This is a genomic window from Dactylosporangium sp. NPDC051485 (assembly GCF_040682015.1).
Lineage (GTDB): Bacteria > Actinomycetota > Actinomycetes > Mycobacteriales > Micromonosporaceae > Dactylosporangium.
Genome location: NZ_JBFAZW010000051.1, coordinates 1 through 57,671, shown reverse-complemented (window position 1 = coordinate 57,671; position 57,671 = coordinate 1). Strand labels below are relative to the sequence as shown.

General features: G+C 70.3%; 51 protein-coding genes and 3 pseudogenes. 27 read left to right on the top strand and 27 right to left on the bottom strand.

Translation table 11 applies throughout. The features are described 5' to 3' along the window. Positions 1-31: 31 nt before the first annotated feature. The 3 genes and pseudogenes from AB0M46_RS27040 to AB0M46_RS27030 form a co-directional block, all read right to left on the bottom strand. Positions 32-827, bottom strand: a pseudogene (locus tag AB0M46_RS27040) (IS5 family transposase); the annotation flags it as partial. A gap of 508 nt (positions 828-1,335) precedes the next feature. Continuing rightward, positions 1,336-1,566: a hypothetical protein gene (locus AB0M46_RS27035; RefSeq protein ID WP_363340265.1), complete on the bottom strand. Its 231-nt coding sequence runs from the start codon at positions 1,564-1,566 to the stop codon at positions 1,336-1,338. Between the two features lie 47 nt (positions 1,567-1,613). After that, entirely contained in the window at positions 1,614-2,321 is a 708-nt protein-coding gene (locus tag AB0M46_RS27030; protein WP_363340263.1) for a methyltransferase domain-containing protein, read from the bottom strand. Between the two features lie 155 nt (positions 2,322-2,476). On the opposite strand from AB0M46_RS27030, the gene AB0M46_RS27025 reads away from it, so the two are divergent. From AB0M46_RS27025 to AB0M46_RS27000, 6 genes are all read left to right on the top strand, one after another. Beyond that, the gene (locus AB0M46_RS27025) at positions 2,477-3,895 is read left to right on the top strand and encodes a site-specific integrase (protein WP_363340261.1); all 1,419 of its coding nucleotides are present in this window, start codon (positions 2,477-2,479) and stop codon (positions 3,893-3,895) included. A gap of 209 nt (positions 3,896-4,104) precedes the next feature. After that, on the top strand, positions 4,105-5,631 hold the full coding sequence (locus AB0M46_RS27020; protein WP_363340259.1) for a hypothetical protein: 1,527 nt from the start codon (positions 4,105-4,107) through the stop codon (positions 5,629-5,631). After that, positions 5,628-7,766 (top strand): hypothetical protein, encoded by a 2,139-nt coding sequence (locus tag AB0M46_RS27015; protein WP_363340257.1) that lies wholly within the window; start codon positions 5,628-5,630, stop codon positions 7,764-7,766. The genes AB0M46_RS27020 and AB0M46_RS27015 overlap by 4 nt, the downstream gene beginning before the upstream one ends. Further along, positions 7,763-8,164 (top strand): hypothetical protein, encoded by a 402-nt coding sequence (locus AB0M46_RS27010; RefSeq protein ID WP_363340255.1) that lies wholly within the window; start codon positions 7,763-7,765, stop codon positions 8,162-8,164. The genes AB0M46_RS27015 and AB0M46_RS27010 overlap by 4 nt, the downstream gene beginning before the upstream one ends. Before the next feature lie 166 nt (positions 8,165-8,330). After that, positions 8,331-8,561 (top strand): hypothetical protein, encoded by a 231-nt coding sequence (locus AB0M46_RS27005; RefSeq protein WP_363340252.1) that lies wholly within the window; start codon positions 8,331-8,333, stop codon positions 8,559-8,561. Beyond that, a complete protein-coding gene (locus AB0M46_RS27000) occupies positions 8,558-10,006 on the top strand; it encodes a hypothetical protein (protein WP_363340250.1) in 1,449 nt (482 codons plus the stop codon). The genes AB0M46_RS27005 and AB0M46_RS27000 overlap by 4 nt, the downstream gene beginning before the upstream one ends. Positions 10,007-10,372: 366 nt before the next feature. Here the strand turns inward: AB0M46_RS27000 and AB0M46_RS26995 are convergent, their stop codons facing one another. Then, positions 10,373-10,753 (bottom strand): hypothetical protein, encoded by a 381-nt coding sequence (locus tag AB0M46_RS26995; protein ID WP_363340248.1) that lies wholly within the window; start codon positions 10,751-10,753, stop codon positions 10,373-10,375. A gap of 1,064 nt (positions 10,754-11,817) precedes the next feature. Here AB0M46_RS26995 and AB0M46_RS26990 point away from each other — a divergent pair. After that, positions 11,818-12,369, top strand: a pseudogene (locus AB0M46_RS26990) (helix-turn-helix domain-containing protein); the annotation flags it as partial. Here the strand turns inward: AB0M46_RS26990 and AB0M46_RS26985 are convergent. The 13 genes and pseudogenes from AB0M46_RS26985 to AB0M46_RS26925 all read right to left on the bottom strand — a co-directional run bounded on the left by AB0M46_RS26985 (position 12,364) and on the right by AB0M46_RS26925 (position 24,773). Beyond that, on the bottom strand, positions 12,364-12,936 hold the full coding sequence (locus tag AB0M46_RS26985; protein WP_363340246.1) for a sigma factor-like helix-turn-helix DNA-binding protein: 573 nt from the start codon (positions 12,934-12,936) through the stop codon (positions 12,364-12,366). The pseudogene AB0M46_RS26990 and the gene AB0M46_RS26985 overlap by 6 nt on opposite strands. Before the next feature lie 268 nt (positions 12,937-13,204). Beyond that, positions 13,205-13,711 carry a hypothetical protein gene (locus AB0M46_RS26980; protein WP_363340244.1) on the bottom strand — a complete coding sequence of 169 codons (507 nt, stop codon included), beginning with the start codon at positions 13,709-13,711 and terminating at the stop codon, positions 13,205-13,207. A 156-nt stretch (positions 13,712-13,867) separates the two neighbouring features. After that, on the bottom strand, positions 13,868-14,179 hold the full coding sequence (locus tag AB0M46_RS26975; RefSeq protein WP_363340242.1) for a hypothetical protein: 312 nt from the start codon (positions 14,177-14,179) through the stop codon (positions 13,868-13,870). Between the two features lie 325 nt (positions 14,180-14,504). After that, positions 14,505-15,677 carry an MFS transporter gene (locus AB0M46_RS26970; RefSeq protein WP_363340240.1) on the bottom strand — a complete coding sequence of 391 codons (1,173 nt, stop codon included), beginning with the start codon at positions 15,675-15,677 and terminating at the stop codon, positions 14,505-14,507. Positions 15,678-16,148: 471 nt separating this feature from the next. Beyond that, positions 16,149-16,637 (bottom strand): DUF6879 family protein, encoded by a 489-nt coding sequence (locus tag AB0M46_RS26965; RefSeq protein ID WP_363340288.1) that lies wholly within the window; start codon positions 16,635-16,637, stop codon positions 16,149-16,151. A gap of 75 nt (positions 16,638-16,712) precedes the next feature. Next, a pseudogene (locus AB0M46_RS26960) lies at positions 16,713-17,474 on the bottom strand (thiopeptide-type bacteriocin biosynthesis protein); the annotation flags it as partial. 14 nt (positions 17,475-17,488) lie between these two features. Then, a complete protein-coding gene (locus tag AB0M46_RS26955; RefSeq protein WP_363340238.1) occupies positions 17,489-18,562 on the bottom strand; it encodes a lanthionine synthetase C family protein in 1,074 nt (357 codons plus the stop codon). Continuing rightward, positions 18,559-21,300: a lantibiotic dehydratase gene (locus AB0M46_RS26950; protein ID WP_363340235.1), complete on the bottom strand. Its 2,742-nt coding sequence runs from the start codon at positions 21,298-21,300 to the stop codon at positions 18,559-18,561. Before AB0M46_RS26950 ends, AB0M46_RS26955 begins: the two co-directional genes overlap by 4 nt. A gap of 72 nt (positions 21,301-21,372) precedes the next feature. Continuing rightward, complete coding sequence (locus tag AB0M46_RS26945; RefSeq protein WP_363340233.1) at positions 21,373-21,528, bottom strand: FxLD family lanthipeptide; 156 nt, start codon at positions 21,526-21,528, stop codon at positions 21,373-21,375. A gap of 13 nt (positions 21,529-21,541) precedes the next feature. Further along, entirely contained in the window at positions 21,542-22,786 is a 1,245-nt protein-coding gene (gene fxlM / locus AB0M46_RS26940; protein WP_363340231.1) for a methyltransferase, FxLD system, read from the bottom strand. A gap of 392 nt (positions 22,787-23,178) precedes the next feature. Then, the gene (locus AB0M46_RS26935) at positions 23,179-24,042 is read right to left on the bottom strand and encodes a helix-turn-helix transcriptional regulator (protein WP_363340229.1); all 864 of its coding nucleotides are present in this window, start codon (positions 24,040-24,042) and stop codon (positions 23,179-23,181) included. Between the two features lie 9 nt (positions 24,043-24,051). After that, positions 24,052-24,570 (bottom strand): DUF6879 family protein, encoded by a 519-nt coding sequence (locus tag AB0M46_RS26930; protein WP_363340227.1) that lies wholly within the window; start codon positions 24,568-24,570, stop codon positions 24,052-24,054. Beyond that, positions 24,570-24,773, bottom strand: a complete 204-nt coding sequence (locus AB0M46_RS26925) for a hypothetical protein (protein ID WP_363340225.1) — start codon at positions 24,771-24,773, stop codon at positions 24,570-24,572. The genes AB0M46_RS26930 and AB0M46_RS26925 overlap by 1 nt, the downstream gene beginning before the upstream one ends. 303 nt (positions 24,774-25,076) lie before the next feature. On the opposite strand from AB0M46_RS26925, the gene AB0M46_RS26920 reads away from it, so the two are divergent. Then, positions 25,077-26,027, top strand: coding sequence for a helix-turn-helix transcriptional regulator (locus tag AB0M46_RS26920; protein ID WP_363340223.1), 951 nt, complete (start codon positions 25,077-25,079; stop codon positions 26,025-26,027). Between the two features lie 301 nt (positions 26,028-26,328). Continuing rightward, entirely contained in the window at positions 26,329-27,318 is a 990-nt protein-coding gene (rfbB, locus tag AB0M46_RS26915) for a dTDP-glucose 4,6-dehydratase (RefSeq protein WP_363340286.1), read from the top strand. Here rfbB and AB0M46_RS26910 read toward each other — a convergent pair. The 8 genes from AB0M46_RS26910 to AB0M46_RS26875 all read right to left on the bottom strand — a co-directional run bounded on the left by AB0M46_RS26910 (position 27,212) and on the right by AB0M46_RS26875 (position 35,721). Further along, positions 27,212-27,889 carry an NUDIX hydrolase gene (locus AB0M46_RS26910; RefSeq protein ID WP_363340221.1) on the bottom strand — a complete coding sequence of 226 codons (678 nt, stop codon included), beginning with the start codon at positions 27,887-27,889 and terminating at the stop codon, positions 27,212-27,214. The genes rfbB and AB0M46_RS26910 overlap by 107 nt on opposite strands. A gap of 11 nt (positions 27,890-27,900) precedes the next feature. Beyond that, a complete protein-coding gene (locus AB0M46_RS26905; protein WP_363340219.1) occupies positions 27,901-29,073 on the bottom strand; it encodes an FAD-dependent oxidoreductase in 1,173 nt (390 codons plus the stop codon). Beyond that, positions 29,070-30,713 carry a carbamoyltransferase C-terminal domain-containing protein gene (locus tag AB0M46_RS26900; protein ID WP_363340217.1) on the bottom strand — a complete coding sequence of 548 codons (1,644 nt, stop codon included), beginning with the start codon at positions 30,711-30,713 and terminating at the stop codon, positions 29,070-29,072. The genes AB0M46_RS26905 and AB0M46_RS26900 overlap by 4 nt, the downstream gene beginning before the upstream one ends. 76 nt (positions 30,714-30,789) lie before the next feature. Next, entirely contained in the window at positions 30,790-31,701 is a 912-nt protein-coding gene (locus tag AB0M46_RS26895) for an NAD-dependent epimerase/dehydratase family protein (RefSeq protein ID WP_363340215.1), read from the bottom strand. Beyond that, positions 31,698-32,987, bottom strand: a complete 1,290-nt coding sequence (locus AB0M46_RS26890; protein WP_363340213.1) for a hypothetical protein — start codon at positions 32,985-32,987, stop codon at positions 31,698-31,700. Before AB0M46_RS26890 ends, AB0M46_RS26895 begins: the two co-directional genes overlap by 4 nt. After that, complete coding sequence (locus AB0M46_RS26885; RefSeq protein ID WP_363340211.1) at positions 32,977-34,158, bottom strand: DegT/DnrJ/EryC1/StrS family aminotransferase; 1,182 nt, start codon at positions 34,156-34,158, stop codon at positions 32,977-32,979. Before AB0M46_RS26885 ends, AB0M46_RS26890 begins: the two co-directional genes overlap by 11 nt. 193 nt (positions 34,159-34,351) lie before the next feature. Continuing rightward, complete coding sequence (locus tag AB0M46_RS26880; RefSeq protein WP_363340209.1) at positions 34,352-35,008, bottom strand: HAD family phosphatase; 657 nt, start codon at positions 35,006-35,008, stop codon at positions 34,352-34,354. Continuing rightward, positions 35,005-35,721, bottom strand: coding sequence for a haloacid dehalogenase-like hydrolase (locus AB0M46_RS26875; protein WP_363340207.1), 717 nt, complete (start codon positions 35,719-35,721; stop codon positions 35,005-35,007). The genes AB0M46_RS26880 and AB0M46_RS26875 overlap by 4 nt, the downstream gene beginning before the upstream one ends. A 70-nt stretch (positions 35,722-35,791) precedes the next feature. On the opposite strand from AB0M46_RS26875, the gene AB0M46_RS26870 reads away from it, so the two are divergent. Both AB0M46_RS26870 and AB0M46_RS26865 read left to right on the top strand, forming a co-directional pair. Further along, on the top strand, positions 35,792-37,000 hold the full coding sequence (locus AB0M46_RS26870) for a helix-turn-helix domain-containing protein (protein WP_363340205.1): 1,209 nt from the start codon (positions 35,792-35,794) through the stop codon (positions 36,998-37,000). Between the two features lie 78 nt (positions 37,001-37,078). After that, on the top strand, positions 37,079-38,218 hold the full coding sequence (locus AB0M46_RS26865) for a helix-turn-helix transcriptional regulator (protein ID WP_363340203.1): 1,140 nt from the start codon (positions 37,079-37,081) through the stop codon (positions 38,216-38,218). A gap of 147 nt (positions 38,219-38,365) precedes the next feature. Here the strand turns inward: AB0M46_RS26865 and AB0M46_RS26860 are convergent, their stop codons facing one another. Both AB0M46_RS26860 and AB0M46_RS26855 read right to left on the bottom strand, forming a co-directional pair. Beyond that, positions 38,366-39,283 carry an aminoglycoside phosphotransferase family protein gene (locus AB0M46_RS26860; protein ID WP_363340201.1) on the bottom strand — a complete coding sequence of 306 codons (918 nt, stop codon included), beginning with the start codon at positions 39,281-39,283 and terminating at the stop codon, positions 38,366-38,368. Next, positions 39,280-40,590, bottom strand: coding sequence for a transcriptional regulator (locus AB0M46_RS26855; RefSeq protein ID WP_363340199.1), 1,311 nt, complete (start codon positions 40,588-40,590; stop codon positions 39,280-39,282). The genes AB0M46_RS26860 and AB0M46_RS26855 overlap by 4 nt, the downstream gene beginning before the upstream one ends. Positions 40,591-41,893: 1,303 nt before the next feature. Here AB0M46_RS26855 and AB0M46_RS26850 point away from each other — a divergent pair. The 16 genes from AB0M46_RS26850 to AB0M46_RS26775 all read left to right on the top strand — a co-directional run. Beyond that, positions 41,894-44,371 (top strand): nitrate- and nitrite sensing domain-containing protein, encoded by a 2,478-nt coding sequence (locus AB0M46_RS26850; protein WP_363340197.1) that lies wholly within the window; start codon positions 41,894-41,896, stop codon positions 44,369-44,371. 23 nt (positions 44,372-44,394) lie between these two features. Next, positions 44,395-44,808: a roadblock/LC7 domain-containing protein gene (locus AB0M46_RS26845; protein WP_363340284.1), complete on the top strand. Its 414-nt coding sequence runs from the start codon at positions 44,395-44,397 to the stop codon at positions 44,806-44,808. Positions 44,809-44,816: 8 nt separating this feature from the next. Continuing rightward, positions 44,817-45,455, top strand: a complete 639-nt coding sequence (locus tag AB0M46_RS26840; RefSeq protein ID WP_363340195.1) for an ATP/GTP-binding protein — start codon at positions 44,817-44,819, stop codon at positions 45,453-45,455. A 28-nt stretch (positions 45,456-45,483) separates the two neighbouring features. Further along, positions 45,484-46,683, top strand: coding sequence for an ABC transporter substrate-binding protein (locus AB0M46_RS26835; protein ID WP_363340193.1), 1,200 nt, complete (start codon positions 45,484-45,486; stop codon positions 46,681-46,683). 48 nt (positions 46,684-46,731) lie between these two features. After that, complete coding sequence (locus tag AB0M46_RS26830) at positions 46,732-47,613, top strand: branched-chain amino acid ABC transporter permease (protein ID WP_363340191.1); 882 nt, start codon at positions 46,732-46,734, stop codon at positions 47,611-47,613. Further along, on the top strand, positions 47,610-48,611 hold the full coding sequence (locus AB0M46_RS26825; RefSeq protein ID WP_363340188.1) for a branched-chain amino acid ABC transporter permease: 1,002 nt from the start codon (positions 47,610-47,612) through the stop codon (positions 48,609-48,611). The genes AB0M46_RS26830 and AB0M46_RS26825 overlap by 4 nt, the downstream gene beginning before the upstream one ends. Then, on the top strand, positions 48,608-49,369 hold the full coding sequence (locus AB0M46_RS26820) for an ATP-binding cassette domain-containing protein (protein WP_363340186.1): 762 nt from the start codon (positions 48,608-48,610) through the stop codon (positions 49,367-49,369). Before AB0M46_RS26825 ends, AB0M46_RS26820 begins: the two co-directional genes overlap by 4 nt. Before the next feature lie 2 nt (positions 49,370-49,371). Then, a complete protein-coding gene (locus tag AB0M46_RS26815; RefSeq protein ID WP_363340184.1) occupies positions 49,372-50,226 on the top strand; it encodes an ATP-binding cassette domain-containing protein in 855 nt (284 codons plus the stop codon). Further along, entirely contained in the window at positions 50,223-51,050 is an 828-nt protein-coding gene (locus AB0M46_RS26810) for a methyltransferase domain-containing protein (RefSeq protein ID WP_363340182.1), read from the top strand. Before AB0M46_RS26815 ends, AB0M46_RS26810 begins: the two co-directional genes overlap by 4 nt. Before the next feature lie 654 nt (positions 51,051-51,704). Beyond that, positions 51,705-51,992 carry a hypothetical protein gene (locus AB0M46_RS26805; RefSeq protein WP_363340180.1) on the top strand — a complete coding sequence of 96 codons (288 nt, stop codon included), beginning with the start codon at positions 51,705-51,707 and terminating at the stop codon, positions 51,990-51,992. 303 nt (positions 51,993-52,295) lie between these two features. Continuing rightward, a complete protein-coding gene (locus AB0M46_RS26800) occupies positions 52,296-52,964 on the top strand; it encodes a hypothetical protein (RefSeq protein ID WP_363340178.1) in 669 nt (222 codons plus the stop codon). A 520-nt stretch (positions 52,965-53,484) separates the two neighbouring features. Next, positions 53,485-53,958: a hypothetical protein gene (locus tag AB0M46_RS26795; RefSeq protein ID WP_363340176.1), complete on the top strand. Its 474-nt coding sequence runs from the start codon at positions 53,485-53,487 to the stop codon at positions 53,956-53,958. Next, on the top strand, positions 53,955-54,590 hold the full coding sequence (locus AB0M46_RS26790) for a hypothetical protein (protein WP_363340174.1): 636 nt from the start codon (positions 53,955-53,957) through the stop codon (positions 54,588-54,590). Before AB0M46_RS26795 ends, AB0M46_RS26790 begins: the two co-directional genes overlap by 4 nt. A gap of 251 nt (positions 54,591-54,841) precedes the next feature. Beyond that, positions 54,842-55,744 (top strand): hypothetical protein, encoded by a 903-nt coding sequence (locus AB0M46_RS26785; RefSeq protein ID WP_363340172.1) that lies wholly within the window; start codon positions 54,842-54,844, stop codon positions 55,742-55,744. Further along, the gene (locus AB0M46_RS26780) at positions 55,741-56,712 is read left to right on the top strand and encodes a hypothetical protein (RefSeq protein ID WP_363340170.1); all 972 of its coding nucleotides are present in this window, start codon (positions 55,741-55,743) and stop codon (positions 56,710-56,712) included. Before AB0M46_RS26785 ends, AB0M46_RS26780 begins: the two co-directional genes overlap by 4 nt. Before the next feature lie 87 nt (positions 56,713-56,799). After that, on the top strand, positions 56,800-57,671 hold an 872-nt coding region (locus tag AB0M46_RS26775; protein ID WP_363340168.1), incomplete at its 3' end, for a hypothetical protein.

Here is a 57,671-nt window from a genome sequence, read left to right as displayed (position 1 = left end):
TCGATGTCTTCGCCAGCCAGTCGGCGGCCATCAGCCGGATCATCGCGACCTTGATCATCGCTTCAGCGTGCGCGGGTTTGCGTTCATAGTCGCGGGCCAACCGTCTGCACCGTCCCAACCAGGCAAAAGTCCGTTCCACCACCCACCTGCGGGGCAACACCTGGAAGCCTCGCACATCGGCGTTCCGCGGCACGATCAGCAGTTCGACACCAGCGTGGTCCCGAGCCCAGCCCAGCAGTCCCTGATCGACACGGTTGGCGTAGCCGGCGTCGGCCCAGACCAGCCCGAGCAGCGGAAACACCGTGGTGATCCCGGCAAGGACGAGTTTGGCCCCGGCTCGCTCCTGGACGGAGGCGGCATGGACCACCGCCTTGAGCAGCAGCCCGCCGGTGTCGACGAGCAGGTGCCGCTTGCGACCCCGGTGCGTTTCCCGGCGTCCCAGCCGATCGCGGCACCACCCTCATGGCTGTGCGCGGTCTGCGAGTCCAGCACCGCGGCCGACGGCTGCGCATCACTGCATCACGGCCCTCGGCCATCCGGACCAGATCCCGTAACCGGTCATGCACCCGGTCCCACGTGCCGTCCGCGCTCCAGCAGCGAAACCAGCGATACGCAGCGTCCCACGGCGCCAGGTCGTGCGGGACGTGCCGCCAGGCAGTTCCGGTGCGCAACACGTACAGGATCGTGTCCAGGACCAGCCGGCGCGGATACCGCAGCGGACGTCCGCCCCGACCCGGATCCCGTTGCGGGAACAGCGGTTCCAGGACCGCCCGCTGCGGATCTGTCAGCGACGACTCATACACCGGTTTACAGACACAACGACACACCCGTGATCTTCGCTGACAAAGTCAGCAAAGATCACATCGAGGTATCACAACGCTCTCTCAGGCTGCGTGTGCCGTTGCGACGCGCTTATGCTGCAAACAACGCTACTCGGACTTCAGCGACTGTCAGTATGACCACTGACAGTAACAGCGTGTGATCAGTATCAGTACGAGAAGGCCAGACATGGCCGTCCTGCCAGAGGCACCTATCTCTATTACGGCCAGCCGCCGGGCTCGTCGATGTTCCGGCCGGGTAGCCGATTCAGGCGAGGGCGGCAGCCGGGAGCGTGACGATGACTGCCGACCCAAACGCTGGCACGGCGGTGAGCGCCCCGGACGAATCCCGTGGCCGCCAGCCGCGCGAGCAACAGGACTGCGGCTACCTGTGGTGACGAGTACTCAGGTCGGCCGAGCTGTGGGGCCGCCTAGCGGGGCCAGCGCACCGATCTCACGTCAGCATTCCGCAGGTTCTGATATCCGGATCTCCCAATAGAACGCGTAGGCGTGGTCGTCATCGGCTGGCGCCGGGCCAGGTGAGCACGATCCGGGTGTGCCGGCGGTACACGACCAGCCTTAGCTGATCCACGTCCGTGCTCGGCAGCGCGGCGCTGGCGGGATGCACGGTGATGGCCGGGCCGGGGCCGGCGCGGTGGTGCTGGTCCCAGGCGGTGATGAGGCCGACGACGTCGCTGCTGAGGGTGGCGGCGTCGGGTCCGAAGCCGTGCGCGCCGCACTGCCACATGTCTTCATCGTGGCGGCGGATGGTCAGGTAGGCGAGGCTGGTCCGGGTCAGCAGGGTCGGGCAGAAGAACCGGTCCTGGGGTCGAGCAGCCCGGCGGTGCGCTGCCGATCGATGGTGAAGATGCCGTACGGGCGGGGTTGGCTGGCCAGCCACAGGTGCAGCGACTCGAACGATGCGTCCATCGGCAGCACGACCGGCGACCACTCCTCGGTCCGCGGCCCGTCGAGCGCCGCGCGGAGCGCATCAGCGTCGACCTCGGTTGCCGGGTCGTCCAGGCCGAGGACCGCGTCGTCGCCCCGCAGCGGTATCCGCCGGATCGGGTCCCGGCCGTGGCCTTGCATTGACACGAACCCGCACTGCAGCGAACCGGTCGCGACCAGCAGGTCGCCGTCACGTTCGAGGGTCAGGCTCCGGGTGTGGGCGCGCATCCGCACCGGCGTGACCAGTGTCCCGCCTGGGGCGAGCTGGTCGGTCCAGGCGGGCGGGACGTCGCTGGTCTCGACCGTGACCAGCACCGCGTCATACGGTCCGCCGGGCGCGAAACCGTGCTCGCCATCGGTGTGGACGACCTTGACTTGCGGGTACCCCGCCGCCGCGAGGGCAGAGCGGGCCGCGGCGACGACGTCGGCGTCGATGTCAAGGCTCACCACACGTCCGGTGGGGCCGACGAGTTCGGCGATCATCGCGGCGTTGCAACCGCCGGAGCCGATCTCCAGAACTCGCGACCCGGGCCCGATCCTGGTCTGTTCGAGCATGCGAGCCTGCAGCCACTTCCCTATTAGATCTACGTGTTGCGTAGCCGTACGTCGCATGTAGAAGGGCCTCCGTGAACAGGCATTGGCAAATACATAGGGTGACAGGTGCGCCGCTTGTTGTACCGTCGCGGCTCGCGACTGTTGCGGGGCTGGACGTGCTTCAGGAGCGCGAGCAGTTGCTCGGCATCGAAGCGGGTTCGATCTTCCTCACTGATCCGGACTACCGTGTCGATCCTCGGCTGACGCGGTATCTGACACGCAGCAGCTTCGCGTTGTTGGCACCGGAGACGCAGAGGAACTACGCGACGGACTGTTGTCTGTTCTTCGACTTCCTCTGGTCGCGCGGCAAGAACTGGTGCGAGGCCGACGACGATGACGTGTGGGATTTCCAGTACTGGCGCCGGTGGTCACCACGCAACCCCAGGGTGATCGGCGGCAGCAAGTGGAACCGTGAGCTGGCAGCCCTGAACAGGCTCTACAAGTGGGCGGTCAGCAAAGGCATCATGCCGAAGAGTCCGGTGAGCGAGCGGATTCTGGTGACCAGGGCCGGCGAGAGCATCACCGTTGCGGCCGGTCGGGCACACGACGTCCGTTCCAGCAACGTCAAGTGGCTCACTCCGCGGGCCTATCGCCTTTGGCGCGATGTGGGGCTGCGCGGCTACACGGCGGACTCGCGGCGTGATCCGTCATGGCGCGGCCGCAACGATGATCGCAACGCCGCCTACTCCGACCTGCTGTTCAGCTCCGGTCTGCGCCGTGGTGAGGGTGCTTCGTTGCTGACGATCGAGGTCCCGGTGCTGGCCTCTGCGACGCATCGCTACGCCTCCGGCCGGCTGGGCCGGGAGGTCACCAAGTCCAGGAGGCCCAGGACCTTCTACGTCTCCGCCGACGCTCTCGGCGCCGTCGACGCCTACATCTGCACGACGCGCCGGGCTGCGGTTCGCCGTGCCCAGGCCAGCGGTCGTTATGAGGCCACGTCGGATCTTCGGGTGGTAACTCGGAGGTCCGGGTGGCGCGGGACGACGCTGCACTGGGTAGACCGGGACGGGCAGGCGGTGCAGCGCGACCTGGACATGGTCGGCGTCGAGGAGCGGGCACGGCTGTTCGTGCAGGGCCAGGGCGGGCTGGAGCCGTTGTGGTTATGGCTGGCCGAGGACGGGACCCCGTTCCAGCCGCATTCCTGGGAGGCGGTCTATCGCGCCGCGTCGCAGCGCTGCCGGACTGTGCTGGCCGGTCGGATGGCAGAGCCTCCGTGGTTCACTCCGCATATGGCCCGGCACAGCTTCGCCCTGAACATGCTGGTGGTGCTGCAGCATGCTTTGGACCGGCGGTTCGGCCTGAGCCCGGAGGAACGCCGGGCGATGCGTGAGCTCTACGGCGACGTGTGGGGCCTGGTCCGGGACCTTCTCGGGCACGCCAGCGAGGAGACCACGCGGACCATCTACGCCGCTCCCGTGGCCGACCTGCAGATCAGATCCTTGCTGCTTGATGAGGCTGCGGAGGACACCATCGACGTGCTGGCGCAGCTTGCACGGCTGTCCGGCCGGGTGCTGGACGCGCAGGTCGCGGTATGAGCCGCGGGCAGCCGGCGGCACGTCGGGACGAATCCCACCGCCGGCCGGAGGTCCTTGACCCGGCCGGGCTGGTGGTTACCCACCTCGATGAGAGCGGCCGTCGCTGCGCCGATTACGACTTCGCGGTCTTGCCGCTACGCCCGGCAATGGCCCGGAGCTTGGCCGAGCGGTTCGCGCAGCTCGCGGGGCCGAGCGGCACGTGGCGGTCGGTGAACACCAGCCGATGGGCATTCGACATGCTGCGGCCGTTCGCACAGTTCTTGTCCGAGCAGCAGCCTGAACCGCAGGACCTGCCCGACATCACGCCGGCGATCTGGGCCGCTTGGCGACTGGCCATGGGCGACCGCAAGGGCAGGCTGCTGAAGTTCACTGCCGGCTTCCTGCGCGGGCATCAGCACCTGCCGCAGGCCACCAGGGATCTGATCATGCGGCGGCTCCCGCCGGAGACGGTGAAGGAGACCGCTTACACCGCTGAGGAGTTCGATGCGATCAAGGTTCACGCGGCGCGGACGTTCCGCACGGCGCTGCTTCGGATCCGCACCAACGCCGAGCATCTGCAGCGGTGGCGGGCCGGCGGGTTCGAGGAGCCGAGCACGCAGTGGCACCTGGGCGCTCTACTCGATCACATCGCCCGGACGGGTCGCCCGCCGACCTACACCGCCAGAGGCGGCGAGCAGCGGATCCGGCAGCAAGACAAGATCGTGCTGGGCGGGGCTCGGGCCGAGACCACGTGGGCCAGGCTGTTCCTGACGCCCAAAGAGGCGCGGGCGTTGCTGACGCTGATGCTGTGCGCCTACGGCTGGAACGCCGGCTCGATCGCCGAGCTCCACGTCCCGGAGATCGTCTCCGGAGACGCCGAGGACCGAGTGGTCTATCGAGTCGAGCTGCACAAGCGGCGGCGCCACGTCCCCCATCGCTACCAAAGCCGCAACCTCACCGACTGGGGAGCAGGCTCACCGGGCCGTCTGATCAGCGAGGCGATGGAGGCAACCGCCCCCGGGCGGGCGGCGCTGGCCCTGGCCGGCACCCCCAGCAGCAGACTGATCGTCTGGCACACCCGGGACAACCCGGCGGCGCCAGTGAGCATCGAGTTCGCGGTCACACTCGGCCACCTCACCGACAGTGCCCGCAGGGACGAAAGACGGGTGCCGCTCGGCCAGGCCAGCGTCGAGGTGAACCTGCGGCGGCTGCGCAAGACACTCGTGCTGGCCAACCAGCCGGAGCTGATCCAGCACAGCCGCGACACCCACGACCGCATCTACGTCCTTCCCGATCCTCGCACCAAGCACGAGGCCCAGGAGACGATCGAGGCAGGCGTCAACGACGCGGTCGAGTTCGCACGCGCGCAGTTCACCGCGACGCTCAGCCGCGCCGAGACGGACGCCGCCGGCGACACCGCAACGGCCAGCTGCGGGGACTACCACCACAGCCCGTTCAGTGAGCACGGCACCGGATGCCGCGCCTCGTTCCTGCTCTGCCTCATCTGCCCCAACGCCGTGATCACGCCACGCCACCTGCCCCGGCTGGCGCTGCTGCACCGATCGCTGGAGGACCTACGCGCCGTGCTGCCGGCCGAGGAGTGGCTGCAGGACTGGGACCCACACCACCGGCGCCTTACCAGCATCAGACGGGCCCCTGACTTCACGCCCACGGAGTGGGGCGACGCCCTGGCGGCGGCAACGGACGAGGACCGGCAGACCATCGAGGGCCTGCTGGCGAAGGGATTGCAGGCATGAGCACCGCCCCGCACCAGCACGCCAGCGCCCTGCCGCACCCCGAGGCCCCGGTGATCGACCCCGACAGTGTCCCGCAGGCCCAACGCCACCTGATCCCCCGCTTCGGCGACGCGCAATGGCCGACCACGCCCATGTCCCAGAACCCCTCCGCGGCAAGCCAGAACATCCTCTGGGAACCCATCCCGACGGGATTCCGGGAGAGCATGCGCGCCGCGGCCTGGGCCATGTTCCGGCAGCCGCTGCCTGAAGCCCTGGTCGCCGAGCACAACAACCGCATGGTGACCAAGCCCAGCATCGCGCTGGCCTACCACACCACCGTCGACTGGCGAAACTTCGCGATCTGGGCCGACAGCCGCGGCATCGGCACCCTGCCCGACGTGAGGGCGGCCGACATGGCCGACTACGTCCGCCGGCACGTCCAGCGCGGGCTGGCCCGCGACACCGTCAAAGGCCTGCTGGTGGCGCTGACCAGGCTCCACTACTACTCCACGCTGCACCTGCCACCCGAGCACCACCTCACCGCGCCGCCCTGGCTGACCGAAGGCATCGACGACTACCTGCCAGCCGGCTCCTCCGGCGGAGAGAACAACACCGACGCCATTAACCCGGACACCATGGGACCGTTGCTGATCTGGGCGCTACGGTTCGTCGAGGACTTCGCCGACGACATCCTGACCGCCTTCGCCGAACAGCAGCAACTGCGCGATGCCACCCATGCCAGGGCCGAAGCCGCCACCCGTGACAACGATACGTTCGCGAAGATCGAGGCGTTCCTGGAAGACCTGCTACAGCACGGACAAGCCGTCCCGTCCCGGAGCCGCAACGGCGGACTTGAGCTGACCCACCCCTCGCTGTTCGTCGCCGGCGTCACCGGAACCCGGGTCAGCGAGGCAACGATTGTGCTGAAGCGCCAACGGTGGGCCGATGCCGCAGCAGCGAATCCGGGACCCTGCCGGCTGAGCACCCCGGCCACCGCGACGATCGCCGGAACCCTGTGGCAGCCGGGATTCGACTTCTATGCCATCGGAGACTTGCACCGGCACCTGGTCACGGCATGTTTCGTGGTGATCGCCTACCTGACCGGCATGAGACCGGCTGAAGTCCTCGCACTGCGATCAGGGTGCTGCCCGGACCCGGACGGCACCTCATCCGAGGCCGGACCCATGCGGTTCCTGATCAACGGCAAGGTGTTCAAGAACGCGAGAGACGACGACGGCATCCACCTCTCCGGCGGGCTGGACCGCGACACCCCATGGGTCGCCATCCCTCCGGTGGTCCGCGCCATCAGAGTCATGGAACGCATCGTCGGTGAGGGCGACCTGCTGTTCGACCGCGACACCCCCTACTCGTCCCGTACCCCCAGCCCCGGACGATCGCTGACCCACAAGACCGTCGCCCACCGCATCGAAAGACTCATCAGCTGGGTCAACGACTACGCCCAGACGATCGGACGTCCTGCCGAGGTGATCCCGGCTGATCCGGACGGCGCCATCGGGATCTCACGGTTTCGTCGCACGCTGGCCTGGCATATCGCCCGACGCCCCGGCGGCCTGGTAGCCCTGGCCGTCCAATACGGACACCTGCGCACCATCGTCAGTGAGGGCTACTACAGCCGATCCCGCGACGGCATACACAAGCTGATCGACCTCGAGACCGCTCGCGAGATCGCCGAACGCCTCAGCGACCTGAACGAGGCCATCGAGAACAATGAAGGGATCTCCGGGCCGGCCGCCCGGCGGCTCATCGATGCGGCAGCCCGCGAGCACCACCGCTTCGGCGGCGTCATCACCACCCACCGCCAAGCCCGGGCCCTGCTCAACGACCCCGGGCTGACCGTCTTCGAGAACCAGCGGTCCTTCCTGCTCTGCAACTACGCCCGGGACAAGGCGCTCTGCCACCCTGGCCGGGCCAAGAACGACACCCCGAGCCTGGACCGATGCCAGCCCCGCTGCGCCAACATCGCCCGCACCGACCAGCACGCAGCCCACATGCTCCAGCACGCCGACCACCTGCAGGCCCTAGCCAGCGCCACGCCGTCTCCGCTGGCCGACCGCCTGCGCACCGAAGCCGAAGCACTCACCGCCCGAGCCCAGCAGCACCTCGACAACCGGATCACCACAGGGACAGCCTCATGACCAGCGAGCACACTAACGAACGCGACGCCATCAAGGCCGCAGCCTCCAGGCTCCTGGCCGGCGCACCACTGCGCTCGAACGGCGCTCTCACCGTCGTCTCCCTCGCACAGGAATCCGGCGTCAAGAGGCACGTCCTGACTCATCGCCACACCGACCTCAAAGACCTGTTCTACGCCCAAGTCCGTGCCCAGGGACAGGTCCCCGACAGCGAGCGCAAGCTGCGAGAACAACTCGACACCACCAACCGCCGGCTGGCCGAGGCCAACGAGCACATCAGAACTTTGCAGAACGACAACGCCATGCTGGCCCGCATCGTGAACGTACTCGCCACCGAGAACACACAGTTCCGCGACCAGCTCCAAACGGCCTCATCCGCGGTCATCCGACCCCTTCACTAGCCGCACCATGTCGGCACCACGATCGGCCGGGGACTGTGGATAGCTCTACCGCCGTTCATCACCTTCTGTCACTGCGATGACGCCCGCCCCGAAGGTGCCTGGGCGACGCGATATTGTCACCTCCCGGTACATGGATGAAGGCCAGTTACGGAGAGTGCATGCGCCGATGATCCTCGCGCTCGCCCTGATCCTGGCCTGGGCCGTGCCGCTCGCGGCCCACCCGCTGCGCCTCGACGCTGACCTGCCGCTGGTGCTCCGCGAGGCCCGCAAGCACGGCCGCCCGAGCTTCACCGACTACGTGACCTTCCTGCAGGTCTGGCTGGTTCCGGCCGGGCCGCGCCGGGTGGTCCGCGACTTCTTCCTCAGCCGCCGCCGAGTTAGGACAAACACCGGATGATTTCGATCAAGGGGCGCACCCCCTTTGCCGTGGCCGCCGTGGTCGTCGCGCTCGCCGCGGGCATCTGGGAGTACACCCGGACCGACAGTCTCGGGCAGTCGGCCGCGGCGTTCGCGGCCGGCTTGATCGCGATGGCCGTGGCCGGCATCGCGTTGAGCCTGCCCGGGATCACGCTGCCCGGCCTGGTGCTCGGCGGGCTGTTCGTGCTGGCCGGCATCCTCACCTGGACCGCGACGAAGCGCCCCGGGATCATCTGGGCGGTGCTCGCCGTCGAGGTCGTCGTCTTCGCCGTGTGGGCGTGGCCGTGGCTGCGCTCCCTGCGCTCGCTGTCCCGGCTCGGCACCGCCTGGCTCGGCCTCGCGTACTGGTTCTTCGGCATCGCCGGGGCGATCCTCGTGGCGCACTGGAAGGTGGCCGGGCAGCGGGTCGCCTACGCCGGCGTCTTCACCCTCGCCGTGCTAGCGCTGATCGCCCTCAACACCACGGGCAAGCGCCGCGGCCGGGATCTGTCGGTCGGCATCGCCGCGGCGATCCTGCTCGGCATCGCGACCCTGCTCCTCTTCGGCTCCGGCAGCCTCTTCGACAGCGTCCACGCCATCCCCGACAACGCCTCCGCGCGGATGATGACGGACCGCTTCTGGGGCGGCCCGGGCCTCTACTACCACCCCAACTCTCTCGCCGGGTTCGTGGCGGTGGTGGCCATCCGGATCGGCTTCGACCGCGCGATGCTGTGGTGGCAGCGCTTGGGCGTCGCCGCTCTGGCCGCATTCGTACTGTCCATCTGCGAGTCCCGCACCGGCTTCGTCTTCGCCGTCGCGGCCGCCGTCGTCCACCTCGGCGTTGCCCTGTGGAAGCGGCACGAGGACGTCGACCGGAGCTGGACGGCGCTCGCCACACCGTTCGTGGTGATCGCCATCGTGATGACCGTCGGCGGCGGCTACCAGTGGGTCCTCAAGGACCGCTTCGCCGACAACCCGGGCGACGTGACCAGCGGCCGCACCGCCACCTGGCGCCAGGTCTGGGTCGATTGGAAGGACGCCGGCTGGGCCGAGAAGACCTTCGGCAACGCCAAGAGCTCTCGCGCCGTGGTCCACCGCGTGGACGACGGCAACCCGGTCGAGGGCCCCCGACGCGACCTCAACACCGACAACGCCGCGGTGGGCGCCTTCCGCCGCGGCGGCGTCCTCGGCGCGGGCGCCTTCATGCTCGGCCTGGCCCTCCTGCTCTGGCACGCCGTCCGCCGCCGCCCCGACGGCGCGATGCCCGCGGCGTGGTTCACCGTCGGCGCCCTCGCCGTGGTGCCGACCATCGCCACCGAGGACTGGCTCATCGGCGGCACCAACGGCGCCATCTGGCTGCTCCTGGCCGCCGGCGAGGTCCGCACACTCCTGCACCGCAACGAGCCCGCCGACTTGGCGCCGAAGCCCGAACCGGCGATTCCCTGAGAGGTCCTAGCAACGTCGTGCCACGTGTCGGTAGGTGAAGATGCAGGTGGCGACGCTGGGGAGGGCTTCGCAGATGTGGAACGACAGGATCATGACCGTCAGCATGCCCACTACGGCTGGCGACCGGACGCACAAAAGCGCACGTCAGAACCCCTGACCGGGTTATTCGAACGGTAACGCGAACCGCGTACCGAGAAGGAAAGGGGCACCCCATGCGGTCAGGGGTGCCCCTTCTCCTTGCCATGTGGTTGAGAACCCAACAGCGCAGGTGGACCCCGCCTGCCGGCTTTGGTACCTCAGCGCCTCAGCAGTGGCCAAATGGCCGTTGCCACTGCAAAATGACGGTACGCAACGACGGTTTGGAAGCTAATTGCAGTGGTAGGCCCCGTCGTTGCAAATCTGAACGTAGCCGGAACCGCCGGTGTCCGCCGCAACCGCGTAGTAGTAGCCGTACAGCCCCGTGACCGTCGTGTCCCACGGGTAACCGCTGTAAACCTGGTTGCCATTTTGCCAGTCGTACAACCGCACAAACGCGCCGACCGAGAAGAGCCTAATGTAGTGGCCGGAGGAGTTGGCGGGGATCACTCCGGTCGTGCAATGCGACTGAACACCGGCAAGCACATCGCAGCGCAGGGAAGTAAGGATCCCGGTGCTACTCGCCTGCGCTGGCGCCTGGAGACTAACCATCGCTGCCGCGGCCATGATCATGACGGCAATCGCCCGCTGGACTTTCCGCTTCTTCAACATGCCCTCCCGTTGTTGATGTGCAGCCACTTCGCCGGTGCCTTTAATGCAATCGGACAAACCAGGCGGCGGCGCTGGGCAAGACAGTATCGGGCAGACGCATTCCGAGATAGGTGTTTATCATTATCTGCAAAAAACTAGCGCAATTACCATGCGCAAGCGTTGGATTCAATATTTTCTGAAGGCGATCTATGTCACTTGCGACAGGCTAAGGCCGTGTAGCGCAACCTTCGCGATTCTGATATCAAGGGCACGCCGCGTCCGGCGTTCGGGATCCCAGCTTTCATGACTTCGGCTGGTGTGTTGCCGGTGCGTCCGCGGAGGGCGCGATGCTCCGGGTGCGGGGTGACGCAAGTGCCGCTGCCGGTGGGGTTGCTGATGCGGCGGGCGGACACCACGGCGGTGATCGGAGCGGCGCTGGTGGCTAGCGCCGGCTGGGGGCAGGATTTCGGCAGGTCGCGATGGTGTTGGGGCGTCCGGCGGAGACGGTGCGGGGGTGGCTGCGGCGGTTCGCTGGCCAGGGTGGAGGCGTGCGGCGGCTGTTCACGGTGCTATTGCCGGCGGTGACGGCCGATCCGTGATGCCCGACCGGCGGGCAGTGGCTGGGCGGACGCGGTGGCCGCGATCAACATGGCTGCGGCAGCGGTGGCGGCTCGGTTCGTGGTGTTCACTGTGCCGGTGTGGGTGTGGGTGTGGGTGTGGGTGTGGGTGTGGGTGTGGGTGTGGGTGTGGGTGTGGGCGTGGGCGTGGGCGTGGGTGTCGGCGGTGGCCGGTTGTTCGCGCCGGGCTGGCCCGGGTAGTGGATCAACACGAGTTGACCCTGCCCTGCCCTGCCCTGCCGTGCGGTGGCGGTCTGGTCGGTGATCCTCGGCGTCAGTCCTGTGCGGATCGACGGTTGAGGAGGACGTGTCTGCGATGGCGGACGACGGGGAAAGCAAGCGCATGCAGCGGGCCCGGGCGGTCGGGCTGTTCCGCTACCAGCTGATCCGGGAGGCTGCGGACCCGGCGCATTCCACCCGTCAGCGGGGTCGGCTGCTGCGGACGGTCGCCGCGGTGAGGACACCGACGCGTTCGGGCGGCGGGTGCGGATCTCCCGGCAGACGGTGGGCCTGTGGATTCGGGACTGGCGGGCGGGCGGGTTCGACGCGCTGGTCCCGAGCCCGCGACAGACCTGCCAGCGCACGCCGACCGAGGTCATCGACCTGGCGGTGGCGCTCAAGCGGGAAAACCCGAAGCGCACCGCCGCCGGCGTGCGGCGGATCGTGCGGGCCCGGCTTGGCTGGGCGCCTGACGCGCGCACACCGTGTGCCGGAGCTCCACGACATGCTCAGGTCGGCGACGATCCGGCCGAGCACCGCGTCGAGGAAGGCGGTGTCGCCAGCGAGGGAGCCGCGGGTGGGCGAGCCGAGCAGCTGCCGCACCACGCCCGGCGGCCCGCCGTCCAGCCGTCCCGGCCCGCCCTCCGGCCGCCCAGGCCCGCCGAAGAGGAACAGCGGCAGTACCGCCGCAACCCCGCCGACCAGCAGATCACCACCATCAGTCTCAACGCGACCTTGCCCATGGTGCACACCCGCCGGCGCCGCCGCGCGGCGCGCAGAGCCGCGGTGGTGACGTCATAGACTTTCGCCTGGTCGGCGATGTCGTCGAGCAACTCGCTCAAACCGATCACGATCGCACCTCCATCGAATTGTCGACCCGTTCCGGCGAGTTCGCGGCGAGCTTGCGCAGCGGCCCCAGGGCGTGACCGGTCTGGCTCTTGACGGACCGACCGAGGCGCCCATGACCTGGGCGATGTCGGCCTCGGAGAGGTCGTCGACGTACCGCAGCACGATGACCGCCCGCTGCCGGGGCGTGAGTCGGCCCAATGCCTGCTGAAGCACGATCCGCAGCAAGGTCTGGTTCATCTCGTCCGCGCCGGTCGCCCGCTCGGGCACGTCCGCGGTCGAGTGTTCGAGCCACCGCCGGCGCCTGCCAGGTGTGCACGTGTGCTCGTGGTAGAGGTTGTTTGTGCACGTGGGCCTCCGATCGTCCCCCTCCGCGATGCGCTTCCAGGCCAGCGCCGTCTTGATCAGCGCCGCCTGCAGCAGGTCCTCGGCCTGGGCGTGCCCACTGGCGAGCAGGCACGCCGCCCGCGACAACCGCGGCAACCGCGCCTGCACGAACTCGCGGAACCCCTTCTTCGTCAACCACACGACCCTCCCCGGACGCGGCCTCACCCGAGTACATGCCACGACGGGCCGCTCGGGTTGGAAGGGAACTCAAACCGGCCCCGGCAGAGAGACATCAGTGCCAGACGCACACCAGTAACGGGAGGACTTCACGTCAGCCGATTGCATCGCGCGGGCCCACGTCTTCGCCGTCTACGGCATCTAGCAAATCATGATCAAACCGGACACTTCCGAACAATGCCGGGGGTCGTGAGTAGGTAACTCAGCGTGAGTGGCGGAAGGGAGTCTACCGCGGGCCAATGGTCTCTGGGGGAAGCAGAGCGCCAGCCGCCGCGGCTTCGGTGCGTCTAGCGCACCTGTTTATGCATCGGAACCTATCCGCCGACACCGCCCACGAGACGCCCGGACCGGCCGCCGCGCCTCCGCGAGCCAGACTCCTCAGGATATACGGACTGTGAGACAGCTCGCCGCCGGTGGCAATGATTGACTCCGAGATGAGCGGGACCCTCCCTCCCGATCGGAGGCTCCGCAACACGATCAGAGTTGACAGGGAAAGCCACGGCGCGGACACCGAGCTTGTCGCTCGTCCGTCGGGTTGCCGTTTGGTGATCACGATGCCGTGCCCGGCGTAGACGTCGGCGAGGTCGGTTCCTGCCGGGGCGAACAGCTCACGCGGTACCGCCAGCATGGCGTGGGCAACCGCGTCGGTGGTGATCGCACCCTCCGCGGTGAGCTCCGCAACGAGACGTCGGCGGAGTTCCGGGGCGGTCGGTACAGCAGCTTCGGTTACCAAAACGAGGTCCTCTCCGGGAGACGGTGGTGTCGTGGATAGCGGCCGTGGCGCCGAGCTGCCGTTGCGAGCGTTACGCGTCGAGGCGCAGGTGCCGGAGACGGTTGCCGGACAATTCGTCGGCGCGCTGTGCAGGCGCAGTCGCCGCAACGTCGGCGGTCACGGCCCAGCCGCCCCAGCCGCCCCGGCCAGGCCGGCACGTCCGACGGACGTCAACATCTCAGCGAGTGCGTCAGCGTGTTCACCCGGCTGGCTGCCATCGATCCGGCACAGTTCGTCGGCCACCGCGGCGGGCGGGACACCGTGCTGCAGGCCGACGGTGACTGCCGTCGCGAGGGCGTCGGTGAGGCCGGACACCGCCGAGCCGTGCGCACCCACCCGTAGCTGCATCCAGCACGGCGCGCCGTCCCCGTTGCCCCCGCTGTGCCCGACCGTCAACACGCCGTGCTCGCCGCCGATGACGACGTCCACGGTGGTGCCGTGGCGCCGTCGAACACGCGGCTGTGGAGCCGCAACTTGACCCATGAATCCACCCCATTCGACCAGGCCGGCCATCGGCTGGCCGTCGGTACGGTATGCCGCGACGAGCCGCCGCAGTAGCGCACGCGCCGTCCGAAATCGAACGTGCGTGCGACACGCCGGACGGGTGCGGCGACACGCCGGGCCGTTTGTCGCCGGACGGACGCGATCGTGTCCGGGTTGCGGTGGCTCGACGATGAGTCCGGGCTGGCGGCCTGGGCGCGCGACGCGGTCCGAGTCGTCGCGGCGCCGCTACGTCGACGTAGGGCGTTGTTGGTCATGGCAGCTCTGGTTCCCGTATGGACGTCGTCGGCGTGGTGGGCGGGAATGCGTGCCCGCCGAGCAGGACGGCCGCCAAGACGAGGAAACCGCCGCTGGCCGCGACGAGCGGCAGGCTGGTGAGGTGGTCCGCCGCGACGGCGAGCGATCCGGCCGCGGAGCCAGCGACGACGCCGAGCTGGAAGGCGATGCCGGAGACAGCGTTGACGGTTTCGGTATGTGCTCCGGTGGCGTGCCGGAGCGCGATGAGCGAGGTCAGCACGGCTAGGGCGGCGAACGCAGCGCCCCACACCACCACGAGCGGCACGCCGAGCGTCGGCAGGTGCAGCGCTGCTGTGAGCCAGATGCCGGTCAGCGCGAGCGTGAACGTGGCGGCGGACACCGCGGTTCCGGTGCGGGGGTGCCGGTCGACGATCCGGCCCGCTACCGTGCTGGCCGCGACTGCCGCTGCCCCGTACACGAGCAGTAGGACGGCGAGTCCGGTGCCGCGAACGTCCAGGCGTCCGGCGGCGTACGGGGCGAGGAAGGTGAATGCGACGAAGTGCGCAGTCGAGATCGTCAAGGTCGTGGTGAGCACGATCACGAGGTCAGGGCGGCGCACCACCGTGAACAGGCTGGGGCCGCCGTCTCGCCGTTCGCGCCCCGTCACCGCCGGGAGCAGCCGCAACGCTGCACCGGCCAGCAGCAGCGCCGCCGCTGCGAGCACGACCAGTGTGGTGCGCCATCCGGCCGCCTGGCCGAGGTAGGTGGCCAGCGGCGTCCCGGCGACGAGCGCTGTGGCGCTGCCGACCATGACCCGCGCGCCCGCCCGGCCCTGCACTGCGGGTTCGGCAAGACGGATCGCGGTCGGGACGGCCACCGCGAACAGCAAACCGTGGCCGAGCGCGGCGATCGCACGCGCGGCGGCGAACACCGCGATATGCCCGGCAGCCGCGGCGGCCAGGTGCCCGCCGCCGAACACGAGCAGACTGGCCGCCAGGATCGCCCGGCGGTCCAGTCGGGACGTCCAGTGGGCGAGCGGCACCGACGACAACCCGGCGACAAACGCATAGCCACCGACAGCGAGTCCCACCTGATCATCGGTGGCGTGCAAACCGACGGCGATCTCACGAATCAGCCCGAACGGTGTCGTTTCACCGGTCACGACCAGGAACGCCATGACGGTCAGCACCGCGATCGGACACCGAGACCCGGCTAGCACGGCCGAGCCTGGTGATGCAGCATGCGCGTGCGCCACGACGTCTACCGTGGCCCGCTGGTGGCAGACGGCGCCGCCCCGACGTACCCAGCCTGCATCGCGAAGAATTGGCCGTGCCGACCGCGGGCGGTGGTGCGCCGGTCGCCGCGTGCGTCCGGTCCCGAGGCGACTTCACATGGCTGCTCGCTGCATCGGGGGAACGCAAAGGTCGGCACGGGTCGAAGGTAACCGGCGCCGCTGCCGACCAGCGGTACTCCGCCGGGTACACCTTCACGCTGCAAAGGTGTACCGGAGTGAGCGATGGAGTAAGACGGCCACGCGCCTCCGGATCGGGGGCTGCTGCGAGTAGGCGGCGGTTCCGATACGTGCCGGCTGGTGAGGCCGGCGGTCTTGCCGAGCTGGCGTAGCCGGGCGCCCAGTTCCTTGCGGGCGTGAGCGCCGGAGCTACTCGGGTCGGTACTCACGGGCAGGGATGCCGCTGGCCCAAACCGCCGCAAACCCGTCGAGGCAGCGCCGGACGACAGCGGGATCCTCGGTGATTTCGAACGCGGAATTGGTGCCGCCGCCGGCGTAGTGCAGAAACAATGCGACCCGATCATCGAAGACGTAGAAGTCCCCAGCGCCGGGCAGCAGGACATCGATCAACCGGCTGCGAGGCACGTAACGGATGTCCTCGCCGGCATCGACGAACTGTTCGACGTGGCTGAACGTCCATCGCTGGTAGTCGCTGAGCGGTTCGGACACCACCCTGGCGCGGAGGCACCGTTTTCCGGCAGCGCGGTGGCCGCGCAGCATCTCTAGCCACCATTCGAGCCAGGCATAGTCATCGGCCTCACCGCGGCGCCACTTGGCCATAGGCGGCAACTCCATCTCGGTCCCGTAGGCGTCGCGGCTTTCGAGGTGGACGAACGATGCGGTGATGCCTCGGCACAGCGCATTCAGGTGCTCGTAGCTGGCCGGTCGAAGGGATGCCGACGTCTCGGGCGCTGGCGGTTGGCGGTCTGGCGGCGCCGGTGTGCTGCCGAAGATGGCGTCTTTGGCCGCGCGGGCCAGCGTGGCTTGGGTGCGAGCTGGGAGGCCGAGGCGATTCCAGTGGAAGATCACGTGGAGTGCGATGACGGCGCGGAGCCCGCGGGTGAGTTTTCCTGTCGTCCGCAGCTGGCGCAGGGTTGCGCCGGCGTCGGCGAAGGCGTCGTGCCAGCTGGTGCCGGTACGGGGGCGGCCGGTGAGGAGCTGTCGGGTATCGCGGGTGAAGCGTTCCCAGGTGTCGGCGTCCGTGTCTTGGGACTGGTTGCCGTGTTGCGCCCGGTGGTCGAGGACCTGGGCCCAGACGTCGCCCTGTTCATTGAGGTCCAGGGCTGCGGCGCGCATGAGCTGCGTGCACAGGACCAGGCTCTGTTCGCGCCGGTCGCGTGGCTGGTGCTCGAGGTAGGCGAGCAGGTGCCGGCTGTCGCGGTGGAACAGCAGGTGCGCGGCGGCCATGGCGTCCGTGCCGCCGAACGCGTGGACTTCGGGCTCGTAGATGTCGGTGGTCCAGGCGACGTTGTCGGTGAGCAGTTGCCGCGCAGGGTCGTTGCCGCCGTGGTTGGCGGTGGGGCGGTAGCGGATGCGCCAGGCGTCTTTGCGGATGAACCACCAGTCGGTGAGCAGACCTGCGGCTTCGGCAGCGGGCAGTGCCCGGCTGAGGTGGGCGACCGCGTGCTGTTCACGCTCTTCGGCATGTTGCCCTGGGTAGCTGATGTTCAGCTGGCGCCAGTCGACGTCGTCCACGGACATCCCTTTCATCAGGCGAGGAGGAGGCAGGCATCCCACGCGGTGTTCGTGGTCCCGGTGGCGGCGAGATCGGCTCCGGCGCGGCCGTCGAGGAACCCGACGGGTTCGCCTGGGCAAGGGTTACTGCTGTGGAGTCGTTCGAGCGCAGCCACGGGGATCGTGGTCAGCGCGTCGGCGTGAATGCGCCTCGCGGTGGTGAGGAGCCCGGCGCTGCCGTGGCAGAGGCTGCGGTCGATGATCTGCCGGGTTTGTGTCGGGTCGGTGATGCAGCTGATGAACGCTGTTTCGGCGCGGCGTTGCCGCGGTTGGTCGTGCAGGGCTTGGGCGGCGAGTTGCTGGGCGCGGGCGATGCCTGGGGTGCCGTAGCACCAGGACGGGCGTAGCGGCGCCTGCTGGGCGGTTGTGCTCCGGTGCAGTTCGGTGAGGGTGAGCGTCTGCGGCCACCAGGTGCGGCCGTCGGCGTGCTGTTGCCAGGTGTCGAGCCAGTGGCAGAGGTGTTGGAGTGCCTGGGCGTGGTTGTTGACGGTGATGCCGTCGCGGAGGGTCAGCGCGAGCAGTGCGAGTGGGCCGGTGATGCCGTGCGCGATGCCGAAGTTGGCGTGGCCACCGGCAGGGATGGGGGCGTTGCGGTCGGGGCCGTTCCAGCACCACCAGCCGGGGAGGCCGTTGACGGGTTCGGTGAGCCGGACGAGGTAGGTGAGGACGTCGCGGAGCGGGTCGTGGTGGCCGAGGCGGCGTAGGACGACGCCGAGCCCGGTCAGGCCGCTGATGAGGTCGTATTCGGCGTAGTGCGGCTGGGCGCGGCGGTCGATGCGGCGGTGCGCGGCGTCGAGGCGGCGGCGGGTCACCGTGGCGGTGCCGTCGGCGGCGACTGCTCGGGCCCGGGCCAGCGCCGGGTGGTCGGTGCCGGTGAGGACGAACGCGAGCGCGGGGGCGCCGTAGAACAGGCCGGCGCCTTCGGCGATCGTGACGCCGTCGATGGTCGCGTGGCGCAGCGCCTCGGCTGCGGCCGGCCAGTTGCCGGTTTCCAGGTGCAGCAGGGCGACACCGGCCGCGCCGCCCTCCAGGGACTGTCCGGCGGTCATCGCGGCTGCCGGGCGGTGATGGTGCGGGCGATCGCGCGGGCCAGTCGCAGGCAGTGCCGTTCGGAGGAGAGGTCCACGCCGACCATGCGGGCATGGTGCAGATGCAGCAGGTCGGCCAGCACCTGGTCGGGGTCGAGCCCGTCGTGGTCGACGTGGAGGCGGTAGGCGGCCAGCGCGGCGGCGAGGCGTGGGTCGCGGAAGGGTTCGCGGGCTCGGTCGAGTTGTGCGGGGTTGAGGCGGGGCCCGGTGTGGTGTGGAGCGTGGGTGGCGAGCCAGCGTAGGCCGTCGCCGGTGAAGCCGTCGGCGATGGCGATCATGCTGGCGGCGGTGGCGGCCTGCCGGTCTCCGGTGAGGCGGGCGAGGAGGGCGTGGGAGTCGGCAGCGAACACCGCCTCGGCCGCGGCGAGGGTGGCCCCGGCGCCGTGCCGGGTTTCGGGCCGGTAGGGGTGCAGGCTGTAGTCGGCGGCGAGTCGCTGCTGCTGGAGCCCGTCGACCCAGCGGGCGAGTCGCTCGGTGACGGCGGTGAACTGCTCGCCGTCACGGATGGGGATGCGCAGTCGGATGTGGGTTTGCGGGTCGGCGGCGCGCTGGAACCACCACCCCGTCGGCAGATGGTCGGCGGGCCGCGCGGCAAGGTCGGTGAGGATCTCCTCGACGTGCCCGTACAGGTTGGCCTGGAGCCAGGGTGACGGGCCGGGCCGGTGTTCGACGGTGTACGCGGCGCGGGCCGGTCGCGGTGGTGGGGCGGCGGGTCGGGACGGTGTGGTGAGGGTGAGCAGGATTTCGGCGGGGCGGTCGCCGATCCACCCGGCCGGGCCGGGTGCCTCGGTCAGGACGGTGCGGGCTCGGCGGTCGAGGTGGCTGCGCAGCACCGCGAGGTGGGCTTGATCGTCGAGGTCGAGGCGCAGCTGGACGTCATCGTCGCCGATGAGGACGCGTCGCGGCAGCCGGTGCCGCTGCCGCTGCTGGTACCAGGCGTCACGCCACTGTGGCCACGGTGTGTCGCGGCTGGGCAGGGCGGCCGGGTCGAGGGTCCAGCGGGCGGGGCTGAGGATGGTGCGGCCGCGGCGGAGGCGGGGCAGGAACGGCAGGCTGTCGGCGTGGCCCCAGTCGAACCGGCTGCACGGGGCGGTCCAGGCCGTCCAGATCTCGGTGAGGAACCGCAGCATTGGCTGCTGTAGCCCGGCGAGCAGGACGCTGTTGAACACGAGCGGTTCGACAGGCCGGCCCGTGGTGTGCGAGACCAGCCACAGGCGTTGCCCGTCGCCGGTGACCGCCAGGTCGTCCACGGTCCATGGCGGGTTCGGATGGAAGTCGCCGAGCGGTAGGACCGGCAGCAGTTCCGGCGCCCGAGCGACGGTGGTCATCCGAGGGTCCAGCGGCGGCCCGGACAGTTGCACCAGGTCCGCGCCGGGCATTGCGGTCGGTAGCTGCTGGTATACCTGCCGGAACGCGGCGAGTTCGGCCGGGCTGAGCAGGTGTAGGAACCGGGCGGCGCTGGCCCCGGCGTGGCGGGCGCCGCTGGTCACGGTCAGCGTGAAATCGCCGCGGTCCAGGTGGTGCAGAGTGTCGGCGGCGAGGGTGAACCGCAGTTCGGTGTGCGGGGCCGGGGGGCGCTGGTCCTCGCCACGGAGCTGGTCGATGAACGCGTCGTCGACGACGACCTCGATGTCGCCGTCCAGGGCGGCGCGCTGGGCGGTCGCGGCGAGGAGCCGGTCGCGGGCGGTGAACGTCGCCGCCACGCGGCGGGCGGAGCTGCGGTAGCCGGCCGGATATCCGAGTATGTGCAGGACGTCGCGGATCGGCACGGCCGCGCCCGGGCCCCACCGGTCGATGAACGCGTGATGGTACTCGACCCATCCCGGCCAGGGCGGGGCCAGCGCCGCCAGTGTCGTCGCGGCCCGAGCCGCCTCGTGCAGGACGGCTGGCGGCAACGTCACCGCGGCGTCGACCCGGAGATCGACCGAGACCCGGCCGCCACCGTCGGAGACGGTGGTGCAGCCTCCGGCCGCCGGGTCGGTCACCGTCATTGGCGGGCGCAGCGACGACACCAGTACGCCGGCCTGCACGAGACCCGCCACCAACCGCTCCGCCTGGAGCAGCTCGGCGGCACCGGCGACCGCTGCGGTGAGCTCGGCGAACGGGATCGGGGCGCGGGCGGCCTGGATCGCGGCCTGGACCGGGCCGGTGAGCCGAACCGTGAGGTCGAACCGTCGATCTTCGGTTGCCTGCGCGCAGGGCAGCACCCAGGTCCGGCTGCGCGGGTAGCCGAGCGGGTTCGTTACCACGGCGGCGGCACGCAACCGGGCCAGGTCGCGTTCGGCAAGAGCGGTGCGTTCGGCGATGGACTCGCCGTGCGGGCGGGTGACGGCGTGGTGGTCGTCGCCGACATGCGCCGCCGCGCGGGGGCCGAACTGGACCGGTGCGATGCCGGCGAACGTGCCGAACGGGGTGGCCCGGGTGGTCCACCGCAGCAGGTACCGCAGCACCGACTCCGCGACCCGGCGGAGCCGTTGCGGTGCGAGCGGTTCGCCGGACACTGTCCGCGTGACCTGGTCGGCCAGTTGCGGTGCGGCGACGGACACGGCCGTGGCGAACCCGGGCAGCCGCCACACCCTTTCCAGCCATGTTTGCAACTCTTCCGGCTGGCCCGATACAAGATCGGGGGCCGCGGGCAGCACGAGGTTGCGGGGGTAGGCGGCGAGTCGGATCAGGGCGGCTCCGGCCGCGGGAATCATGATGCACCACCGATTCGGTGGGGCCCGGCGCCGCACGGCGCCGGGCCCCACCAGAGGCAGGAAGCGGATCGGTCAGTTGCCGGCGTTGCAGTTGGTCGTGCAGGCGTTGGAGCCGGTGTTGCCCGAGCCGCAGCCGTCGCCGGTGCCGGTGGCGTAGCCGGTCGATGCCGGGCCGGCGTCCACGAGCGTGACGTCCAGCTGAAACTCCTGGTTCTGCGCGTCGTCCACGTGCGTGTCCTTCCTATGCGGGGGTGGAGGCAAAGGTGAGGACGATGCGGCTGTGCCGCTTGTCCAGCACCGTCCCGGCCGGCAGGTCGCCGTCGGGAGTTCCAGCGGGCACGATGTGCAGCACCGGCGGCGGGCAGCCCGCGTCGACCCAGCCGCGCATGTGCTCGACCATCCGTCCGGCCGCCGCTGCGGCGTCCGGACCGTGCGCGGCGGCGCCGAGGTCGAACAGGGTGTCGGTCCAGCGCAGCGCCGAGCGGTAGCAGAACGTGCTGTCCCGCAGGACCGCGGGCGTGCCGAAGCGCCACGCCGGGGCCACGATCCCGGCGTCGACCGCGTCCTGCTGAGCGGTGAGCAGGAAGAACACGCCAGGCTCAGTGGTGAGCCGGGCCGCCAGCCACAGGTCCAGGTCCCCCAGCACCGTCCTGCCGGGCAGACTCACGCCGGCGAATGCCTGCTCGCGGGGCTGGGACAGCAGCAGGCCGATGGCGTTGGGGTCGACCTGCTGGCCCTCGTCCAGGCGCAGGTGGACGCCCTCGGCGACGTCGACGTACCGCATGTCGAACGCGCCGCTGCCGCGCATCGACACGAACCCGCACAGCCGCTGACTGCAGCTGACCAGCCTGTCGCCGTCGCGGCGCAGCGCCCACGAACGGGTCATCCCGAACGTCCGCAACGGCACCACCAGCACCCCATCGGGGGCGAGCTGTGCCAGCCACGCCGGTGGGATGTCCCAGGCCCCGACCGTCACGATGATCACATCGAATGTGCCGGCACCTTCGATGGGCTGGTCGGCGTCGGCGCAGATCACCGTGACGTCGTGGTACCCCGCGGCCGACAGACAGGCCGAGGCCCGTTCGGTCACGTCTGGGTCGATGTCCACCGTCGTCACCGACCCCGACGGGCCGACCAGCTCCCGCAGCAGCGACGCGTTGTAACCCCCGGAGCCGATCTCCAGCACCCGCCTACCAGACAGCCCCCCGTCGACGGCGTCGGCCGTTTGCCCGAGCATCTCCGCGATCAGCCACGCCGCCGAGACGGAACTGACGGGCTCGTCACCGACCTGCTTCGTGACCACCGGGTCATTGGCGTTGTACGCCACCTCGAGGGAAACCCCAGGCGTGAAGTGATGGCGAGGAACCGCCCGCAACGCCGCCTCGACCTCCGGCCGCATGGTCAGGCCCTTCGCCGCATGATCGCCGAGCAGCGCCTCAACCATCGCGGCATGCAGCTCCGCGCTGCTGACGGTCTCAACAGTCATATGAGTCTCGCGTTCCCTTCCATCGGTGTCGGCCAGCGTCGCTCGGCCGCTTCGGCGTTCCGGCCCAGACTGCAATCCGCCACAAACAACGAGCCGTGAACCAGGCAGACGCACCGGTTCCGCTTCATCGAAGACGTGCGCATCTAGTCGAGACGCCGCCCTACGGCTGCGGCTACCATCGACCGTAATCGCCACGGCGGGGAACATCGCTGGCCGAGGTTGGTACAGCGCATGGGCGGGGACGTTGTACCAAGCCCGTTGCGGCCGAACTTGTGACCGATGGTCGCCGCTGTGGTGGAGTGGAGGCGGTGTCTGCCGGTTGGCCCGCGAGGAATGTGCTGGGCGCGATTGGGGCAACTGGGGCACGAGCTCTGCGGCCCGCCGGGGATCGGTCAGGTTGGCATGGTCGTTGGTTGTTGCAGCAACTCGTCTCGTGCTCGCCCGATGAGTGCCTTGGCGTGCCGGCCGAAGACCGCTGTGCCTCGCATTCGCTCGAAGGCGGCGGCGTAGAGCTCGATTTCCTCCGGGCGGGTGATGTCCAAGCCGGTGGTCAGGGTCTCGACTTGAACGAGGGAGTCGTCGAAGATCCAGAATGAGGTCTGGCTGTGTCCGTCGAGGCCGGCGGCTGCGGGGATCAGACCGAGTGAGACCCGTGGGAGGTTCATGACCTCCGCGAGGCGGTCCAACTGGTCGAGCATGGCCGGCGCGGAAGGGACCCTGCTGTAGAGCACCTGCTCCGCGAGCAGAAAGATGAACCGGCGTTGGCCGAGGCGGAGTATCCGTTGGCGGTCCATGCGGATCGCGTTGGCTGCTTCGGTGTCGTCCTCGGGCAGCGACATTACGGTTCGCCAGTGCGCCATCACGGCCATCGAGTACGCCTCGGTCTGGATGAGGCCTGGGACGATCCAGTGCTCGTGTACCCGGAACAGGGTGGTGCGCTCGTAGAGCGATACCCACGGTTCCTGGAGTTGGCGCAGCCCTCGGCGCGCTGCGTGGCGGTAGTCGCGGTACAGCGTGTCGACGGCGCGCATCTGCGCGATGAGGTCGGTGATTTGGGCGTCCGCATTGCATGCAGCGCACCATGTTCGGATGTCCGCGTCGGAGAGGCTCTGCCCGCCATGCTCTACGCGGGAGATCTTGGTGTAGTGGAAGCCCGTGGCGGCGGCGAGCTGCCGTCCCGAGAGGCCCGCGTCGAGGCGGATCTCCCGGAGACGGTTGCCGAACGCTTCTCGGGCTCGCTGCTGTGTGCTGGACACGAACGTGGGTCAGTTGGGCTTGTACTCGTGATGCGGAATGCCGATGCGCCATACGGCCTCGAATGCGGCAGAGCACAGTTCGATGTCGTGGGGGTCGGTACTGGTCGTGAAGTCGATGTTGTGGCCGTTGCCTGCGTAGTGGTGGAAGATGACGAGCCGGCGGTCGAGCATCCAGAAGTCGTTGCCCGGAAAGGCGATTGAGGACACCAACCGGCGTGGCACCCAGCGATGCCGCTCGCCGGCTTCCTCGCTGGCTCCGACGACGGTGTATGCCCAGCGCTGGTAGTCCGACAGCGGCTCCGAGACGACATGCGCCCGGCGCAGCGACTTGCCTTCGGCGACAAAGGCGCGCACGTCATCACACCAGGGCTGCATGAAGGCAAGATCCGCGGGCTCACCTGCTGCCCATGCGGCCATGTGCGGCAGCTCGACCTCAGTGCCGTACGCATCGCGCATCTCCAGATGCACAGAGTCCTTGTCGAAGTGCCTGATCGCCTCCTCGAACTCGGCAACGGTTAGACGGGCCATCAGTCTCCTTCCGCGAAGAACGGAACCATCCTGTCTGGGATCTCGACGCAGCTTTCACCCGCGGGGATGCCCATCTGCGCGAGCACCTCAGGGTCTGTCACGACCCAGCCCTGCACGATCCAGCTACCCCTGTCCGTTTTGTACAGGGTCGGCGAGTTCGTCGGCTGAGATTCCGGGTCGGCTGCAATCAACTTAATCCGCACGGCTTCTCCTGTCCCGATGAGTGCACAATGTTGCGCACACCGGCCAGTCTGCCGAGGGCATCCGTGCACGTCAACGTCGAGCTATCGACCTATCTTGCGGACCGAGTCTTGTTCCAACTAGCGCCTATGTCGCTCGGCGGTGTGGGTTGACCAGGGCTAGAGCGTGATGCTGCAACTCTCCGCAACAACCTGGACCAGGCCCCTCGCCGGCTCCTAGCGTTGGCCTGGGCGCGGCACGCGTTACCCCACTCGATGCCGTCCCGCCCACCGCATTTGGACCCGTGCCTGAGAAAGGGGAAGTTCGTGGCATTCGGCGGCGTCGCATCCGACTCGCGCCTGACGGCCGACGTCCCCTCCTTCGGCAACCAGTTGCGGCAAGCACGTTGCCGGCAGCAGTGGAGCCAACGCGAACTCGGCGCCGCCACGTACTTCAGTCGCGAGTACGTGGCGATGGTCGAGCGCGGCCTGCGCAATCCAAGTGCGACGTTCGTTGAACGGGCGGGCGCCGCGCTAGGAGCGAACAGAGAACTCGTGGCCGCGTTCGGCCAGATGCAGCAAACGCGTCGCCCAGCGACGCGGGAAGGCGCCGAAGGTCCCCGCGTGCGACGCCGCAGCCGGATCACTGTTGCGGCCGGACGGCTGCGCGCGGTGGGCGCCAGTCTGCAGACGCTGCCCAGCTGGAGTGCGTTCGACGAACTTCACCACGTGTTACGCGAAGAGATCGATCCCGTCGATGCAGCCACTGAGGTCGCTGAACTGGAACAACGATGCGCCGACCTGGTTGAAGATGGCCACGCCGACCGCCCATGGGCTGACGTAGCGTCCTGGGCGGCGCTTGGCTTGGCCGACGCAGGCGCGCTGTTGCAGCGGCCGCTGTGCGCAGGCCACATCCGACGGCTCAAGACCGTCGCGCGGAGATTCGCCGTGCTCAGCGCGGACGCGCTATTGATGCTCGGCGAGGCCGAGCGAGCTGGGCAATGGCTCCGGCTGGTGGACGCAATCGAACGCCGCGACGCCGAAGCTCAGCTACCTGCTATGCCGGAGGGCTCCTCGGAGACCGCTCTTTCAGCTCCGTCGGGCATCGATGCACCATCGCGGTCACGGTCACGGGTTCCCGCCGGTGCGCCCTGCTCCACCAGGTGGATGACTCGCCCCTCGACGCGTGACGGGCGGCGGACATGCGGAGATCTACGGGTGGGCGTCGGACGCACCGCACAGCGGCGGGTCAGGCCCGGCAGGGCCCCCCCGCGCTAGGGACCTCGAACGGAGAGGAGCGCGACCCGGGCGCCGCGACATGCCTCGGCTGTAGTCGCTGACGGGTACCGCGGCGGCTCCAGCAATCGCGTGTTGCCCACTCGTCGGCGGCAGACCGTGGGTGAGGGTGGCGCTGTCACTATCGGTTCGGATCAGCACCGTGCGATAGCAGTCGATGTCATCGCTTGAGCCAGCGACTCCAAGTCGCGGTACAGCGTGACCGTCAAACTGTACCGACTGATCATCGCGACGTAGCCGGATCCGATCGCAGGCTTCCGTAGGATGCGTCAACATGACGCGGATGCTGGTCACCGGCGGCGCCGGTTTCATCGGTGCGAACTTTGTTCACTACACCACTCGGCACTATCCGGAGTACGAGGTCGTCGTGCTCGACGCGCTCACCTACGCAGGTGACCGGACGACGCTCGCGCCGGTGCAGGACCAGGTGCGGTTCGTCCACGGCGACATCTGCGACGCCGACGTCGTCGACGGCCTCGTCGACGAGGCAGACGTGATCGTGCATTTCGCGGCGGAGTCGCACGTGGACAACTCGCTGCACGACCCGGAGCCGTTCATCCGCAGTAACATCATCGGGACGTTCACGCTGCTGGAGGCGCTGCGCCGGCACGGTGGCCGGTTCCATCACATCTCCACCGACGAGGTGTTCGGTGACCTGCCGCTGGACAGCACGGACCAGTTCGACGAGGACACGCCGTACGACCCGTCGAGTCCGTACTCGGCGTCGAAGGCCAGTTCGGACATGTTGGTGCGGGCGTGGGCCCGCTCGTTCGGGGTCCAGGCGACGTTGTCGAACTGCGCGAACAACTACGGCTCCTACCAGCATGTGGAGAAGTTCATCCCGCGGCAGATCACCAACGTGCTGACCGGGCAGCGGCCGAAGTTGTACGGCGAAGGGGTGAACGTGCGGGAGTGGACGCACGTCGACGACCACAACGCCGCTGTGCACGCCATTCTCTCTGGTGGCCGGCTCGGCGAGACGTACCTCATCGGGTCGGGTGACGAGCGGTCGAACAAGCAGATCCTCGAGCTGATTCTGGAGCTGATGGGCGAGGCGCCGGACGCCTACGACCACGTGCCGGATCGGCCCGGCCACGACCTGCGGTACTCGAACAACACGACGAAGCTGCGCACCGAGCTGGGCTGGGCGCCGGTGTACGGCGACTTCAAGGCCGGGCTGGCGGCGACGATCGACTGGTACCGGGCAAACGAGTGGTGGTGGAAGTCGCAGAAGGAGGCCACCGAGGCGAAGTATCAGGTCCTCGGTCGCTGACACCGTGGCTCAGCCCGCCGTTGGCTGGCGGCGGGTTGGCGGCGCTGAGCTGGAGGTAGGTAAGTAGGCACGCCAGCGATGCGGCGTGGGTGACTTCATGCTTGGTGATCAGGTCGAGCGCGGTGTCGCGGTCGACGCGGAGCAGGTCGATGCCCGGTTCGGGGTCTTGGACGGGCCGGGCGTCGTGAGCGATGAACAGGTGGACGGTCGCTGCGACGTTGGTCGGGTAGGGGTGCACGATCCCGGCCGAGGTCCAGGTGGCGGCGGCCAGTCCGGTCTCCTCGAGGAGTTCGCGCATCGCTGCCTGCAGCGGCTGTTCGCCGTCGTCGACGCCGCCGCTGGGTAGCTGCAGGATGTGCCGACCGATGGCGTACTTGTATTCCCGGATGAGGTACAGCTCGCCGTCGCTGGTGACAGCGAGGACGGTGACGCCGTCGCCGCAGTGCAGGACGTTGTACATGCCGGCCGTGCCGTCGGCGTGGACGACGTCGTGTTCCTCGACCTGCCACCAGCGGCTGGCGTAGACCGGCCGCACCGCGGTGGTCGTGATCGGCCGTTCGGGATCTTGCACAAGGACTGACTTTACCGGTGGCCGGTCGGTGCCCACGGTTCGACCGCCACCAGTGCGCATGGGACGTCAGCTGCGGTGGTCGGGGTGATGGCCAGCGGTAGCGTGCTGCGGAGGATGGCGTCTGCGGCGGCTTTGCTGGCGTGGAAGGCGAGGGTCATCTTGCCGGTGATGACGGTGTGCAGGCCGTGGATGCCGTCGGTGTGTTCGTGGTGGATGACGTGGAAGCCGGGGTTGATCCGGCCGTGTTCGGCGTGGGCGGTGCCGATGTAGTCGGTCTTGCCGGCGACGTAGGCGACGGCGCCGGTGGGGTCGACGACGCCGTCGGCGCAGGCGCGGCGGGTCTGCTCGAGCAGCGCGGTGGCCTTGCCCAGGTCGACGGCGTACGCGCGGCGGCCGGTGATGTCGGGTTGGGTGCCGCCGAAGTACGAGGTGAGGGTGCCGCCGTCGCGGGCGGGCATGAGGACCGGCCGGTGCAGCTCGGTGAAGATCAGGCCCTGGCGGATCGTGGTGGCGGGTAGGTGGATCATCATGTCGAGCCGGGACTTGAGCAGGTCGCTGTCGTGGCTGCCGCAGGCGCGCAGCAGCGTGGCGGTGCCGGTGCCGGCGGCGACCACGACCGTGCGGCCGGTGAGACGCTCGCCGGTGGACAGGGCGACGCCGGTGACCTTGCCGGACTCGTGGTTGATCCGCTGGACGGTGACACCGGTGCACACGGTGACGCCGGCGGCAAGGACTTGGCCGGCCAGGATCGTGACGATCCGCCGGGACGAGAAGACCCGCTCCCCGACCTGAACCAGCCGGTAGGCGTCGCCGTCACCGGTGTCGGCGGCGAGGTCGTGCGCGGCGCCCGGCTGGTGCGCGATGCCGTGCTGGTCGAGGTGGCTGCGGAAGCCGTCGGCGTCGGAGCGGTGGACGACGTAGACGGCGGGCTGCGTCGGCAGTTCGGCGGCGGCGAGCAGGGTGGTGAAGGCGGGCTGGGCTTGGCGGCAGTTGGCGACAACGTGCGGGTGGCGGCGGGCGTAGAGGGCACCGGAGTGCAGCATGCCGTGGTTGGCGCAGGTGGCGCCGGAGCCGAGCTGGTCGGCCTCCAGCAGCGCGACGGCCTGCCCGGCGCGGGCCAGCCGCAGCGCCGTGATGAGCCCGGCGACGCCGCCGCCGATGACGATGGTGTCGTAGCTGTTCACCGGCGCTCCTTGCTCGCGTCGTTGCTCGTGGCGCGGTGTTTGGTGACGAGGAACGGGCCGATGGCGAGGGCGTCGGCGGTGCTGGAGTACAGGAACGCCAGGGCCTGTTCGGGGGTGGCGACGATGGGTTCCCAGCCGCTGTTGAGGCTGGTGTTGAGCACCGCAGGGGTGCCGGTGCGGGCGTGGACGTGTTCGATGAGCCGCCGGTAGGCCGAGCCGTCGTCGGGCACGGTGTGTGGGCGGCTGGTGCCGTCGACGTGGGTCGCGGCGATGATTGGTGTCGGGTCTCTGGTGGGCAGGGTGAACGACATGAACGGCGCCACGACCGTGGCGGGGAATAGCGCGGGGAGGTGTTCTGCGAGGACGGAGGGGCCGAACGGGCGAAACTGCTCGCGGCGTTTGATCCGGTTGACCTGGGCGCGCATAGCGTCGGTGGACGGATCGGCGAGCAGGCTACGGGCACCGAGCGCGCGGGGCCCGAACTCCATCCGCCCTTGGAACCAGGCGACGATCTGCTGCTGCGCGATCAGCTCCGCGGCGGTGGCCGCCGGGTCGGCGGTCTCGACGTAGGGCACCCCGCACTCGCGCAGCACGTCGGCGATCTGCCCGTCGGTGAAGGACGGGCCGAGCTGACTGTGGGTGAGGCGGGCGGGCCGATGGCCGTGCTGGGCGGCGACGAGCAGGGCGGCGCCGAGAGCGGTGCCGGCGTCGCCGCAGGCCGGAGTCATGTACACCTCGTCGAACCCGCCAGCGGCGGCGAGCGCGCCGGCGGCGACGGAGTTCTCGGCGACGCCACCGGCCAGGCACAGCCGCCGGTCGCTGCCGGCGCGGTGTCGGTCAACGAAGCCCAGCAACGCGGCGGTGATGCTCTGTTGGGCGGACGCAGCAAGGTCGCGGTGCGCGGCGGTGAGCTCGCCGTCGGGCAGCCGCCGCAGTGGCAGGCCGGGCAACTCGTCGGTGGCGAACATCGGCAGCTGGTCGGTGTGGAAGACCGGATGCCGTTGCAGCACCGTCGGGTGCAGTGCGTGCGGGTCGAGGCGCGGTCGTCCGTCGACGTGGTGCAGCAGTCGGGTGAGGTCCATGGTCGGGTTGCCGTACGGGGCGAGACCCATGACCTTGTACTCGTCGTGGTTGCTGCGGAACCCCAGGTACTGGGTGACGAGGGCGGCGAACAGGCCGATCGAGTCCGGGAACGGCACCGCCTCCAGCAGCTCCAGCTCTTGCCCGCGGCTGCGGAACGCCGCGCAGGAGGTGCCGTCCCCGGCCTGGTCGGCGGTGACGATGAGCGCGTCGTCGAAACCGGAGATCAGGTACGCCGACGCGGCGTGCGCGGTGTGATGGTCGATGTAAACCACCGGCGGAGCCCAGCCGAACGTGTATCGCAGATACGCCTCCAGGCGGGGCGGGAAGTCCGCCCACGTCGCCCGCGGAAACGCCACGACGTCCACCTCCCGCATGCTGATCTTCGCCTGCTGGAGGCAGAACCGGATCGCGGCGTCGGGCATCAGCCCGATCGCATGCTTGAACCGGACGAAGCGTTCCTCCTCCGCGGCGGCGACGATGTCGCCATCGCGGAGCAGGACCGCGGCGGGGTCGTGTTCGGCTTTGCCCAGGTTGCCGTGGATGCCGAGGATGTACATCGCGTTGTGCCCTTCCAGCTCCGTGATCCGCGCAGGGGTGCTCGTGGAGGTGCCAGGTCGCCAGAGGCTGCCTGGGTCAGGCGGGTGGCGGCGCGGGGTGCTCCCGGTACCAGGCGATCGTGTCGGCCAACCCGTCAGCGAGCGGCACCGCCGGTGCCCAGCCGAACGTCTGCCGCGCCCGAGCGGCGGTGGTGACCTGTCGGCGGATGTCGCCCGGCCGGTCCGGCACGAACCGGATCAAGGACTCGGCGGCGCCGACGCCGGTGAGGATCTGCCGGGTCAGCGTCAGCACGTCGGCCTCGGTGCCGGTGCCGACGTTGAACACCCGCCCGTTGATGTCGTCGCCGTCGTGGCGCAGGGCGGCGAGGAGCAGGTCGCAGACGTCGCTGACGAAGATCCAATCGCGGCGGACGGAACCGTCGCCGGTGAGCGTGATCGGCTGCCCGGCCAGGGCCTGGGTGATGACCCTGGGGATGAGCCAGCCGGGGTACTGCTGCGGCCCGTAGATGGTGACCGGCCGGAACGCCACGTAGGGCAGGCCGCGCATAGCGTGGACGGCGGACAGGTACGCCTCGAACGCGGCCTTCGCCGCGGCGTAGATGGTGCTCGGCCGGATCGGGGCGTCCTCCTGTAGGTCGTCGGTGTCGTTGTCGCCGTAGATGTCGGCGGTGGACAGGAACAGTAGCCGGGCGATTCGCCGGTCGGCGAGGTGCTGCAGATACCCAGGCGGGTCGTCGACCGTCGTGGTCTGGGGCGCGGTGAAGCTGTTGACCTGCGCGACCAGGTGCAGCACCGTGTCACCGGCCGCGATGACGTCGTCGACGACGGCCGGGTCGTAGATCGAGCCCTGCACGAACCTGTACCGGGGGTCGGCGAGCAGGTGCGGCGGGACCTTCTGCTCGCCGTACTGCAGCGGGTCGACCAGCACGATCGTGGCGAACCGGTCGGCGATGTCCGGGCGGGTCTGCAGGCGGTGGAGCAGGTTCACGCCGATGAAGCCGGCCGCGCCGGGGATGACGAGGTTGCTGATGACGGACTCCTTCCCTGCAAGGGGATGTCTGGTGTGCCGCTGGTCGCGGCGACGACGAGCTGTTCGAAGTCACGCAGCCGCTGCCGCTGACCGGCGGTCGCGACGCCCTGGGCCTTGCGGATCAGCGTCGGCCCCACGGAAACCACCTTGGTCGCGCCGGAGGTGCTAATCACCCGTGGCGCGAAGTCGATCCGCAGCGCTGACCCGTCGGCCGGAACGACGAGGTTGAGCGCGCCGGACATGCCTTTGGCCAGCCACGCCTGGGCGGCCGATGCGATGCAAGTGGAGCGGGGCGTGTCGCGGGCCGTGGCGGGGACAAGCCGGCCGGCGAGGTGGCGCAGGACCGCCAGCGACTCTGCCGACCACCCAACCGTGGAGATGGCCTCGAACGCCGTCAGCCGCCGCAGCCGCTCCGCCGGCGCGACCGGCACGAACCGGAGATGGCCGGTGGCCTGCTCTAGCTGCCCGTCGGTGAACACTTCGACGAGTTCGCGGTAGTGGTCGTGGAGCACGGCCAGCGCAGTGTGCAGGCAGCAGAGATCCTCGCCAAGGCGTCCATCCAGCGGCGTGGTGATGCTGACGTGACCGAACCCGCCCGTGACGGTCCACCGGCCCACCACCGACGTGTCCGTCGAGCTGCAGGTCGCGAGGCAGTGCCGAACAAGGTCAGTCGCGATGCTCGCGCACGGTTCGATCAAGGCGAGGCGTTCGAAGTGGGTCAGCTCGGCGGGGCGCACCGGGCGCCGATGTGCCAGGTCGGGGACGTGGATGTGGGTGTGGAACTTCGCTGCGACCGAGTGCGCGTCCGGGGCGGTGTCGGTCGGGTTGAACCCGTGGGTGACATACACGTCACGGCCGAGCGCCGCCGAGACCCGCCGGGCGACCACGATGTGCCAGCCGAACACCGCTACAAACGCCGCCGCGCTCAGGTCGAGCATCGACCGCAGCGGCACGGCACCGGGAGTGGCGGGGGCACCGACGAAGATGTTGATGTCCCGGTCGCTCCAGGTGACCGTCTTCGGCACCAGGAGCGCCTCCAGCGCCGTGCCCGCCACCAGCGTCTGCGCGATCGTGGGTGCGATGTCACGGAAGCGGTCCCACGGCATCTGGTCGGCGATCGTGGCGGACAGGTAGTCCGGGGCGTAGCGAGGGGTGGTCAGCACCGCGACCTGCGCCCAGTCCACCCGCGCCAGGTACGCCGCCAGCAGCGTCGCCGGGGCCCACGGGCCGGTGTCAGCCGTCATGGCGCCACCCGTTGACCGCCTCGACGACCCGGTCAGCCTCGTCGTCGGTGAGCCCGTGCCACAGCGGCAGGCACACGTGAGACGCCGCGAAGTGCTCCGCTGCGGGAAACGACCCTTGGTCTGCGAGGCGCAGGGCGGGCTGCAGATGCAACGGCACGTCGTAGACGCCCTTGCCCGGCCGTACACCGCACGCCCGCAGATGGGCGCGCAACGACTCCCGAGCCGCCGCGCCGCTGGTGGTGACGATGAACTTGTGGCCGCTGCAGCGAACTCCCGGCAGCCGCGGCACGAGCACTGCCGGATGGTCGATGCCGTCGAGGTACCGGCTGACGAGCCGGTCGAGCCGGGTGAGGGTCGCCTCGAACCCGAGGAACTGGGCGACGCCGAGCGCGGCGTGCAGTTCCGACATCCGCCACGCGCTGCCGAACACCACGTTGTGCAACCCGTCCTCGGCCTTGCCCTGGTCGCGGTACCGGCGCGCCGCCGCCGCCCACACGCCGGACCCAGTGGTCAGCACCCCGCCCTCGGCCGTGGTCAGGACCTTCGTCGCGAACAGCGAGAATGCCGCCAGGTGCCCAAACGTGCCGGCCCGGCGCCCGTCCACCGCGGCGCCGTGCGCGTGCGAGGCGTCCTCGATCAGCAGGACGTCGCGCTCGTCGCACCAGCGCCGGATCCGCATGAGCTCCGGGGTGAGGTAGCCACCAATGTGCACCACCACGACCGCCGCGATCTCGGGTGTCCAGGCGGCGCCGATCGCCGCGAGGTCCGGGTATAGGTCAGCGTCGTACAACACCGGGCGGCATCCTGCCCGCAGCACCGCCTCCGCGGTCGCGTAGTTCGTGTTCGCCGGCACCAGCACGGGCCGGCCCTCGATTTCCGCGACTCGAAGCGCGATCTCCAGCGCAGCCGTACCCGAGGACACCGTCACCGCATGCTCGGCGCCGACCAGCTTCGCGAACCGGAGTTCGAACTCGGCGTTGTTCGTCCCGGGGATCAGCTGGCCGGTCTCCAGCACCGCTGCCGCTCGCCGGAGGAACTCCTCGACGACCTCGGACGGGAACCGCACCCTGAACGCGGCGATCTCATCCATGACCGGTGGCCCGTCCAGGAGCTCCGTTCGGGAGTCCGACCGGGCCAGGTGCGCCGAGCCGACCAGCCGCCGGCGACGCACCGCGATGCGCTCGAGCCGGGGTGCCAGCGGCGATCGATGGACGGACCCGGCTGCGGTGAGACCGCGGAGTGATGCACTGTGGTGGCGTCACTCCCGCAACGTATGTGGATACATGGGCATGACGGCCTTGATCGGCTGGTACACCTGTGCGAGGGGTGCGGTGTACCCGTCGGCCTCCGGGACGGCCGGACGTTCACGGGTGCAGCAGTTGCCCGGTCCGAACGTTGTAGGCGGTCATCCCGGCGGCCAGGGCTGCCGCGACGCCGGCGTCGGCGTCCTCGTAGACCAGGCAGCGGCCTGGAGGTGTCTGCAGTCGGTGGGCGGCGAGCAGGAAGATGTCCGGCGCGGGTTTGCCCCGGCTGGTCGGCACGTCGCTCCAGGTGACGACGGTGTCGAACAGGTCGGCGAGGCCGGTCGCGGTGAGCCCGGCCGTGATCGTGTCGGTGGAGGCGTTGGAGCCGATCGCGGTACGCTGGCCACGGTCGCGTGCGGCCCGGGCGATCTGCACGTAGGTGTCGACGACGACGAGCTGCGCGGCGGCGGCGATGACGTTCGCCCGGCACTGGGCGATGATCGCGTCGATCGGTGCCGGCAGCGGCCGGACCTGCTGCTGCTGCCACAGCAGCAGCAGGTCCGGTGAGGCGATCGCCTGCCGCGGCCAGTACCAGTCCGGGTCGAGGGTGACACCGACGTCGGCGAGTGCCTGTGCGAGGCCGCGGTAGCAGACCTCGCGGGAGTCCACGAGCGTGCCGTCCCAGTCGAAGATCAGCGCCTCGAAGCCGGTGCCGTCGGGCACGTCAGCCGGGCCTGGCACCTGGCTGGCGCTCGTCCGGCGATGCGTGTGCGTCATGCCGGTGAAGAGAGCAGAAACGCCTCGATCGCGGCGGTGTCAGTGAGGTCCGGCCAGGCGACCATGGCGCCCGCGTCGCGCAGTTGCGCGACGGACTCACTGCCTGAGGCGACGCCGACGGCGCGGGCACCTCCCTGGAGGCCGGTGTTGATGTCGTGGCTGCTGTCGCCGATCACGACGGTGTTGTCGCGGCCGAAAATGGTGCCGTAGTTCGCCGCCGCCCGGCGTTGAGCGATGGCGACGAGTTTGGGGCGGTCGGTGTCGTCGTCGCCGTAGGCGCCGGCGTCGAGGTCGACGTAGCGGTCCAGGCCGAACACCTCGAGCTTGATCCGGGCGACCTCGCGGAGGTTGCCGGTCAACACCGACTGCACCAGCTCCGGCCGTCCGGCGAGTGCGATGAGAGTCCGTTGCGCGCCGGGCAGGACCCGGCCACGGCGGGAGAGTTCGTCTCGGTGCCGGTCGTACTCGGCCGGCAACGCTGCCTGATACCGCGACAGGTGGGGTTCATCCTCGGCGATGCCGTGCAGGCGCAGGGTTGCGGTGAGAATCGACGGCTCGGTCTGCCCGGTCACGTCGGCCTTGTGCGTCATCGGGATGCCGGTGGCGGTCCGGAAGGCGTTGCCGTACAACTCGCTGCCCAGCCCGCGGGTTTCGATGAGCGTATGGTCGATATCCCAGAGGATCAGCCGAGGGCCGGACCGCGAAGGGATCATCCTTCGAGTCTGCCAGGTAACGCGGAACGTGCAGGGGTACAGCCCGTCCGACGTGCGGTGGGGTGGCGGTATGGAGATCGACGAGTGGGCGATCGGGCAGCGCATCGCCCAGCACCGGCTACGCCGTGGCCTCACCCAGGAGGAGCTCGCGGGGCTGGCCGGTATCTCGCTGTCCATGATGAAGAAGATCGAGTCCGGCGCCCGGACGGTGACCCGCTTCGCGCAGCTGGTGCTGTTCGCGCAGATCCTGCGGGTGGCCGACCTGCGGGATCTGACGGGGGTGCCGATGTCGATGATGCCCGACGGCCGGCGGGGCCACCCGGCGGCCGATACGGTCCGCACCGCTGTCCTCGAACGCGGCCACGGGACCGAACCCGTCGGGCTGGAACGGCTACGGCGCCTCATTGGCCGGGCGTGGAGCACGTGGCAGGAGCCGTCTACTTTCCGCTACGACGCGGTCGGGCAGTATCTCACCGAGGTGATCCGTCTCGCCCAGGCGCAGGTCAACACGTCGTCGGACGAGCAGCGTCGGGAGGCGCTCGGGCTGGCCAGCACCGTCTACCAGCTGGCGCGGACCTGGACCAAACGAGTCGGTGAGTACGACCTGTCCTGGGTGGTCGCCGACCGGGCAGTCGCCTGCGCGCTCGACGCCGATGATCCCGACCTGGCCGGCGCGGCAGCCTGGAATCTCGCCATGATCCTGTCCGCGCAGGGCAAGACCGAGCAGGCACGCAGCGTCGTGCGGCACGCGATTACCCAGGTTGACGCCGAGCTCGGCGAGCGTCCCAGCGCGGCGGGGCTGGCGGTCTTCGGCGGCCTGCACCTGCTCGGTGCCACCGAGGCGGCCCGTGAAGACGACGCCCGCGATGCCCGGGACCTGCTCGACTCCGCAGCGGCGATCGCCGCCCGGACCGGTGAGACGAACTTTCACCGGATGGTGTTCGGGCCGACGAATGTGGCTCTGCACCGGATTTCCACCGCGATCGAGCTTGGCCGTACCCGCGAGGCTCTCGACCTCATCGAACGCACAGACGCCCGGCATGCCGCCTCGGTCGAACGCCGCCTCACCTTCCATATCGACGCCGCCCGCTGTTACGCCCGCCGCGACAACCCGGTTGCCGCCGTGCACATGATGGGCCGGGTTTTGCGCGACTCGCGGGACGAACTGCGCTACAACCCGATTGCCCGCGAGACGCTGCGCCAGCTCAGCGCACGCAGCACGCCATCGCTCCGCGCCGACCTCGATCCTCTTCTGGAAGCGGCCGGTCTGACACCGTAACCGCCCCCAGGCTGCCGAGGGGGCACTGACAGTGTCCCTCCCGCACCGTGTCTCCACCCATCCACCACCGTACATACGGTGACCGTTGTTCCGCGTGACGCCGAGCTGACCTGCTGGTTGGGTCGGGCCGCGGTTCACAGCCGTGAGGAGGCGGACGGGGTGAACTCGACGAGATGCGTCAGCACGCACGGCACGTCGCCGACGGCACCGCCCGAACTGGCGGCAACGTTCGCCGCGGTGCTGCCTGTCGCCGACGCACCGGCAGCTGCCCTGGCATCGGCTGCGATCGCCTTCGGCGTCCGTCTCCGTACCCTGCGGCAGCGCCGCGGCTACAGCCAGCAGACGCTCGGCGGCGAAATTTTCTACAGCCGCGAGTACGTCGCACTCGTCGAGCGCGGCCTACGTAAACCCACAGCCACCTTCGTTGAGCGTGCTGAGACCGCGCTGCACGCCGACGGTCAGCTCCAACGGGAGTTCGCTTGTGTCGAGCAGGCCCGTGAACGGCAAGCGCGGCGGCGGGCGGCCGCTCGTCGAGGGCAGCGCCGCAACGACAAGATCCGCTCCGCGGTCGCTACGCTCCGCACCGTTCACCGTGATGAGATTGCAGCCGAACCGTCAGCGCCCTGGCTGGCCGCGTTCGACGAACTGCATCATGTGCTGAAGGGCGAGATGGAGCCGCACGACGCGGACGCTGAGATCGCCGACCTAGAGCACCGCAGGACGGACCTCGCTGCTCGTGCCGGCGGTGAGGCGAGGTGGGCAGACGTTGCGGTTGAGGCCGCGCTGGGTGTGGCCGAAGCTGGCATGCTGCTACATCGATTGCTGTCTGGTGATCATGCCAGGAGGCTCCGTTGCGTCGTGGCGGCATTCGCAGCACTGGTCGGCGATGCGATGATGATGTTGGGCCGTCCTGCCCCGGCCGACGACTGGCACAGGTTGGCGGACGCTGTCAGTGATCGTCAGGTGCCGCCGCCCGAGTTGGAGCTGCCGGGCGGCGCCGAGTCCGAGCCTGCGGCGCGAGCTGACGGAGGATCGTCCCGGCTGGCCCTGCACGGCCGGTCCGCGGCGAGGGCCGCCTGCCGCGCGGGGATTTACGGCAGGTGGCCTGCGAGCCCCCGATCGATGGTGCACCGGCGGTACCGACGGAGCCGGCAGCGCCATTTCAGCCGGGGACCCCCTCGATCAGGACCACGGTATGTATGCGACCTCGAACCGTGACCCGTCCGGATCGTCGACAAACACGGCATGGCATCTGTCGGCGCGCTCCTGGGAAGTCGCGGTGCCTGCGCGATCGTTCCTCGGGCGTCGACCGCCGCCCGCTACACGGCATCGACGGCCGTACGACTGCGGCGAACCGTACGGGGGTCAGCTGTACGTTGTCCATTTGGCGGACGTGTCGCCGTTCCTGATGCTGTCGAAACGGTGCCGCCATTGTGCGCGGATCCGTGGGTTGGTGTTGAGGATCGGCAGGACGCTGGTGATGAGCTTCAGCTCCCGGATTTGCTGCAGGACCGGGAATCCGTCCCATGTCGTGACGTCGAAGCCGTAGTCAGCGGCCAGCACGCTGTGGGTGTCGCCTGGGTAGTCGAAGCGGAGCTTGCCGACCGCCACCGGGGTGAGGTCCCACTCTCGCGGACCGATACTGGTTGAGTCGAAGTCGCAGATGACCGGGCCGTCCGGGCTCATCAGCACGTTACCGGCGAAGATGTCGCCGTGGATGACGCCTGGGGGCAGCGCGAACCGGACGTCACGTAGTCGCTGCTGGACCTCGGCGGTCAGGTGCTCCAGGAAGGCCAGCTCGGCCGATGTCACGCCGTCCGCGTCGCGTATCCGCTGCCAGATTTCGACGAACGGATTCCAGGTCGGCAACGGGAACGGCGGCGGCGGCAATGCTTCGAACATGCGGATGATCGCTGCGAGATCGTGTCCGGTGGGCCGGGCACCGGTTTCTGGCACGGTCTGCCACGCCGTCACCAGATGTCCGTGCGCGGTGATGGGCTGGTCGATGCCGCTTACGAGCCGCACTGCAGGGTGGCCCAGCTCGGCGAGCCACGCCGCCATCTGGACGACCTTCGGCGCCCGCTGACGCATGGCCTCGGAGCCCGCGATACGGACCACGACCGGTGCGTGGGCGAGCCGAAACACCGCGTTGTTGGTGAACTTGACCATGACGGCGTCGCGCACGTCGACGTCGAGTTGCTCGCCGACGGCCTGCACGACCGCGGCGAGGGTGGCGGGCGTCAGCGGTTCACGCTGCTGGGCATTCAGGCCGTCGAGTGTCATACCCTCCGCAGGGTAGCAATCCGGTGAGCGAGTTCGCGCACGTCGGGGTCGTGCGGGAACCGGTCCGCCTCGTCCTGCAACGGGGCCAACCGGTCGATGGTCCGTACCGAGCGCACCCGTTCGGCCAGGTCGGCGGCCTGGTGGCCGGCCGTGACACCTTCGGTGAGGTTGCGCAGCCGAAGGTGCGCCGTGGCAAGGGCGGTGAGTTCGAAGGTGCGACTGCGGGTGTCGGAATTGTCCCGAAGGTCGAGGCAGGCCGACAGCTTTTCTACGGCGACGGTGACGTCGCCGTCGTCCTCGTCGTGCGGTAGCGCCGCGTGGACCATGCCCGTCATCGCGGTCAGATCGGCCTCGCCGAAGAACCGCACCCAGATCGGCGCTGCGCCGAGGTCGGCGCGGCTGAATTCGTCGTTGGCGCGGCCGATCGACTTCATCGCCTGGGTGGCGTCGCCGAGCAGCCCGTAGGCCCATGCCTCGTTCGCGCAGAGCAGGGCGACGGTCAGTTCGCTGCCGGAGTCCTGGGCGGCGATCTGGCCGAGCTGGAAGAAGCGGAGTGCCGGCTTCAGCATGCCGCGGTGCAGATGGAGCCGGCCCATCCGATACAGGACGTTCGCCACGAGCGACGCGTCCTCCGCATGCCGGGCTTGCTCGAGTGCGCGGGCGAAATGACGACGCGCTGCGGAGTGCAGGCCGACGTCGAACGATGTCCATCCGGCGAGGTTGTGCAGGTCGGCGAGTGCCTGGTGCAGGCGTCGTTGGGCGTCGTCGCTGCAGGCGGCGTTCAGCAGCTGCTGCGCCCAGCGAACCTCCGCGGCCACCGCGGCCTGGCACGCCCCGCCGCCGTACCGGTAGTCAAGTGCCCGCATCGACGCGGTGACCTCTTCAATGGTCTCCACGTCGGAGACGCCGACCCGGCTCGGGACGGGACTTTGCATCGACTCGACGGGCTGCCACCAGCGGGACACATCGGGATCCCCAGCACCCATGGTGATCTTCGCGGCGTGGGCGAGGAGCTGCCGTACCTCCTCACCTTCCTCAGCGTCCGTGCCGGCTTCGCCGACGTGGTCGAGCACGGCATTTGCCGTTTCGTCGTAGGCCAAGCCCATGTAGCTGCGGGGCACGGCGAGTCCCCTGGCGATGCGGACCAGTACCTCGTAGCTGGTGATTCGCCGTCCGGTGCGCAGCACGGAGTAGATCTCCGAAGGGGCCTGCCCGGTGCGTTCGCCGATCGCGCGATACGACAGGCCCGCACCGTGCAACCGCTGATAGACCGTCTTGAAGTCGTGCTGCGCAAGAGCCTGGCGCATGGCTGGATGCTCCAGGACCTCGGTCGGAATACCCATCCGTGCGCGCCCGTCAGCCGCCATGCGTGCCTCTCCCAACGCATTGAACGTGTTCGTACGGTAGCGGCCTGGACCGGAAAGCAGAAGTCCTTCGAACCGATGTTCGTTGTCCTCGGCGTCGCCGGCGTGCCGTTCGGAAAGGCCGGCGACGCTACTGACTAGAGGAACTAGTCAGTGCTGATAGTCGCCGAATTGACTGCTTGGTCTGACTACTGCCACGCCTGGTCACCGTCCCGGCACCTATCACAGTCTGTCGATGCAGCGGGACCTTGCGTCCTATGCGCCGTCACGGGAATGGCAATCACGAAGGTTCGCCGAGATCGGCGGGCTGGCAGCGAATTGACGAGGTGGATCGATGGACGTGGTGGCCGGGCCGGAACGTAGGTCTGAGCCTTCAGCCGGGCGAGGCTGCCGGCCGTCCGGACCGTCAGATCTTGACGTCGAAGAGCCGGCCGCCGACGACCCACCTGGCCAGTTGACATCGGATGACCGCATCGGTGGGCAACCGCGCGCGGAAATGGCCGACCGCTCGGCGCCGACGGCTGAGGGCGGGTCCAGACCGCAACGTCGACTCAGCGGTGGTCGGGTACAACCCGGCGTGCGCGAGCGCTGTACCACGCCGCGCCCTTTCGCGCCCCGCCGAGATCTGCGGGAATGAATGCGATCAAGGCCGTGGCGCGGCAAATGAGACGTCCGCCGGCTGCCGTTCGCAGATGGCTGCGGTGGCCGGCGGCACCAGCCGTGATCCGCCACGTCGAGCCGGCGGTCGAGATGCGGAACACCGGTCAAGCGGGCTGCGCGAACAGCCTGGGCAGTTTGCTCCATCACGGCACAGGGGGAGGCGAGGGTGGCTACGTCCACCAGGACGAGCGGCGACGACCGTGCACTGTCGGTACTGGGCTCCGCGCTGCGGTACCAGCACAGAGCTGCGGCGGACGGTGCATGTGCGGCCGGTTGTCGACAGCAGGTGCCGTGCTTGGGTCAGCGGCTCGGGACGTATGCGCTGCAGGCGGCGGGCGGGTCGTGGCATGAGCAGTTCTCGGCCCGGGTTGACGTGCTGACGAGCGGGATCCGGCATGACGGCTGAGACGCGACGGGGCGCGCTGACCGACGAGGCAGGCCCGGTCGACCACGGCCACTCCGCTGATGCCGGCACGGCTCCGGGAGGTGCGGCGACACGGGGGTCGCGGTTGGCGCCGGTGGGGAGACGGCAGGCATGAGGATCACTGGGAAGTTGATGGTGCTGGTCGTGGTGCCGTTGGTCGCTGTGGTGGCCTTCGCCGGGCTGGCGCTGGTGTCCGCGGGTGGCCAGGCTCTGCGGGCTGACCGGCTGCGGTCGCTGGTGGTTGCCGGTGAGGCTGCTGGGGATTTGGTGTCGCGGTTGCAGGCGGAGCGGGTGGCCGCGGTTGAGGCGCTGGTCGGTCGGCCTGCTGGGGCGGTTGACGCCTATCTGCAGAAGGCCGCGGCGACGGATGCGGCGGCTGCACGGTTCCGTGGGGCGCAGTCGCAGCTGTCGCAGGTGCCGGGGGGTGTCCAGCGGTTGCTGGACCGGGTTGACGGCGGCGTTGGGCAGCTTGCGGCGCTGCGGGCGCGGGTGTCGTCGGGTAAGGGTGCGGCGTCGGCGTTGGTGTTCGCGTATCGGATTTTGATTGCTGACCTTGTCTCCTACCGGGAGTCGATGGCGCAGGCCGGCGGTGCCCCGGCGGATATCGCTGACCGCATCCGTGCGGCGGCGGCCTTGTCCAGGGCGGTGGAGTTCGTTGGGTTGCAGCAGGTGGCGGCGCTGCGGGCGACGGAGGCGGAGCAGCTGACGCCGGCGGCGTATCAGGACATCACCGCTGCGCGGACCGGTTACGCCGAGGCGGCGTTGACGTTCGGGGCGTTGGCGGCACCGCGGTGGCTGGATTGGCTGGACGGCGCGCTGACCGGCGAGGACGTGGTCGCCGCGCAGCGTTTGGAGGACGCCGTCGCGCGGGTCCGTCCGGGTGCGCGTCTGGGGTTGGACCGCGCGGGGTGGACGTCGGCGATGAGCGCCCGGATCGAGCAGCTGCACCAGGTGGAGATCCGCATCGGCGCGGAGATCGTCGCGGACGTGACGCGGCTGCGTGATGACCAGCGGTGGGTGACCGCGGTGGAGTTTGCCGCGGTGCTGGCCGCGGTGGTGGCGGTGATCGGGTTGGCGGTGTGGCTCGGCCGGCCGATGATCCGTGGTCTGCGGCGGCTGCGGGACACCGCCCGGCGGGTGGCGCGCCAGACGCTGCCTGCGGAGGTGGCCCGGCTGGCTGACCATGAGGTGCTGGGCGGGTTGACTCCGGAGCAGTTCGCCGACAGCACCCCTGCCCCGGTGGACGTGCGGGGGCGCGACGAGCTGGCTGAGGTCGGTGCGGCGTTCAACGCGGTGCACCGTGAGGCGGTCCGGGTGGCCGCCGAACAAGCAGCCACCCGGGTTGGTATCGCTGCGATGTTCGAGAGCCTGGCCCGGCGTGGGCAGGGATTGGCCGGGCGTTTGGTTGCCGAGCTGGATGCGCAGGAGGGTGGCGAGGAGGATCCGGACCGGTTGGCGCAGTTGTTCCGTCTGGATCATCTGGCCGCGCTGCTGACGCGGACCAACGAGAGCCTGCTGGTGTTGGGTGGTGGCGCGTCGGCGCGTCCCCGCCGCCAGGACGAGCTGGTGGTCGACGTGCTGCGCGCTGCGCAGGGTCAGGTCGAGCAGTACACGCGGATCGAGTTCGGGTTCATCGATGACATGGTCGCCATCCGGGCCGCGGCGGTGGACGACCTGGTGAAGGTCCTTGCCGAGTTGATGGACAACGGCTGCAGCTACTCCCAAGAGGCGGTCACCGTGTCGGCCAGGGTGCTCACCGATCGGGTGGTCATCCAGATCGTCGACACCGGTATCGGCATCGACGCAGACCGGCGGCGCGCCTTCAACGAGCGCCTCGCGTCCGACCGCGGCCCGCTGGACCTGGCGGCGGTGCGGGCGATGGGCCTGACCGTGGTCGGTCGGCTCGCCGCCCGCCACCGGATCCAGGTGGAGCTGCGCCCGGGCCAGCCCGGCACCATCGTCGATGTCACCGTGCCGGCGCACGTGTTCACCGTCGACACCACGCCACGGCGGGCACTGGACACCGGCCATGCTCCGGTGGCGGCCATCACCGGTGCTCGCGCCGGTGGTGCTCTGGTTGTCGGACCGGTTGCGGGCACACCGTGGCGGGAACCGAGCCCGCCACCGGCGGCACCGCTGTTCCAGGTCGACGGACCGGCGGCAGCGCCGCCGGATACCCGACCGGCCACCTGGCCGCCGACCATTCCGGCGGCCGGGCCGCGACCGGCAGCAGCCGACCTCGCCGACACGGTGGAGACACACCTGCCGATCTTCGAAGCGGTCCAGGGCAGCTGGTTCGTCTCGGCGCCGGCGCCGGGGTCGTCCCCGGCCGTCGACGCGGACGGCGTGCCGGTGCCACCGCCGGCCGAACCGTGGCAGATGACGGCGGACACCGGCTGGCAGGCCGCTGCGGCGGCGGCACAGCCGGCGGTCGCCGCGACCACCCGTATCGGCCTGCCCCAACGCCACCCGATGGCCAACCTGGTGCCCGGCAGCGTCGACCAGGGCGGCCAGCCTGCGGTGCCAGCGGCGGAGTACCGCGACCCGCAGGCCGTGGCTGCGAGCCTGGCCGCCTACGGCCGGGGCCTGGCCCGCAACAGCCGCACCGGGGCGCACATCCGCCCGACGTCGAACGTTTGACAGCCACATTCCTTGAGGAGCGAATAGTCGTGACCGTCGATGTGAACTTCCTACTGAACGACTTCGTCGACCGGGTGCCGAAGGTCACGCACGTCGTGGCTGTGTCGGTCGATGGGCTGCTCGTCGCCCGAAACCACGGCCTGCCCAGAGATGCCGCGGAGCGGCTGGCCGCGATCGCGTCGGGTCTGGTCGCGTTGCTGCACGGCGCGGCGAACAACCTGGAAGCCGGGCAGGTGGTGTCCAACCTGACCGAGATGACGGGCGGGCTCATGTTCACCATGTCCGTGTCCAACGGCGCCCTGCTTGCGCTCGCTGCACCGGGGTGCGACATCGGGCAGGTGGGCCACGAACTGGCCGAGTTGATCAACCGCGTCGGACCGGCGTTGCGCCCGCAGGCTCGGGCCGACGCGCTGACCGCGTACGCGGTGGCCGGATAGGTGCGGGCATGGCAGCCACAGCGGCGCGAACCGTCGTGCAGGCGGCAGTGACGTCCGGGTTCACCGGGGCGCGGCGGAAACCGGTGAAGATCGTGATCGCGGGTGGGTTCGGCGTGGGGAAGACCACGATGGTCGCCTCGGTGTCGGAGATCGCCCCGGTCACCACCGAGGTCGCGATGACCGCGGCCAGCCGGGCGCTGGATGACACGAGCGCGGTGCCGGCCAAGACGGCGACCACGGTGGCGATGGACTTCGGCCGGATCACCCTGCCCGGCGACCCCGGTGGCATAGCGCTGTTCCTGTTCGGCGTGCCGGGTCAGCAGCGGTTCTGGTTCATGTGGGACTCGGTCTGCCGCGGCGCGCTCGGCGCGATCGTCCTGGTCGACGTGCGGCGGCTGACCGACAGCTTCGGCCCGATCGACTACTTCGAACGGACCGGGCTGCCGTTCGTGGTGGTCGTCAACCAGTTCGACGGCGCACCCGAGCACCCCGAACCGGAGCTCCGCGAAGCGCTCGCGCTGCCCGCATCGGTGCCGGTACTGGCCTGCGACGCCCGCCACCGCGAAGGCGCCAAACAGGTCCTCATCACCCTCGTCGAGCACCTTCTGGCCCGGCGGCTCCGACCGCCCGGCACGGGTGCCCGCTAAGCCCCACCAACCCTTCAGGAGCAGACACATGCAACAACGACGAGCACGGCGCCGGGCGACCTGGGCGACCCGGCCGGCCTGGGTCCTCGCGGCTTGCCTGGCGATGACCGGCTGCGGCGGCAGCAACGCCGGCGACACCGGCACCGACACGGTGAAGATCGGGTTCGTGGGCAGCCTGTCCGGGACGTACCAGGACGTCGGGCAGGAGATGCGCGACGGGTTCCAGCTCTACCTGGACACCCACGACGGCCGGTTCGGCGGCCGGAAGGTCAACCTCGTCGTCGCCGACGAGGGCAACGGCGCGGCCACCGCCCTGCCCGCGGCCACCCGGCTGGTCAAGGACGAGCACGTCGCGGCACTGGCCGGGATCGTGGCGTCCGGGTCGTATCTGGCCATCTCCGCGCTCGCCACCGAACACAAGATCCCGCTGATCGGGTCCAACGGCCGGCCCGACACCGAGAACTCCGACTGGCTGTGGACCACCAGCTTCCGGTCACCGGACCCGGGCACCGCGATCGCCCCGTACATCAAGGAGCACGTGGACGGGCCGGTGTGGGCGATCGGCCCGGACTACAAGGGCGGCTACGACCAGGTCGGCGGTTTCACCGACACGTTCACCAAGCTCGGCGGGAAACTCGCCAACCCGGGCGGCAAGGCCACCTGGACGCCGTTCCCGGACACGCCGAACTACCTGCCGTACCTGTCACAGATCGCCAAGTCCGACGCCAAGGCGGTCTACGCCTTCTTCGGCGGCGCGAACGCCGTCGGGTTCGTCACCCAGTACCGACAGTCCGACGCGAAGAACCTGCCGCTGTACGGGGCGTTCCTGACCGAAGGCCCCGTCCTGCAGCAGCAGGGTCCGGCCGCCGAAGGCATCTGGAACGTCCTCAACTACAGCCCCGACCTGGACAACGCCGCGAACCGCACGTTCATCGCCGAGTGGACGACCCGCCACACGGACCGGTCACCGACCACGTACGCGATGGCCGCCTACGACGCCGCCGCCGTCCTCGACAAGGCCATCGCCAAGATCAGCGGCAAGGTCACGCCCGTGAAGATCAACGAGGCGATCGGGCAGCTCGGACAGATCGACAGCCCGCGCGGCAGCTGGCAGTTCAGCCCCAAGAACCACACCCCGATCCAGCACTGGTACCTGCGCGTGGTCCGCCGCGACGGCACCCAACTGGCCAACCGCGTCGTCCAGGACCTAGCCACCATCGGCGCCTGAACAGCCCCTTCCACCAACCGAGTTTGTCGACGAGAGGACGAACCTGCCGTGGGCCCGCTCAATGCCCTCGATGCCTACCTGATCCCGGTCATCGACGGGGTCGCCTACGGGCTGCTGCTGTTCACCCTGGCAGCCCCCTTGACCCTGGTATTCGGGGCGGGCGGGGTGCTGAACCTGGCCCACGGCAGCCTCTACGCCCTCGGCGCCTACGCCGCCGCGCTCATCAGCGACGGCTCCTGGACCAGCCTCGCCCTCGCCGCAGCCGCCGGCACCCTCGCCGGCGCGGCCGGCGGCGGGCTGCTGTCCGCGGCCCTCATGCCGCTCACCGGCCGCGGGCACCTGGCGCAGGCACTGCTCACCTTCGGCGTCGCGCTCGTCGCCGGCGCAGCGCTCGTCCTGACCTTCGGCCCGGACAACCTGCGCCCCACCATCCCGGCCGGACTGGACACCACCGTCAGCCTGGCGGGACACCGGTACCCGGCCTACCGGCTCGCGTTCATCGCCATCGCGGCGACCCTCGCCGCAGGCGGGTGGCTGGCCCTGACCCGCAGCCGCGCCGGGGCCCGGCTACGCGCCATGGTCGACGACCCGCACATGCTCGCCTGCCTGGGCACCAACCCCCGCACCGTCCTCGCCGCCGTCCTCACCGCCGGCGGTGCCCTCGCCGGCCTGACCGGAGTCCTCGGCGCGCCGATCATCGGACCAGGCCCGGGCACCGCGGACACGGTGCTGCTGCTGTCGCTGGTGATCGTCGTGGTCGGTGGGCTCGGCTCGGTCGGCGGCGCAGTCGCCGCCGCCATCGGGGTCGGGCAGGTGCAAAGCCTCGGCGTGGTCCTCGCCCCCACGTGGACGCCGTACCTGCTGTTCGCCGCGATGGCCCTCACGCTGCTCGTGCGGCGCCAGCCGCTCCCGACCGCGGGTCACCCATGAGCCCCAGTTGGCACGCGGTGCTGCGCCGCGGCAGCGGCCTCCCGGCACCGGTGTCGGGGCTCGCAGCGACGGCCGCCCTCACCACGGCCGGGTGCCTCGCAGACCCGTACACGCTGAGCACCTGGACCCGGATCCTCAGCCTCGGCCTCCTCGCCCTCAGCGTCGCCGTCCTGGCCGGAACCTGCGGGCTGCCCAGCCTTGGGCAGGTCGCCCCATACGCCGTCGGCGCCTACACCACCGCGATCCTGGCCCGCCACGGCATCACCACCGGCCCGGTCCAGCTCGCCGCCGCTGCAACGGCAGCGGCCGTGTTCAGCATCCCTATCGGCGCGGCCGTGGCCCGCACCCGCGGGATCACGTTCCTCATGGTCACCCTCGCCGTGGGGGAGTTGACGGCAGTCGCGGCCGGGCAGTGGACGACGGTCACCGGCGGCACCGACGGCCTGGCCGGCATCCCCGCCACCCAACCGTGGTGGGGCACCGCTGCGATGCTCGAGGACCGGGCCGTCTACGGCTATGCCCTCACCGTCGCCGTGGCGGTCACCGCCGCCCTGTGGTGGACGCTGCGGACACCAGCCGGGCTGCTGCTGCGAGGGTGCCGGGACCACGAGACGCGGATGCGGGCCAGCGGCCACCCCGTCACCCGGTACCTCGTCGCCGCGTACGTCGCCGCCGGTGCGATTGCCGGGATCGGCGGTGCGCTGCTGGTCACCGGGCAACGCTACGTCTCACCCGGCGACGTCGGGTTCGAGGTCGCCGCGCTGGTACTGCTCGCCGTGACCATCGGCGGTGGCAGATCACTCGGCGGCGCCCTCGCCGCGGTCGCCCTCGTTGCCCTCGTGCGGGACTGGGCCGCCGCCACCGTGCCCGGCCGCGGCCCCCTGCTGCTCGGTGCGTTGTTCATCGCCGCGGTGTACGTGGCCCCCGAGGGTCTGGCCGGACTCGGCCGGCGCCGCCGACAGCACCCGCCGGTCGAGGCGGAGGTGCCGTCGTCATGACCCACACGTCCGGGCCGCAGCTGTCCGCCCGCGGGCTGACCCGCCGATACGGCCCCTTCCTCGCAGTCCACGACGTCGACCTCGACCTCGCGGCCGGGGACTGGCACGCGCTGATCGGACCCAACGGCGCCGGGAAGAGCACCCTGCTGAACCTCCTCGCAGGCACCATCCGCCCCACCGGCGGACGGGTCGTCCTCGCAGGGCGGGACATCACCCGCACCCGCCCGGCCCGCCGCGCCCGGCTCGGCATCGCCCGCACCTTCCAGACCCCCGCCGTCCTGGAATCGCTCACCGCGCTGGACAACCTGGTCGTCGCCGCGTGGCGGCACACCGGCACCCGCACCGGCTGGCGGCCGGCCCGGCGCCGCGAACTGGCCGCCCGTGGACTGCACCGCCTCGACGAGTTCGGGCTCGCCGACCACGCCCACACCAAGGCCAGCGCGCTATCGCACGGGCAACGCCGGCTCCTGGACATCGCTGCGGCCCTCACCGCCAACCCGTCCGTACTGCTGCTCGACGAACCCGCCGCCGGCCTCGCCGACCACGACCTGACCCTGCTGCTGGACACGCTCCGCCGGCTGCCGGCACTGACCGCAGTGCTCATGGTCGAGCACAACCAGGACGTGGTGACGTCCCTCGCGGACACGGTGACCGTGCTGCACCACGGCCGGGTCCTTGCCACCGGAACCCCGCACGCCATTCACACCCATCCGGCGGTCGCCGAGGTCTACCTCGGCACCCCCCACGAGGTGGGATGACCATGCGGCTCTCCCTGGAACAGGTCAGCGCCGGCTACGGCGGCGGCGTGGTCGTGCACCACCTCGACCTCACCATCCCAGCCGGGACCGTGCACGCCGTCGTCGGGCACAACGGCGCCGGCAAAACCACCCTGCTGCACACCATCGCCGGGCTCATCCCACCAACGACCGGCCGGATCCGCCTCGGCGACACCGACCTGACCCGGCTACCCGCCCACCGACGCGCCCGAGCCGGCGTCGCCTACGTGCCGCAAGGCCGGCGGGTGTTCGCCTCACTGAGCGTGGCCGAGCACCTGACCATCGCCCAGCGCCGCGGCACCACCCCCACCACGACTGCAGCGTGGACCCGCGACCGAGTCCTGGACCTCCTGCCCCACCTGACCACCCGGCTGCGGCACCGCGGCGCGCACCTGTCCGGCGGCGAACAACAAATGCTGGCCATCGCCCGGGCCCTGCTCACCCAACCGGCGCTGCTGCTGCTGGACGAACCCACCGAAGGACTGGCCCCCGCGATCGCCGCGCAGATCAGCGACACCATCACCGCCCTCGCCGGCGACGGCATCGGCGTACTGCTCGCCACCCCACAACCCGACCTCGCCGGAACGGTCGCCGACCACACCAGCGTGCTGACCGCCGGACGGGTCACCGCCCACCTCGACGCCGCGACCATCCGCGCCGCGCCCGACCGGCTCCGCGTGGCACTCACCCCCGGCGCCCCCGCCGGCAGCTCCGCAGGGGCGGCCGGTGCAGCACCCTCGACCATCGGTCGGCCGGTCCGGCCCGCCGTCCGGGTCGACACGCTCCCAGATCCATCCACCGCAACCACCGCAACCACCCCGACAGGAGGAACCTCGTGAGCAGCACCAGCACCCGCGTCACCGGCGGCGTCGAGGACCGCGCCACCTACGCGCTGAGCAACGGCTCGGACCACGCGACCGACCGGCTCGTCGCTCTGGATCACTTCCTCGACCCGGTCACCACCAGCGTCCTGGACCGACTGCGTGTCCAGCCCGGCGACCGGTGCCTGGAAATCGGCCCCGGGAGCGGCTCGATCGCGTGGGACCTGGCCGGTCGGGTCGGCCCGACCGGCGAGGTCGTCGCGGTCGACCTGGACCCCAGCCGGCTCACCCCGGCCGGCAACCTCCACATCTACCGGCACGACATCCGCGACGGGCTCCCGGTCGGCGGGCCATACAACGTCATCCACGCCCGGCTCGTGCTGGTGCACCTGCCCGAACGCCGCCAGGTCCTGCGCATGCTCGCCGACGCCCTCGCCCCAGGCGGATGGCTGGTGATCGGCGACTTCGGTGACACCACCATGCCCGTCTACACCAGCCCCAGCGCCAGCGACACCGACCTGTACACGCGCGTCGTCCAGGGGGTGCAACGTGTCCTGGAAGGTCACGGCGTGGACATGGCATGGGCCGATGACACCCACGCCGCCATGCGCGACGCCGGCCTGCGCAACGTCGACGTCGTCGAACACGCCGAAAGCTGGACCGGCGGCAGCACCGGCATCCGCATGCACCAGGCGAACACCCGGCAAACGCAGGACGAGCTCCTCCAGCACGGCATCACCGCCGCCGACCTGGACCGCTTCCGGGAACTCATGGAACACCCGGACTTCGCCGCCCGCTCCTACCGGTTCGTGTGCACCCGCGGGCAACGACCGCCCCTGTAGGACGTCCACCCGCCGGCCCCGTCACCGCGCAACTCGCACGTGGGGTGACTCGACAAGGGGCGGCCCTGGAGCCGGTGCGCCGCCGTTGCCGTCCCCCGTTGGCGGCGGCGCACCGCCGACCCCACCCCGCCCGGCCCGCGACGCCGGGACCTGATCCACCCACTACCCGCTGACGTCTTCGGGCTGCCACACCGAGGCCGGCGCACATTCCAGGACGGAAGGTGTCGTGACGCACCGCTCAGCCACTCCCGGCGGCCGGCCGCCTCGCCGGGCACAGCGATGACCGCGCTGCCAGCCGGCGTGCGCCAGGCGGCGCCGGCCGATGCCAGCACCGTCGGTGATGTGCTTGCGGGAGCGTTCGCCGGCACCAGCGTGGCGACGCTGCTCGTCGGCGACCGCAACGTGCGCCGGGCGGCGCTGCGCCGTGCGTTCACCGTGCTTGCGGCGTGGGCGGTCGCGCACGCTCCGTGTACCTGCGCCTCGACGGAGCCGCTGCGGCGATCTGGCTGCCCGGCCACAGCGGCCCGCAGCGCGACCCGCTCGCCCTGCCCGACAACGGCACGCCCAGCATCGATGGCGGTTGCGCTCCCTTCCCGACTTCGCCGGCATCCAGGACATGGCACCGGCCGACACCACGGACCCGGTGAGGTGACGATGACCGGCGACGACACACGACGAAGCGAGGAACTGCGGCGGCTACGCGCCGCGGTCCTCGCCATCCTGCCCGGGCCGGATCAGCCGCCCGTGTCGACCACGGACCTCGGTGCCGCGTTGCAGCTCGCCGCGTATGAACGCAGCGTCCGGCTGTGGCCGGTCCTCGACCAGCTGGCCAGGGACGGTGTGGTGGAACGCGTCACCCGCGATGGGCTCAACGTCCGCTTCTGGAGGCATGCCACCCCCGGCGCCCCAACGGCGCAGCAACCACCGGGGGAACACGCATGAGCTCACCACCGACGCTCCGCGTCCGACCCCTCGCCGACGTCCGCCGCCCGGGACCGCCGCGCACGCCCACCCGCCCGTGCGATGTCTCCTGCTCGCCGGCGCGGTGGGACGAGCACCTCGGTATCTGGCTGCACCTGGGCACCGCGACGCCGTGCACACGACGACCAGCCTCTCCCGACCTGAGCAAGGGCTGGACCTGAACGACCGCACCCAGACAGCACGCTGCAGCCCCACCACGACACGGCGGGCAACCGCACACCCCGTCGTCCTGCCCAGACCACGTCCCAGTCCGGAGGCGAACCCATGCCGACCATGTCCACCACCGGCGCCACCGTTGTCCGCGACGCCGTCAGCCGAGCAGTCACCCCGATCGCGCCGCTGTCCCTGCTGCACGGCATGCCGATCCGCCGGCCGGCAGCAGCGCCGGGAACGCCGCTGTACAGCATCCGGCTCGGCGCAGCGGTCCAGTTCCGCCCCGCCGAACGCGGCTGGCGCGCCGACTGCCCGGCCTGTGGCCAGGTGAACGCCTTGGACGACCTGGATCTGCAAACCGCCCTGGACACCATGCCTGCCGTGACCGGGCCGGACATCAGCACCGAACCGGCGGTGTTCCTCGCGGCCTGGCAGGCCGCGGTGTGGCGGTGGGTGCGCGGCGGTCGCCGGGCCGCGGTCGCCGCAGTACTGGCCGGCATGGCCGACGGCGACGGCCGCGTCACCCTCGACACGGCAGCGGTCCGCATCCTCGCCCTGCGATGCAACGCCCGCACTCCAGCGTTGGCGATCCTGGTCCGGGGCCTCATCAGCGCCGGGCTGCTGCATGGGGGCGAACCTGTCCCGCGGGTGGACTGGTGGGGCATCAGCACCCTGCGGTTCCCGGCCCCCGCCACACCGACAGACACCCCCGCCGCCGGGACCTGCACCTGCGCCGGCATCGATGGCTCGCAGCTTGTGGCGGCTGCCGCAGCTCGGTGATCCCTTCTGGTACCTGACCACGCTCACTGACACCACTTCGGAGGAGGTTCGCATGGCTGCTGCAGACGCTGCCGGACCAGCAACCGGCACGGACCGCCCTGCGGAACCGGTGAAGCCGGGCCGCTGGCGGACGCCCGAGGTGCGCGCTGCCATGGTCCGCCGGTACGTCGACCGGCGGCAGTCGATGCGGAAGATCGCCGCCGCCCTGGGCTGTGTCCACGGCACCGTGAACATCTGCAGCACCGTGAACAAGGTCCTCACCGAGGAGGGCGTGCAGCAACGCGGTCGTGGCGGGTCGACCGGCAGGCGAGGAGCGCCGTCGTCCCCGACCTGGGCAACGGCGCGCACCCGCCGCCGGCGGTCGGGCACTGATCCAGCACCGCCATCGCGGTCGGATCGCCGCCGTACGCGATCCGCCGTCGGCGACGCAGGGGCCGTGTCGTGACCGCCCGGGACAGGGCGCTGGCGGGTCCCGAACGGGCTCCCGCTGCCGGCGGTCGCCAGCGCGTGGCGTGCGGGGTTGCGTGATCTGGCCGGCCGGTGGCCGATCAACGGTCTGCCGCGCTACACCGACCGGGAACGGCGGGCACTGCAGGCGTGGGGACGCCAGTTCGAACCGGTCGATGCTTCGCCCGCTGCCCGCGAGGCGGCGGACGAGGCGATGCTGCAGTCGTTGGCGCCCCTGCTGGATCCGTTGCTGAGCAGGACGGTGCCACCGCTCGGACTCGACCGCGCGCACTTCCTGGGCATCGCCCGGCGGGTCCGGGCGGAGCAGGCGGCACGGCGTCGACGCCGCGCCCACCGCTGCCGTAGCACCATCGCCGCCCTCGTCGTGGCCGGTGTCACTGCCGCGACCGGCCAGCCGCTGTCCGGGGGCGCGACGCTGCTCGGACTGATGCCGCCGGCCCGGATCGCAGTGTGGCATCCAGGCGCCGATAGCGGACGGCGGATGGGCGACACGGCCGATGACGGTCCTGACGGGCGGGCGTCATGAACGCCGCACTGCAGGTCGTGTCGGTGTTACCTGGCCCGTTCGGGGCGCTGGCCTGCGCGGAGAGCATCCGCGACCAGCTGCCGCGTACGCGGTTCGTCACCAGGTGGCTCGCCCCGGACGTCACCTCGACCAATCAGCTGATCCTGGACGTGGCACTGCTGATCCAGAACGTGGTCGAGCACGGCGGCACGGCGGACATGCTCGACGACCGCACCGGTGTCGCAGTGTGGCATCCCACCACCCGGCCGCTGCCGGAGCTGGCGTCGCTGCGCCGTTCCAGCGTCGACGGCGGCTACGCCGAACGATGGGCGACGCTCGAACACATCCTGCACAGCGCCATCCCGGCGGCAGCACCAACCGGCGGCCAGCTGCTGCTCCTGTTCGCGGTCGCCGCCGGTTCCGGCCGTGACGGTATCGCGCGGGCTGAAGCGTTGCTCGGTGCCCGCCGTCTCGTCCTGGACGCCGCCGAGGGGCCTGCGGCCACCGTGGCGTTCGGTGCGGCCGGCCGGTGGCTCCTGAGCCGGCACGGCTGGACCGCAACCGGCTGCGGGCGGCTCCCGGACGGCACACCGTGGTGGCCGATGTACCGACCCCCGCACCCCACCCCTACGAACGTGGGAGGCGTCGGATGAGCCGGCGAACATCCCGAGCTGCGGCATCCGGTCCGCGTGCCGCGACCGACGCCTCCGGCCAGGCCGACGCGGCACGCCCGCCGGGGCCGGTCACGAGCACGCAGCGGGGCTTCTGGCCGTGCCGGCGACTCCCGGCGCTGCTGACCGTGCTGCTGCTGACCACGTCGGTCGGGGCATCGAGAGGTTGCCCCGGACCGGCCCCCGCGGTCCGTCCGGCGCAGGCCGAACCCGTCGTTCGCCCGGACACTGTCGTGCGGGACCCGCGTGCCTGGCTGCTGTTGCTCGCTGGACGGCTCGAACTGATCGCGGCCGGTGACGCCGACGCTGGTGGGGTTGGCTCGGGTAGCTGCCTGCACGTGCAGCGGCGGGTCCCGGCCGGACATGGCACGCTCGTCGTGGACTCTCTGCGCTGGATCACGCCGGACGGTGGCGGCGTCGTCGCGCAGACACAGGCGACGGTGCCGGCCGGGCCAGGCGACAGCGCGACGTCCGACACGCTGACCGACGAACTTCCGGGCCGGTGGCCGGCCCCGGTGGTGAGCTACTACGGGTCGGGTGCGCTGGTCTCCCCGGTCGGCGATCCGGTGCCGGCCGACGCCCGCCTCCTGGCGGACCGAATCGCCGCGCGCACCGGCGCCATGTTGTCTTCGGATGCGCAGGACGCGCGGGACGCGTTGGTCGTGGCGGTCCTGGCCGATCTGATCGCCGTCCGCTACCTGGATCTGCCACAGCGGGCCGCGGTGTTGCGGGTTCTGGCCGGTCTGGCGACGCTCACCGCGGCCGACACCGACGTTGCTGGTCGTGGCGGCGCTGTGGCGTTTCACGTCGCAGCAGGCACCGTCCCAGCGACAGTCGTTGTCGACGCCGCCACCGGGCGGCTGCTGCGCTACCAGACCGGCACCGGCGAAAACCAGATGGTGATCCGGTTCTCCACGAATCGCTGCGACTGCCCACGGCCGCAACCACGATGGTCGACGTCCCTGTGGTTCCAGCCGCCGGTCTTCATCCAGCCCGCCGACACCACCGTTGGCGCCAGACCGGCCGACACCGCGATGCCTAACCGGCGGCCACCGCGGCCGCAGTGCCCGGCAGGCAGCCCGCGCGTCATGTTCCCGCCCGTCACGACGCCAGCCACGACGGAGGCGGCCCGGTGAGCACCATGCTGCGCGCATCTGCGGGTCTCGACCGGGTCGACGAGGCCCTGCTGGGCAGCATGCTCGGCGCGTCTGCCGGTCTGCTGCACCGCGACGGCACGACCGACCTGGACCGGGCACACGGCGGCAGCGTCACCCGCCGCTACCGGCTCAGCGATGGCGGCACCGTCATGTTCAAACGCAGCCCCGTCTCCCGCCCGGGGGACGGTGCCGCCGCCGGCGCCGACGAAGCAGCCGTCCTCGCCGCGATCGGCAGTACCGGCCTACCGGTAGGTCGTGTCCTCGCCTCGGCACGCGTCGGCGGCTGGGCCGGGATGCTGCTGGACGATCTCGGACCGGCCGGCGCCATGCGGTCGGTCACCGTGGATGACACCGTCACCCTCGCTGCATGGGTGCACCGGACCGAGGTGCAGGTCCCGGCACCGGACCTGCCGGTGATCGACAGCAGGTCCCTGGCCGACCTGGTGCACCGGCAGATCCCGGAGCTGTTGGCGCGGCAGTCCACGACGCCCGGCGTCGCCGCCGAGATGATCCTCGACGTCCTGTCCGCGGTGCGGCGGGTCGCTGACCTGCGCTGCGGCAGCGCTGACCGGCAGCCGCGCGGCCTGTGCCACGGGCAGCTGCACCCTTCCCGCATCCACCGCGCCGCCGGCGGGTGGGCGGTGCTGGGCTGGTCCCGCGCCTATCACGGCCCGGTCCTGCTCGACCTCGCCGCCCTGCACCACGCCAGCCCTACCAGTGGTGACTGGGCCACGGTCCTGCGGGACTACGTCAGCAGCGGCGGCAGCGACACCGTCCACGACAGCTGCGACGGCCTGGACAGCGGGCAGTGGGCGCTGGGCTGGCATCACCTCCGCCACGTCGCCGTCACCCTCGCCGACCTCGACACCGTGGGTGCGCCGCTCACCCCAGCAGCCGCGGTCCAGGTCCTGAGCAGACTGCGGCAGGCCCAGCTATGCCTCACCTGACCCGCCAGAGCCGCGCAGCGCCGCAGAACTGACCTGACAACCCCCTTTCTCACCACGATCCGTGATGCACGAGGAGTACCCGACAGCATGTCCGACCATCTCCGGTACCACCGCAGGACCCTGCAGACGCCGGTTCACCACTTCATCCACCCCGACACCGGCCGGCGAATCGCCGTGATCGGCACGATGCACATGGGGGAACCCGGCTACTTCGCCGGGCTGCGCACCGTCATCGCCGGGTTGGAGGACGACGGCGCGGTCGTGCAGTGCGAGGCATCGTCGCTGCTGCTCCCCGACGAGCAGACCAAGCAGACGCTGACCGACGACGAACGCACCGTCCTCGACATGCGCAACCGCAGGACGGAACTGGAACTGCGGCGGGTCACCGAGCTGGGCTGGGTCCGGCAGCTCGACGCGCTGGGCTACCCGGACCGCTGGCAGAAAGTCGACCTCGGCATCGTGGAGATCATCCGCCGCGTCGGGGCGGAGACGATGCTGCGCAGCGAGGTGCGCGCGATCAAGATGTTCGACCGGCCCGACAACGATCCGCGCAGCATCGAACGGTTCCGGCTCACGCTGCGTTTCATGTTTATTGGGTTCCGGGTCACCGTCTGGAGCAGCGCACGACGCGCCGCCCGGCCCGGCACACCCGCCACCGGCATCGACGCCGTGCTGATCGACCAGCGCGACGCGCTCGCCCTGGAAGCCCTGTGGGGCACCGAGCAGGACACCGTGCTGATCTGGGGCTGCGCCCACCTGCCCGGCCTCGAGGCGGGCATCACCAGGCGCGGATTCGTCCGGGACGGCGCGACCCAGTGGCACACCGCCGCCGTCCTGCCCACCGTGCGCAGCATCCTGTCGCGGCTCAGACCCGGATCCGCGGGTAGCGGAGGCGTGAGCCAAATATCGCTGATAGCCGATGTGTTGTTGTGGTGTTGGGCGGGTGGGGCATGCCGGTG

Bases quoted from the DNA above. Each gene is read 5' to 3' on its own strand.
- AB0M46_RS27035 (WP_363340265.1), bottom strand. From the start codon at position 1,566: ATGTGGCAGTGCGGCGCGCACGGCTTCGGACCCGACGCCGCCACCCTC.
- AB0M46_RS27030 (WP_363340263.1), bottom strand. From the start codon at position 2,321: ATGCTCGAACAGACCAGGATCGGGCCCGGGTCGCGAGTTCTGGAGATC.
- AB0M46_RS27015 (WP_363340257.1), top strand. From the start codon at position 5,628: ATGAGCACCGCCCCGCACCAGCACGCCAGCGCCCTGCCGCACCCCGAG.
- AB0M46_RS27010 (WP_363340255.1), top strand. From the start codon at position 7,763: ATGACCAGCGAGCACACTAACGAACGCGACGCCATCAAGGCCGCAGCC.
- AB0M46_RS27005 (WP_363340252.1), top strand. From the start codon at position 8,331: ATGATCCTCGCGCTCGCCCTGATCCTGGCCTGGGCCGTGCCGCTCGCG.
- AB0M46_RS27000 (WP_363340250.1), top strand. From the start codon at position 8,558: ATGATTTCGATCAAGGGGCGCACCCCCTTTGCCGTGGCCGCCGTGGTC.
- AB0M46_RS26995 (WP_363340248.1), bottom strand. From the start codon at position 10,753: ATGTTGAAGAAGCGGAAAGTCCAGCGGGCGATTGCCGTCATGATCATG.
- AB0M46_RS26955 (WP_363340238.1), bottom strand. From the start codon at position 18,562: ATGACCGCCGGACAGTCCCTGGAGGGCGGCGCGGCCGGTGTCGCCCTG.
- AB0M46_RS26950 (WP_363340235.1), bottom strand. From the start codon at position 21,300: ATGATTCCCGCGGCCGGAGCCGCCCTGATCCGACTCGCCGCCTACCCC.
- fxlM (WP_363340231.1), bottom strand. From the start codon at position 22,786: ATGACTGTTGAGACCGTCAGCAGCGCGGAGCTGCATGCCGCGATGGTT.
- AB0M46_RS26930 (WP_363340227.1), bottom strand. From the start codon at position 24,570: ATGGCCCGTCTAACCGTTGCCGAGTTCGAGGAGGCGATCAGGCACTTC.
- rfbB (WP_363340286.1), top strand. From the start codon at position 26,329: ATGCTGGTCACCGGCGGCGCCGGTTTCATCGGTGCGAACTTTGTTCAC.
- AB0M46_RS26900 (WP_363340217.1), bottom strand. From the start codon at position 30,713: ATGTACATCCTCGGCATCCACGGCAACCTGGGCAAAGCCGAACACGAC.
- AB0M46_RS26890 (WP_363340213.1), bottom strand. From the start codon at position 32,987: ATGACGGCTGACACCGGCCCGTGGGCCCCGGCGACGCTGCTGGCGGCG.
- AB0M46_RS26880 (WP_363340209.1), bottom strand. From the start codon at position 35,008: ATGACGCACACGCATCGCCGGACGAGCGCCAGCCAGGTGCCAGGCCCG.
- AB0M46_RS26875 (WP_363340207.1), bottom strand. From the start codon at position 35,721: ATGATCCCTTCGCGGTCCGGCCCTCGGCTGATCCTCTGGGATATCGAC.
- AB0M46_RS26870 (WP_363340205.1), top strand. From the start codon at position 35,792: ATGGAGATCGACGAGTGGGCGATCGGGCAGCGCATCGCCCAGCACCGG.
- AB0M46_RS26860 (WP_363340201.1), bottom strand. From the start codon at position 39,283: ATGACACTCGACGGCCTGAATGCCCAGCAGCGTGAACCGCTGACGCCC.
- AB0M46_RS26855 (WP_363340199.1), bottom strand. From the start codon at position 40,590: ATGCGCCAGGCTCTTGCGCAGCACGACTTCAAGACGGTCTATCAGCGG.
- AB0M46_RS26840 (WP_363340195.1), top strand. From the start codon at position 44,817: ATGGCAGCCACAGCGGCGCGAACCGTCGTGCAGGCGGCAGTGACGTCC.
- AB0M46_RS26835 (WP_363340193.1), top strand. From the start codon at position 45,484: ATGCAACAACGACGAGCACGGCGCCGGGCGACCTGGGCGACCCGGCCG.
- AB0M46_RS26825 (WP_363340188.1), top strand. From the start codon at position 47,610: ATGAGCCCCAGTTGGCACGCGGTGCTGCGCCGCGGCAGCGGCCTCCCG.
- AB0M46_RS26820 (WP_363340186.1), top strand. From the start codon at position 48,608: ATGACCCACACGTCCGGGCCGCAGCTGTCCGCCCGCGGGCTGACCCGC.
- AB0M46_RS26815 (WP_363340184.1), top strand. From the start codon at position 49,372: ATGCGGCTCTCCCTGGAACAGGTCAGCGCCGGCTACGGCGGCGGCGTG.
- AB0M46_RS26805 (WP_363340180.1), top strand. From the start codon at position 51,705: ATGACCGGCGACGACACACGACGAAGCGAGGAACTGCGGCGGCTACGC.
- AB0M46_RS26800 (WP_363340178.1), top strand. From the start codon at position 52,296: ATGCCGACCATGTCCACCACCGGCGCCACCGTTGTCCGCGACGCCGTC.
- AB0M46_RS26790 (WP_363340174.1), top strand. From the start codon at position 53,955: ATGAACGCCGCACTGCAGGTCGTGTCGGTGTTACCTGGCCCGTTCGGG.